The 57,671-nt window shown below is 65.3% G+C and carries 44 protein-coding genes (2 of these 44 only partly in view); 25 read left to right on the plus strand and 19 right to left on the minus strand.

All coding sequences use genetic code 11. The features are described 5' to 3' along the window. Positions 1-138 carry the beginning of a sprT domain-containing protein gene (locus QY325_16090; GenBank protein WKZ66270.1) on the minus strand. Its footprint begins 516 nt before the window's first position, so 138 of the gene's 654 nt are visible here — the first part of the coding sequence; its start codon is at positions 136-138; its stop codon lies off the left edge, out of view. 7 nt (positions 139-145) lie between these two features. Further along, complete coding sequence (locus tag QY325_16095; protein ID WKZ66271.1) at positions 146-340, minus strand: hypothetical protein; 195 nt, start codon at positions 338-340, stop codon at positions 146-148. A gap of 67 nt (positions 341-407) precedes the next feature. Here QY325_16095 and QY325_16100 point away from each other — a divergent pair, with 67 nt between their 5' ends. After that, positions 408-1,148, plus strand: a complete 741-nt coding sequence (locus tag QY325_16100) for an ABC transporter permease (GenBank protein WKZ66272.1) — start codon at positions 408-410, stop codon at positions 1,146-1,148. After that, complete coding sequence (locus tag QY325_16105; GenBank protein ID WKZ66273.1) at positions 1,145-1,909, plus strand: ATP-binding cassette domain-containing protein; 765 nt, start codon at positions 1,145-1,147, stop codon at positions 1,907-1,909. Before QY325_16100 ends, QY325_16105 begins: the two co-directional genes overlap by 4 nt. 73 nt (positions 1,910-1,982) lie before the next feature. Here the strand turns inward: QY325_16105 and QY325_16110 are convergent, their stop codons facing one another. The 4 genes from QY325_16110 to gcvP all read right to left on the minus strand — a co-directional run bounded on the left by QY325_16110 (position 1,983) and on the right by gcvP (position 10,783). Continuing rightward, positions 1,983-3,854, minus strand: a complete 1,872-nt coding sequence (locus QY325_16110) for a T9SS type A sorting domain-containing protein (GenBank protein ID WKZ66274.1) — start codon at positions 3,852-3,854, stop codon at positions 1,983-1,985. A gap of 223 nt (positions 3,855-4,077) precedes the next feature. Next, positions 4,078-5,991 (minus strand): T9SS type A sorting domain-containing protein, encoded by a 1,914-nt coding sequence (locus tag QY325_16115; protein ID WKZ66275.1) that lies wholly within the window; start codon positions 5,989-5,991, stop codon positions 4,078-4,080. Between the two features lie 155 nt (positions 5,992-6,146). Beyond that, positions 6,147-7,925, minus strand: a complete 1,779-nt coding sequence (locus QY325_16120) for a hypothetical protein (protein ID WKZ66276.1) — start codon at positions 7,923-7,925, stop codon at positions 6,147-6,149. Then, the gene (gene gcvP, locus QY325_16125; GenBank protein WKZ66277.1) at positions 7,922-10,783 is read right to left on the minus strand and encodes an aminomethyl-transferring glycine dehydrogenase; all 2,862 of its coding nucleotides are present in this window, start codon (positions 10,781-10,783) and stop codon (positions 7,922-7,924) included. The genes QY325_16120 and gcvP overlap by 4 nt, the downstream gene beginning before the upstream one ends. 76 nt (positions 10,784-10,859) lie before the next feature. Between gcvP and QY325_16130 the strand changes: the two genes are divergently transcribed. The 4 genes from QY325_16130 (at position 10,860) to QY325_16145 (ending at position 15,220) form a co-directional block, all read left to right on the plus strand. After that, entirely contained in the window at positions 10,860-11,504 is a 645-nt protein-coding gene (locus tag QY325_16130; GenBank protein ID WKZ66278.1) for a hypothetical protein, read from the plus strand. Between the two features lie 3 nt (positions 11,505-11,507). After that, positions 11,508-12,389 (plus strand): hypothetical protein, encoded by an 882-nt coding sequence (locus tag QY325_16135; GenBank protein ID WKZ66279.1) that lies wholly within the window; start codon positions 11,508-11,510, stop codon positions 12,387-12,389. Between the two features lie 49 nt (positions 12,390-12,438). Then, entirely contained in the window at positions 12,439-13,713 is a 1,275-nt protein-coding gene (kynU, locus tag QY325_16140) for a kynureninase (protein ID WKZ66280.1), read from the plus strand. 160 nt (positions 13,714-13,873) lie between these two features. Continuing rightward, positions 13,874-15,220, plus strand: coding sequence for an NAD(P)/FAD-dependent oxidoreductase (locus tag QY325_16145; GenBank protein ID WKZ66281.1), 1,347 nt, complete (start codon positions 13,874-13,876; stop codon positions 15,218-15,220). A gap of 8 nt (positions 15,221-15,228) precedes the next feature. Here the strand turns inward: QY325_16145 and QY325_16150 are convergent, their stop codons facing one another. Together QY325_16150 and QY325_16155 are read right to left on the minus strand one after the other, a co-directional pair. Further along, complete coding sequence (locus QY325_16150; protein WKZ66282.1) at positions 15,229-15,762, minus strand: hypothetical protein; 534 nt, start codon at positions 15,760-15,762, stop codon at positions 15,229-15,231. A gap of 72 nt (positions 15,763-15,834) precedes the next feature. Beyond that, complete coding sequence (locus QY325_16155; protein ID WKZ66283.1) at positions 15,835-17,694, minus strand: hypothetical protein; 1,860 nt, start codon at positions 17,692-17,694, stop codon at positions 15,835-15,837. A 209-nt stretch (positions 17,695-17,903) separates the two neighbouring features. On the opposite strand from QY325_16155, the gene QY325_16160 reads away from it, so the two are divergent. Then, the gene (locus QY325_16160; protein WKZ66284.1) at positions 17,904-18,755 is read left to right on the plus strand and encodes a hypothetical protein; all 852 of its coding nucleotides are present in this window, start codon (positions 17,904-17,906) and stop codon (positions 18,753-18,755) included. Positions 18,756-18,771: 16 nt separating this feature from the next. On the opposite strand, the gene QY325_16165 is transcribed toward QY325_16160, so the two are convergent. Then, positions 18,772-19,407, minus strand: a complete 636-nt coding sequence (locus tag QY325_16165; protein WKZ66285.1) for an MBL fold metallo-hydrolase — start codon at positions 19,405-19,407, stop codon at positions 18,772-18,774. A 70-nt stretch (positions 19,408-19,477) separates the two neighbouring features. Between QY325_16165 and QY325_16170 the strand changes: the two genes are divergently transcribed. From QY325_16170 to QY325_16180, 3 genes are read left to right on the plus strand one after another with little or no spacing between them, the layout of a single operon-like run. Continuing rightward, positions 19,478-22,729, plus strand: a complete 3,252-nt coding sequence (locus QY325_16170; protein WKZ66286.1) for a hypothetical protein — start codon at positions 19,478-19,480, stop codon at positions 22,727-22,729. A 3-nt stretch (positions 22,730-22,732) separates the two neighbouring features. Further along, on the plus strand, positions 22,733-23,101 hold the full coding sequence (locus QY325_16175) for a sulfite exporter TauE/SafE family protein (GenBank protein WKZ66287.1): 369 nt from the start codon (positions 22,733-22,735) through the stop codon (positions 23,099-23,101). Continuing rightward, positions 23,101-24,309 carry a M20 family metallopeptidase gene (locus QY325_16180; protein ID WKZ66288.1) on the plus strand — a complete coding sequence of 403 codons (1,209 nt, stop codon included), beginning with the start codon at positions 23,101-23,103 and terminating at the stop codon, positions 24,307-24,309. The genes QY325_16175 and QY325_16180 overlap by 1 nt, the downstream gene beginning before the upstream one ends. 5 nt (positions 24,310-24,314) lie before the next feature. Here the strand turns inward: QY325_16180 and QY325_16185 are convergent, their stop codons facing one another. Both QY325_16185 and recQ read right to left on the minus strand, forming a co-directional pair. Next, positions 24,315-24,650 carry a hypothetical protein gene (locus QY325_16185; GenBank protein ID WKZ66289.1) on the minus strand — a complete coding sequence of 112 codons (336 nt, stop codon included), beginning with the start codon at positions 24,648-24,650 and terminating at the stop codon, positions 24,315-24,317. Between the two features lie 97 nt (positions 24,651-24,747). Next, positions 24,748-26,934, minus strand: coding sequence for a DNA helicase RecQ (recQ, locus tag QY325_16190; protein ID WKZ66290.1), 2,187 nt, complete (start codon positions 26,932-26,934; stop codon positions 24,748-24,750). A gap of 227 nt (positions 26,935-27,161) precedes the next feature. Here recQ and tatC point away from each other — a divergent pair, with 227 nt between their 5' ends. Genes tatC through lptB form a run of 3 tightly spaced genes read left to right on the plus strand, consistent with a single transcriptional unit; the run spans position 27,162 to position 31,200 of the window. Continuing rightward, positions 27,162-27,980: a twin-arginine translocase subunit TatC gene (tatC, locus tag QY325_16195; GenBank protein ID WKZ66291.1), complete on the plus strand. Its 819-nt coding sequence runs from the start codon at positions 27,162-27,164 to the stop codon at positions 27,978-27,980. Beyond that, positions 27,977-30,472, plus strand: coding sequence for a DUF5686 family protein (locus QY325_16200; GenBank protein ID WKZ66292.1), 2,496 nt, complete (start codon positions 27,977-27,979; stop codon positions 30,470-30,472). The genes tatC and QY325_16200 overlap by 4 nt, the downstream gene beginning before the upstream one ends. Beyond that, the gene (gene lptB / locus QY325_16205; GenBank protein ID WKZ68000.1) at positions 30,469-31,200 is read left to right on the plus strand and encodes an LPS export ABC transporter ATP-binding protein; all 732 of its coding nucleotides are present in this window, start codon (positions 30,469-30,471) and stop codon (positions 31,198-31,200) included. Before QY325_16200 ends, lptB begins: the two co-directional genes overlap by 4 nt. 4 nt (positions 31,201-31,204) lie before the next feature. Here the strand turns inward: lptB and QY325_16210 are convergent, their stop codons facing one another. Genes QY325_16210 through QY325_16220 form a run of 3 tightly spaced genes read right to left on the minus strand, consistent with a single transcriptional unit; the run spans position 31,205 to position 33,568 of the window. Further along, complete coding sequence (locus QY325_16210; GenBank protein ID WKZ66293.1) at positions 31,205-32,395, minus strand: hypothetical protein; 1,191 nt, start codon at positions 32,393-32,395, stop codon at positions 31,205-31,207. Positions 32,396-32,431: 36 nt separating this feature from the next. Beyond that, on the minus strand, positions 32,432-32,686 hold the full coding sequence (gene purS, locus QY325_16215) for a phosphoribosylformylglycinamidine synthase subunit PurS (GenBank protein WKZ66294.1): 255 nt from the start codon (positions 32,684-32,686) through the stop codon (positions 32,432-32,434). 54 nt (positions 32,687-32,740) lie between these two features. Continuing rightward, the gene (locus QY325_16220; GenBank protein WKZ66295.1) at positions 32,741-33,568 is read right to left on the minus strand and encodes a CDP-alcohol phosphatidyltransferase family protein; all 828 of its coding nucleotides are present in this window, start codon (positions 33,566-33,568) and stop codon (positions 32,741-32,743) included. 103 nt (positions 33,569-33,671) lie between these two features. On the opposite strand from QY325_16220, the gene QY325_16225 reads away from it, so the two are divergent. From QY325_16225 to QY325_16280, 12 genes are all read left to right on the plus strand, one after another. Further along, positions 33,672-34,751, plus strand: a complete 1,080-nt coding sequence (locus tag QY325_16225; protein ID WKZ66296.1) for a PorV/PorQ family protein — start codon at positions 33,672-33,674, stop codon at positions 34,749-34,751. Further along, positions 34,748-39,925 (plus strand): C25 family cysteine peptidase, encoded by a 5,178-nt coding sequence (locus QY325_16230; protein ID WKZ66297.1) that lies wholly within the window; start codon positions 34,748-34,750, stop codon positions 39,923-39,925. The genes QY325_16225 and QY325_16230 overlap by 4 nt, the downstream gene beginning before the upstream one ends. 36 nt (positions 39,926-39,961) lie before the next feature. Beyond that, complete coding sequence (lnt, locus tag QY325_16235) at positions 39,962-41,647, plus strand: apolipoprotein N-acyltransferase (protein WKZ66298.1); 1,686 nt, start codon at positions 39,962-39,964, stop codon at positions 41,645-41,647. A 35-nt stretch (positions 41,648-41,682) separates the two neighbouring features. Continuing rightward, positions 41,683-42,918, plus strand: coding sequence for an anthranilate synthase component I family protein (locus QY325_16240; GenBank protein WKZ66299.1), 1,236 nt, complete (start codon positions 41,683-41,685; stop codon positions 42,916-42,918). After that, on the plus strand, positions 42,899-44,218 hold the full coding sequence (tilS, locus tag QY325_16245) for a tRNA lysidine(34) synthetase TilS (GenBank protein WKZ66300.1): 1,320 nt from the start codon (positions 42,899-42,901) through the stop codon (positions 44,216-44,218). Before QY325_16240 ends, tilS begins: the two co-directional genes overlap by 20 nt. Positions 44,219-44,296: 78 nt before the next feature. Beyond that, entirely contained in the window at positions 44,297-44,584 is a 288-nt protein-coding gene (locus tag QY325_16250) for a hypothetical protein (GenBank protein WKZ66301.1), read from the plus strand. Between the two features lie 90 nt (positions 44,585-44,674). Further along, positions 44,675-45,118 (plus strand): protein-disulfide reductase DsbD family protein, encoded by a 444-nt coding sequence (locus QY325_16255; protein ID WKZ66302.1) that lies wholly within the window; start codon positions 44,675-44,677, stop codon positions 45,116-45,118. 2 nt (positions 45,119-45,120) lie between these two features. Beyond that, positions 45,121-47,181 carry a cytochrome c biogenesis protein CcdA gene (locus tag QY325_16260; protein ID WKZ66303.1) on the plus strand — a complete coding sequence of 687 codons (2,061 nt, stop codon included), beginning with the start codon at positions 45,121-45,123 and terminating at the stop codon, positions 47,179-47,181. A gap of 95 nt (positions 47,182-47,276) precedes the next feature. Continuing rightward, positions 47,277-47,807 (plus strand): ORF6N domain-containing protein, encoded by a 531-nt coding sequence (locus QY325_16265; protein ID WKZ66304.1) that lies wholly within the window; start codon positions 47,277-47,279, stop codon positions 47,805-47,807. 15 nt (positions 47,808-47,822) lie between these two features. Continuing rightward, the gene (gene lpcA, locus QY325_16270; protein WKZ66305.1) at positions 47,823-48,425 is read left to right on the plus strand and encodes a D-sedoheptulose 7-phosphate isomerase; all 603 of its coding nucleotides are present in this window, start codon (positions 47,823-47,825) and stop codon (positions 48,423-48,425) included. 1 nt (position 48,426) lies between these two features. Next, on the plus strand, positions 48,427-49,965 hold the full coding sequence (locus QY325_16275; GenBank protein ID WKZ66306.1) for a YifB family Mg chelatase-like AAA ATPase: 1,539 nt from the start codon (positions 48,427-48,429) through the stop codon (positions 49,963-49,965). Between the two features lie 63 nt (positions 49,966-50,028). Next, positions 50,029-50,730, plus strand: a complete 702-nt coding sequence (locus tag QY325_16280; GenBank protein WKZ66307.1) for an energy transducer TonB — start codon at positions 50,029-50,031, stop codon at positions 50,728-50,730. 103 nt (positions 50,731-50,833) lie between these two features. Here the strand turns inward: QY325_16280 and secA are convergent, their stop codons facing one another. The 5 genes from secA to QY325_16305 all read right to left on the minus strand — a co-directional run. Next, complete coding sequence (secA, locus tag QY325_16285; GenBank protein WKZ66308.1) at positions 50,834-54,217, minus strand: preprotein translocase subunit SecA; 3,384 nt, start codon at positions 54,215-54,217, stop codon at positions 50,834-50,836. Between the two features lie 167 nt (positions 54,218-54,384). Then, positions 54,385-54,606 carry a DUF2795 domain-containing protein gene (locus tag QY325_16290; protein WKZ66309.1) on the minus strand — a complete coding sequence of 74 codons (222 nt, stop codon included), beginning with the start codon at positions 54,604-54,606 and terminating at the stop codon, positions 54,385-54,387. Between the two features lie 107 nt (positions 54,607-54,713). Beyond that, positions 54,714-55,265 carry a cob(I)yrinic acid a,c-diamide adenosyltransferase gene (locus QY325_16295; GenBank protein WKZ66310.1) on the minus strand — a complete coding sequence of 184 codons (552 nt, stop codon included), beginning with the start codon at positions 55,263-55,265 and terminating at the stop codon, positions 54,714-54,716. 19 nt (positions 55,266-55,284) lie between these two features. After that, positions 55,285-57,423 (minus strand): PKD domain-containing protein, encoded by a 2,139-nt coding sequence (locus tag QY325_16300; protein WKZ66311.1) that lies wholly within the window; start codon positions 57,421-57,423, stop codon positions 55,285-55,287. Positions 57,424-57,501: 78 nt separating this feature from the next. Beyond that, positions 57,502-57,671, minus strand: the 3' portion of a protein-coding gene (locus QY325_16305) for a class I SAM-dependent methyltransferase (GenBank protein WKZ66312.1). Its footprint extends 619 nt past the window's final position; only the last 170 of its 789 coding nucleotides appear in the window; its start codon lies beyond the right edge, outside the window; the stop codon is at positions 57,502-57,504.

Raw genomic sequence — 57,671 nt, forward strand, 5'->3', positions numbered from 1 at the left:
GCGGTAGTCGCCGAGCTTGGTGCGCCTGGCCCGCACCACCCGTACCTGCACCGGATGGGCCCTGAGCCACTCGGCCACCGGAGGCCATGCGCCTTCGGGCAGGCGGCGGCGCAGCGCATCCAATCCCCCGGGTGCCATGGCGGGCTCAGCCGAGCAGGCCTCCCCCTTCCGGCCAATGCCAGGCATGTTCTCCGGCGGGGCGTGCGGGCGCCTGGTTCCACTTCGGGCAATCGCACCCCCGCTTCTTCCGGTACTTCTTCGGGCCGCTCGCGCATCCTGCGGCCAGCAGCCCGATGGCCAGCACGAGCAGGGTGCGGGAGGCGATGATGCGCGGTTGCACGGGCCCGAAGGTAGGTGCCCGGGGCGCCGCGCGGTGGGGATCAAGGCCTACTTTTGGCCGCATCGCCTTGGGCATCCTCTTCCATATCGGCCGGTACTTCCTCCTGCTGCGCGACACCTTCGGCAAGCCGGAGCGGTTCAGCATCTATGTGAGGCGCACGGTGGAGGAGATGGACCTGCTGGGGGTGAAGAGCGTGGGCATCGTGGCCCTGCTCTCGGCCTTCATGGGGGCGGTGATCACGATCCAGACAAGGACGAACATCGACAGCCCGCTCATTCAGGCCTGGGTGGTGGGATTCGCCACCCGGCAGAGCACCATCCTGGAGTTCAGCCCCACAGTGATCTCCCTGATCCTGGCCGGTAAGGTGGGCAGCAACATCGCCGCCGAGATCGGATCCATGCGGGTGAAGGAGCAGATCGACGCGCTGGACATCATGGGCGTGAACTCGGCGGGCTACCTCATCCTCCCGAAGATCGCAGCCACCATGCTCATCAATCCGTTCCTGGTGATGATCAGCATGTTCCTGGGCATCTTCGGAGGCTGGCTGGCCGGGGTGCAGACCGGCGTGGTGGCCAGCGATGATTTCATCCTGGGCATCCAGCTCGGATTCAAGCCCTACCACGTGGTCTACGCCCTGATCAAGACGGTGGTGTTCGCCTTCATCATCACCACGGTGAGCGCCTACCAGGGATACTACACCAGGGGCGGCACGCGCGAGGTGGGCATCAGCAGCACGCGCGCGGTGGTATACAGCAATGTGGTGATCCTCCTGGCCAACCTCGTGCTCACGCAAGCCCTGCTGCTATGATCGCGGTGGAGGGCCTGGGCAAGCGCTTCGGCGAGGTGCAGGTCCTCCAGGGCATCGATGCGGTGTTCCAGCGCGGCAAGGTGAACCAGATCATCGGCCGCAGCGGATCGGGCAAGAGCGTGCTGGCCAAGTGCATGGTGGGCCTCCACAGGCCAGAGGAGGGGCGCGTGCTCTACGAGGGGCGCTCCTTCCATGACCTGGATGCCGAGGAGAAGCGCGTGATCCGCCAGCGCATCGGCATGCTCTTCCAGGGCTCTGCGCTCTTCGATAGCCTCACGGTCATCGAGAACGTGATGTTCCCGCTGCGCATGTTCGGGCGCATGGCGCGCAGCGAGATGGCCGACCGCGCGCACTCCTGCCTGAGGCGCGTGAACATCGTGGACAAGGACGGTCTCTATCCGGCTGAGCTGAGCGGCGGCATGCAGAAGCGGGTGGGCATCGCGCGCGCGATCGCCATGGAGCCCGAGTACCTCTTCTGCGATGAGCCGAACAGCGGCCTCGACCCGCAGACGAGCATCGTCATCGACGACCTGATCAAGGAGATCACCGAGGAGTTCAACACCACCACCATCGTCATCACGCACGACATGAACAGCGTGATGGAGACCGGCGAGCACATCGTCTTCATCCACAAGGGGCGCAAGTGGTGGGAAGGCGATCGCGAAGCGCTCATGCACAGCGACAACCAGGAGCTGAACGAGTTCGTCTTCGCCGGCAATCTGATGCGACAGGTGAAGCGCTCCCTCTCGGGCGGGCGCTGATCCATTCCGGCGCGCCGTAAAGCAAGAGCCCCCGTGCCATGGCACGGGGGCTCTTGCTTCGGGAAGGCTCCCTTTAGTTCAGCGTGATCCGTTGCACGGTGCTCGCCTGGCCGTCGGTGATGCGCACCAGATACAATCCGGCGGCGTTTCCGCGGAGGTCGAGTGTAGCGCTGCCGTTGCTACGGGTGCTCAGCACCTCGCGGCCCAAGGGGTCGAGCACCTGGATGGCGTAGTTGCCGAAGGCCTCGGTGCGGAAGTTCACGATCCCGTTGGCGGGGTTCGGGTAGAGCGATACGCCAGTGAGCTCCTGCTCGGGCATGCCAACGGCGCTGTTCAGCGCCAAGCGGATGTGGTAGGCGTTGCCGTTGCTGTACACCTGGTCCGCAGGGCCGGGGATGTCGATGCCGCTGGCAAGGCCCGGCTGGGGCACGGTGAGGTCGTCCACCACGCGCAGGTTGTTGGCGCCGCCGTTGCTGTACATCTGGATGCCGAAGAAGTAGCCGCCGGGCTGCATGTTCTGCGCCTCGGGGAAGATCACGGTCACCTTGCCGGCATCGATGTGGGCCTGGGTGATGTCGATCACGTCCGTCGAGTAAAGGGGCACATCGAGGTGGGTGTCGGCAGTGAGGGTGGTGTCATAGATGGAGGCGATGAAGTAGGAGCCCACCTGCGAGGTGCTGGTGATGCCGATCTCCATGCCGTAGACCATCTGCGCGGTGCGGAACTCGTAGTAGTTGAACAGCACCAGGCCGTCGGTGGCATCGGTGAAGCTGTTCGTTCCGGCAGAGGTGAGGGCCTCGTAGCCGGCGGGGTGGTTGCCGATGCCGTCGAGGGTATACCAATCGTTGTTCACCTCGAAGTTCCGGAGGTAGGCGTTGTTCAGAACGTCTTCCTCCTGATCGCTCTCGGCACCGGCCAGCGCGAACACGGCATTATACACGCCAGGCGCCAAGGCACCGCCGTTCGGAAGGGTAACATCCTGATCCATGGCGCTTTCCACGCCGCTGTTCAGGTCCACCGGGGTGCTGCTGGCGTTGAAGGGGGAGGCGCCAGCGACCGTCATGCTCAGTGCCACATTGGTCATCGGGTTCACGCCGAAGTTGAAGAAGTCGCCACCCACGCGCATGGTGGGGTTCAACTGGCCGGACGGAACTCGGCCATACTCCTCGCCATTTCCCGTGTGGGAGAGGAAGCCGTTCTGCAGCACCAGATCGTAGGCTGGCTGCTCGAGCACCTTCACGTCGTCCACATACCAGGTGTAGCCCCAAATGCCCACGAAGAGGAAGCGGATCCACACCTGCGGCTGGTCGCCTGCTGCGGAGGAGATGTTGATCCGCCTGGTCACCGGGTTGCCGGGGGAGACGCCCTGGGTCAGCTCGCCGGGCGCGAACACGTGGAACACATTCGTCAGGCCGCTGATGTCAGTGCCGGGCTCAAGGTTGGTAGGCCAATCGGTGTTGTTGGTGCTCACCACCAGAAAGGTCTGCTCATTGTTGAAGCGGCGGTACTGGGTCTGGAACTCCACGATGACGTTCGGGTAGCCCGCCGTGCTGAATGAGGCAGCGTTGGTGATGTGGGCATACTCGAAGTTGCCAGAGGTGTTCACCCCGGCATCCGAATCATACATCGCGTAGCCGTTGGCGGCCGTTGTGCTCTCAATGGCGGGAGTTGGATAATCCCCGGTGCTGGCCAGACCGGTGCCAATCTGCCAGTCGAGGTTTACCGGGCCGTCATGCGCGATGGCCCAATCGCCAGGAGCGGAGAAATCGCTCTCCCAGAGCACTTCGCTGCGCGCACCGCTCGCGGCGGGACCAACGGTTACGGCAGGGTCAAGTGAGCGCTTCACGGGCACGCGCGGACCCGCATACGGGGTCTTGCTCTGCGCCATCACGTTGCCGGCAAGGGCCACGGACAGCAGCAGCATCGTCGAGTAGATCTTCTTCATCGTTCGTTGGGTTTCTGAGGGATTTACCACGAGGGGTTCGACCTGCAAATGAAACGCTGCATCACGGCTTTTCCAAGGACGAAACGTTACGGATCGGCAGTCATCCTTGGGGGGCCGAGGAAGGCATGGATTCCTTCGGTGAAGGGGGAGGCCAGGCTCCGGAACGAAGCGGGGCGCCCATTGGGCGCCCCGCTCAGGAATCCTGGCTTGAATGGCGAGCGGCCTAGCGCTCTACGGCCATCCGCTTGGTCACGCTGGCATCGCCGGCGCGCAGGGTGTAGAAGTACAGGCCCTCGGTGAGGTCCTGCACGTTCAGCTGCGTGCGGTAGGTGCCGGCCGGGCGGAAGCCCTCAGCGATGCGCTGCACCAGCTTGCCGCTCACGTCGTGGAGCTCGATCACCACGTTCGCGGCGGTCTCCAGCGTGTAGGGGATGGTGGTGTTCAGGCGGCTGGGGTTGGGGATGTTCTGCCCGAGGCCGATGCCGCTGGCGCGGTCGATGGAGGTGATGCTGGCGGTGGGGTCGAAGTTCATGCGCACCATCGGGGTGGCGGTGGTGTAGAACCAGTCCTCGCCTTGGGTCGGGCTGATGTAATAGATGAAGGAGGTCTGCTCCTCGCTCTCGCCGCTCACGCCGATGCGGATGTTGCCGAAGCAGCGGATGGTCACCATGTAGTCCGTGTTGGCGTCCAGCGCCACGGGCAGGTCGAACAGGGCCTTGGTGAAGTTGCTGCTGCCGGTGCCGCCCAGCATGCTTTGCGTCACCACCACCTCTGGCGTCGTAGCAATCACGGGGAAGTCGGCTTCGTTGGGATTGCGCAACTCACCCACGAAGATCGCGCCCACCTCGGAGCCGTTGTTCAGGGCCACGTCGATGGAGTGCAGGTCCACCGCATTGGCGATGTAGAAGGTGTTGCCAAGGATCAGCACGCTGCCGTCACCAGCGCCATCCTCGAAGGTGGCAATGGTGCCATTGTCGCGGGCGTAGATGAACTGGCTCACGCCGAAGCTGCCCGTACCGGTATTGTCGGCGGGGGTGTTGTCCGGGTCAGCGGCCGAGATGGCGAAGGCGACATTGTAGGTGCCAGCCTCAGCGGGAGGGATGAAGGAGGGGTTCACCCACACCTTCTGCTCAGAGGGGCAGAGCGGGAAGTCGCCGAGATCCTGATCCTGGTTCAGCACCTCCGTGCCCTGGCGGGTCACGGTGAAATTCGCCACGGTGCCGGCCTGCGGGATGGTGCTGTTGTTCAGCACCGTCATGTTCAGGGGCACGGGACGAAGCTGGCTGTAGGGGAAGAGGGTGTACTTCAGCGAGTCGTAGCTGATGGCCAGGTCGAGGTCGAAGGCCGAGGTGCTGGTGCTGGTGACGCGCAGGTCGTGATCGTAGAGCTCCACGATCCGCACATCGTCGATCTGCCAGTGGTAGTGCGAGGTGCCGGCATCGCCATCATGGCGGAAACGGAACTTCACGTTGGCCGGGTTGGCCTGGATGGCGCAGCTGAGGTTGATCTTGCGGGTCTGGGTGCTGGGGGTGCCGCCGGAGTTCACGGCGATGCCCGTGGCGGTGTTGAAGCGCTCGGGCCAGGTGAGGCCGCCGTCGGTGCTCACCTCCACGAAGTGGGGCGAGTTATCGCAGCAGTACCGCAGGCGCTGCTGGAACTCGAGCTCCACGTAAGGCGTGGCGCTGAGGTCGAGCACGGGCGACTCCAGGCTGCCTTCCCATGCGGTGAACTGATCCACGGGCAATGCCGTGGGGGTGCCGCCGGACCAGGTGCAGTTGGCGCTGTCGCTATTGAACAGCATGTAGCCATTGGTCACCGTTGTGGACTGGATGCGCTCGGTGGTGCCGGTGTAGGCACCTAGGGGGCCGGTGGTCTTGCGGCGCCAGATGTCGCCGTTGGGGCCCGAGGTCGTCCAGGCACCGATGCCGTTGTTCCCGGCCAAGCCGTTGGCAAAGTCCTCGGAGAAGACCACATCGCCGCCGGCGCGGTCGTTGCCGCTCGCAGGGATATCCTGGGTGGTGGTGGCGTTGGTCATGGCCGGACGGAAGTCCTTCCGCACCGGGCGCTGGGTGGCCAGCTGTGCGAACGACGCACCAGCCACCAGCAGGGCAGGGAGAATCAAGTAACGTTGGTTCATGTTGTGTTGGGTTTCTGTTCCGAAAGGGCTACGAAGCTAACGATTGGGTAGAGTTAAGACATGCCCTTTCTCCGTCGCGTTGTTCGTCCCTAGGGGCCGATGGATGAAAGGTCGCCCAGGTGCAGGGCGCGGCGGTCTTTGGGTAGGCAACGGAATCACCGAGCCACCACCAGAGGCAGGCGCATGGACCGTTCGCCCATGGTGAGGCGCAGCGCATGAGGGCCGGGGGCGACCGACCGCAGGTCGAGCAGCAGCTGCTGGTGCCCGGCTGAGAGCGGGACAGGTGCCCCTTGGAGCACGATGCGGCCGGCAATGTCCAAGAGTGTCCATCCCACCAGGGCTCCTGAGGCAAGCTCGAACTCCACCCGGGCCGATTCGCTCACGGGCATGGGGTGGATGGCCGCCTCTGTGATGACCGGTTGAGGCTCCTGCAGGCCGACCCCGAAGGGAGCCAGGTGCAGCCGCACCATCGGGCAGCCGGTGATCCAGGAAACGTCGAAGGTGAGACCCTCGAGGAGGGCAGCCCCGCCGACGGGTACGTGCCCGCTCAAGGCCACGCCAACGGGGCCTTGGCCCGTTAGTCGCTGGAGGCCAACGAAATAATCGCCAGGAGGGAGCTCGGGCGCGGAGGCGAGGGGCAGGTAGAGCGCGCCATTGCCCGAAGCCAAGGACAGGTCCTCGGCCGTGATGGCATGCCGAAGGGAGGTGTCGATGAAGGCGAAACTGGCGTCGAACAGAATGGCTCGAACGAATTCGCCTTCCGTGGAGCTGGCATCCAGCACGGCGCTCACTCCTTCGGCACGGCTACCGGGTTCGGTCAATTCCAAGCGAACGGCCGCAATGAAATTGTCAGAACGGCTGATCACCCCTTGTGGGATGCCGCCATCGCAGCCCATGGCCGAATAGCCTGCGTCCCAACCCGGGCCTGTGATGCGCACTGGGGCATCAAGGGTGTTGTCAGTTGCGTCCTCGTCCGTCTGCTGAGCGCTTGCCACGCAGCGGAGCATCAGTTCGCCCACCCCTGTCGGCGCAGGGATCCCTTGGACCATGAAGGTCATTTGGTCGCCCGGGGCCATGTCCACCGCTGCGCTCGCTTGTGCCACGCCCAAGCTGGTGCCATTCAAGAAGGCCTCACAGCTGACCGAGACGCCGGTAAGCGCTTGCGTACCCCGATTTAGTACCTGCGACGTAACGGATGAAGTGCCCGCCTGTTCCAGCGGCAGGCGGCTGTAGCCCAGGCTTCGCGTGCTGGGGTCGAAGGCCGAGGCCACGGCATCCCCCGGGCTCACCGCCTCCATGGATAGGTCATGGGCCAGCCGCTCGCGCAGGCACAGGTCATCCACGGCGAAGCCGGAGGACCAGCCCCCGCCATCGCTCCACCGGAACCGGAGCCACATGGCGTCCTGGCCATCATAGTCCGAGAGGTCGACAAAGAACCGCTGCCACTGACCGGAAGCCGGCGGCAGTGTGATCAGGGGCCAGAACGTGGTGCCATCGGTGCTCGCCTCGATCCGCGCCTCTCCGGCACCGAGCGTCATCTCATGGAATGCGCGTCCTTCCAAGGCTACTCCAGCGCGTCCGGTAAGGTCGATGGGCGCCGTGGTAAGGGTGGCGTCGTTCATGGCGCAGTTGCAGGGCGCGGCATCGTCGTTGGCCATGACGAAGCGGTTGCCGATCGGCAGGTCGGTCACAGGGAAGAAGCCGTTGGCATTGGCATCCATGGCTGTTCCGATCGCGAATGCGGGAACGGTCTCCCCCAAACCGGTGCCCTCGGGCGTCTGTCGCTCCACGGGGTTGGTCACCCAGCCCGCTGGCCATGCACCATCCTCGAAATCAGCGCTCCAGAAGCAGGCCGCCGCCTTGGAACCGCCCTGACCCATGCCAAGCGTCGGCAGCGTAATCGCTGTGAAGGCCAGGAGAAGCGCCTTGTTCATGCTTCGGCCGAGGCGTACTCCTCGATGGGTGGGCAGGTGCACACCAGGTTGCGGTCGCCATAGGCGTTGTCCACGCGGCTCACGGTGGGCCAGTACTTCCAGTCGCGGTTCACGCTCACCGGGAAGGCGGCCTTCTCGCGGCCGTAAACATGGCTCCACGTGTCGGCGCAGACCTCGTCGCTGGTGTGGGGTGCCATCTTCAGCACGTTGTCCGCCTTGTCGGCCTTGCCGCTCTCTATCTCGGCGATCTCGTGGCGGATGCCGATCATGGCCTCGACGAAGCGGTCCAGTTCGGGCTTGGCTTCGCTCTCGGTGGGCTCCACCATCAGCGTGCCCGCCACCGGGAAGCTCACGGTCGGTGCGTGGAAGCCGTAGTCCATCAGGCGCTTGGCGATGTCCTCCACTTCCACACCAGCGGTGCGCTTGAACTCGCGGCAGTCCAGGATCATCTCGTGCGCCACCATGCCCTGGTCGCCCAGGTAGAGGATCGGATAGTGCTTCTCCAGCTTCGCCTTGATGTAATTGGCGTTGAGGATGGCGTAGCGCGTGGCGTCGGTGAGGCCGTTGCCGCCGAGCATCCTGCTGTAGCCGTAGCTGATCAGCAGGATCAGCGCGCTGCCCCAGGGCGCCGCGCTCACGGCGGGGATCGCCTTCTCACCACCGGTCTTCACCAACGGATGGCCGGGCAGGAAGGGCTTCAGCTTGTCGTTCACGCAGATGGGGCCCATGCCGGGCCCGCCGCCGCCGTGCGGGATGGCGAAAGTCTTGTGCAGGTTGAGGTGGCACACGTCGGCGCCGATCTCGCCCGGGCTGGTGAGGCCCACCTGCGCGTTCATGTTGGCGCCGTCCATGTACACCAGGCCGCCGTTCGCGTGGATGGTGCCGGTCACCTCCTTGATCGCGGCCTCGTACACGCCGTGCGTGCTGGGGTAGGTCACCATCAGGCAGCTCAGGGTGTCCTTGTACTGCCCGGCCTTGGCCTTCAGGTCGGCCACGTCGATCTGGCCGTCCTCGGTGGCCCTCACCACCACCACCTGCATGCCGGCCATCACCGCGCTGGCGGGATTGGTGCCGTGCGCGCTGCTGGGGATCAGGGCGATGTTGCGGTGCTTGTCGCCGCGCGCCTCATGGTAGGCGCGGATCACCATCAGGCCGGCGTACTCACCCTGGGCACCGCTGTTGGGTTGCAGGCTCACGGCGCTGAAGCCGGTGGCCTTGGCCAGGATGTCGCTCAGCTCGCGGAACAGCTCCTGGTAGCCCTCGGTCTGGTCCACCGGTGCGAAGGGATGGAGCGCGTTCCACTCAGGCCAGCTCAGCGGCATCAGCGTGCTGGCGGCGTTCAGCTTCATGGTGCACGAGCCCAGCGGGATCATGCCGTGCATCAGGCTGAAGTCCTTGTTCTCAAGCTTCTTGATGTACCGCTGCAGCTCCAGCTCGGTGTGGTGCGTGTTGAACACCGGGTGGGTGAGTATCCCGCTCTTGCGCTGGAGGTCGGCGGGCACCGCCATGCTGGCACCGTTGCCGCTGAGCGCCGGAGCGGGTTTGCCCAGGGCCTCGGCCAGGGCCGCCACCACGTCGTTCGCATCGCTCATGCGCACCGTCTCGTCGAGCGAGATGCTCACATGGCCGCCATCATAGCGGAAGTTGATCCCGCGCTTCTCGGCCGCGGCGCGCACCTTGTTCACATCGCCACCGCTGAGGGTGATGGTGTCGAAGAAGCTGCCGTTGGCCACGGTGTAGCCCAGCGCCTTCGCGGCCTCGGCCACATTGCGGGTGTGGGCATGCACGTTGCGGGCGATGCGCTTCAGGCCATCGGGACCGTGGTACACGCCGTACATGCCGGCCATCACGGCGAGCAGGGCCTGTGCGGTGCAGATGTTGCTCGTGGCCTTGTCGCGGCGGATGTGCTGTTCCCGTGTCTGCAACGCCATGCGCAGGCCACGACGGCCGCGTCGGTCCTGGCTCACACCGATGATGCGGCCGGGGATGAGTCGCTTGAAGTCCTCGGTGGTGCAGAAGAACGCAGCGTGCGGGCCACCGTAGCCCATGGGCACCCCGAAGCGCTGGCTGTTGCCCACGCACACGTCGGCGCCCCACTCGCCCGGAGGCGCCAGCAGCACCAGCGAGAGCAGGTCGGCGCACACGGCGGTCTTCACGCCGGCCGCCTTGGCCTTGGCCACGATGGCGCGGTGGTCGTTCACGCTGCCGTCGATGGCGGGGTACTGCAGCGCGATGCCGAAGTAGCCGTCGGCGGGATCGAGCGTGTTCACATCGCCCACCACCAGTTCCACGCCGATGGGCGCGCAACGGGTGCGCAGCACGTCGATGTTCTGTGGGTAGAGGCCCTTGTCGGCGAAGAACTTGTGTGCGTTGGCCAGTTCCTTCGGACGCGCCGCGTACAGCATGTGCATGGCCTCGGCGATGGCGGTGGCCTCATCGAGCAGGCTGGCGTTGGCGATGGGCAGGCCGGTGAGGTCGCTGCACATCGTCTGGAAGTTGAGCAGCGCCTCCAGGCGGCCCTGCGCGATCTCGGCCTGGTAGGGCGTATAGGCCGTGTACCATCCGGGGTTCTCGAAGATGTTGCGCAGGATGGGCGGCGGGGTCACCGTGCCGCTGAAGCCGAGCCCGATGTAGCTGCGGAACACCTTGTTCTTTGCGCCCAGCGCCTTCATGTGCTCCAGGTGCTCACGCTCGGTGAGCGCCTCGCCGGTGGCCAGCGGATGCGCGGCGCGGATGCCGGCCGGCACGGTGCGCTGGATCAGTTCATCGAGCGATGTCACGCCGATGGCCTTCAACATGGCCTGGGTGTCCGCTGCGTGGGGTCCGATGTGACGCTCGTGATAGGTGACGGATTCCATGATGGGTGCGCTGTGGAAAGCGCGCAAATATACCCTTGGGGTACCTGCGGCACCCTCCTACCTTTGGCCGCACTGCATGCGTTCGCTGGCTTTCCTTCTCTCCGTTGCCTTCGGGTGGGCGGCTTGCGCGCAATCGCCCTTTCGTCCGGACCGCATCCTGCTGATGAACGGGGAGATCATCGAGACGAAAGTACTCGGGCAGAGCACCTTGGAGATCCGCTACCTGGAGTTCCCTCGCAAAGGAGTGGCGAAGGAACGGTCCGAGCCCACCGAGAATGTGTTCAGTGTCACCGACAGCCTGGGTCGCGAGCGCATCTGGTACTTCCACGACACGGTGTTCGGCAATGAGCTGACGGTGCAGGAGATGCGATGGTTCATCAAAGGCGAGCAGGATGCCCGAGCAGCCTACCGCCCGCGCATCGCCACGTGGGGCGGCTTTGTTTTCGGTGCCGGAGCGAGCATTGCGGCCAATCTCGAGGTGAACGCCCTGTTCCTTCCCCCTGTGTACGCCGCAGCCATGATCCTGCCTCGGGTGCATGTCACCAGGGGCTCCCTCAGCGATCCCTACCTGGAGGGCGAGCCCAACTATGCGTACGGGTATGCCAAGGTGGGCCGCACCAAGCGTGTGGTCAGGTCGCTGCTAAGCACGGCAGCCGGCATCGCCGTAGGCGTAGGGGTGCGCCAGTTCCTCATCAATCCGAACCTGGAGGGCTACGATTAGTCCATGAACGGGCTCGGGAACCCGGTACTGGGGTCCATGGTGCGCGGCCACCTGCTTCTGGCGCTCGGCGCCGCGGCGCAGGTGCGCTGGCTCGGAGAGCATTGGTTCTTCGCCCCGTCGTGGTCGCGCCCGGTGGCTGCCTTCCTCGCCGTGCTTGCTTGCTACGGGTGGATGCGGCGGCTGCGCTCACGTGATGAAGGCGGATACAACGCGCCCTTCCTCGCTTGGTACAGGGTGCACCCGCGTGCCGCGGCATGGCTCGCCGCCGGTGCTGCGGCCGGTTCATGCCTGGCGCTCGGGGATGCGTGGCTGGATGTGATCGTTCGGCTCCTGCCTGTGGTGCTGCCCGCGGCCTTGTATATCACCCCTTGGCGCTCTAGGAGCGGCGCCCGGATCGGCCTTCGTGGAATCCCATTCCTCAAATCACTGTTGGTCGCCTGGGTGTGGGCGGCGGGCACCGTGCTGCTCGCCCACCCGGGTACCGACCGGGCTGATGGCTTGGGCCCGTTGCTGATCGCAGTGTTCTTCGGTTTCTACCTGGCGATCGCCATCGCGTTCGATCTCCGCGACCTGCCATTCGATCCGCCCGCTCTGCGCACGCTGCCGCAGGTGCTTGGGCCCATGGGCGCCAGGGCGTTGGCGTTGCTGGCGCTGGCTCCGCTTGCGGTGATGCTGCTGGTGGCGCTGACGGTTTCGAGCCTGCCGTCTGAACCAGGCGGACCCGCCGCTGTTGATTGGTCCTTTGCCTTGCCATGGCTGGTGCTGCCCGGATTGGCAGTCCTTATCGCACGGTCGTCCCCGGGCCGGGCCGTGTGGCATTGGTTGATGCTCGACGCCTCCATAGTACTCCTCCCGTTGCTGGCCTGGGCTGGAAGCCTGTTGTGACGCCGCTCAAGAGCCGCCTGCAGCAGGCCGCTACTTTTGGCCGAGTCACATGAGCACCTTCGAGAACAGCCTTGCCTTCGCCCAAGCCCGTGATGCTGCCGATCCACTGCGCACCTTCCGCACCGAGTTCCGCTTCCCCCAGCACGAAGGCCGGGATGTGCTGTACTTCACCGGCAATTCCCTCGGACTGCAGCCGAAGGCAGCTGCCGATGCATTGAAGCAGGAGCTGGACGATTGGGCCCGCTTCGGGGTGGAGGGGCATTTCCACGCGAAGCACCCGTGGTACAGCTACCATGAGGAGCTCACCCCTTCGCTCGCGCGGCTGGCGGGTGCCCTGCCGGAAGAGGTGGTGGCGATGAACCAGCTCACCAGCAACCTGCACTTCCTGATGGTGAGCTTCTATCGGCCTAGTGGAAAGAGGAAGAAGATCCTCACCGAAACGCGGCCCTTCCCCAGCGACACCTATGCCTTCGCCTCGCAGATCGCCTTCCACGGCGGTGATCCGGAGGCCGATCTGGTCGAAGTGCAACCCCGCGCCGGTGAGCACACCCTGCGCACGGAGGACATCATCGCGAAGATCAACGACCTCGGCGAGGAGCTGGCCCTGGTCTGTTTCGGTGGTGTGAACTTCTACACCGGCCAGGCCTTCGACATGGCTGCGATCACCAAGGCTGCGCATGCGGTGGGCGCCATTGCCGGCTTCGACCTGGCACATGCCGCTGGCAACCTGCACCTGCAGCTGCACGACTGGAACGTGGATTTCGCCTGCTGGTGCAGCTACAAATACCTGAACAGCGGACCGGGCAGTGTGGCGGGCGCCTTCGTGCACGAACGTCACCTGGGGAAGGACCTGCCGCTGTTCGCAGGCTGGTGGGGCCACGACAAGAGCGAGCGCTTCAAGATGGAGCGCACCTTCAAGCCCATGCCCACGGCCGAGGCCTGGCAGGTGAGCAACGCACCGGTGTTCAGCATGGCCTTGCACCGCGCGGCGCTCGAGCAGTTCGATCGCGCGGGGATCGCCAACCTGCGTGCGAAGAGCGAACAATTGACGGCCTACCTCGCTTTCATCATCGCCGAGGTCGCACAGCGAACCGGCACGCACCTCGAAGTGATCACCCCGAGCGACCCGATGCAACGTGGCTGCCAGCTGAGCATCCTGGCCCACGGCCACGGCAAGGCCCTGTTCAACCGCATCACCGAGCGCGGTGTGGTGGCCGACTGGCGCGAGCCGAACGTGATCCGCGTGGCGCCGGTGCCCTTGTACAACAGCTTCGAGGATGTGTGGCGCTTCGGGGAGATCCTAACGGAATGTTTGAACGGGTGATGAAATGCAGGCGAATGGTCAATGGTGAATAGCGAATAGGAAATGCCGTAGGCGCATTCGATGTCCGGTTCTGCTACCCATTCACCAATGACCATTCGCCATTCACCTCTTGAGCTCCACCGATGAATTACCGTTACCTCCCGCAACGCATCTGAACACCATGAAGCACATCACCATCGTCGGCGGAGGCCTTGTCGGAAGCCTGCTGGCCGTGTTCCTGGCTAAGCGCGGGCACAAGGTCAATGTGTTCGAGCGCAGGGCGGATCCCCGGAAGACCAACGTGTATGCGGGGCGCAGCATCAACCTGGTGGTGAGCCATCGCGGATGGACCGCCTTGAAGGCGGCCGGGGTGCATGAGGCCGTGGAGCGCATCGTGGTGCCCGTGCATGCGCGCATGACGCACGACCGCGATGGCAAGCTGACGCGCCTGCCCTACAGCATCGATGAGCGTGCCATCCACAGCGTGAGCCGCGGCGAGCTGAACAAGGTGATGCTGAACGAGGCGGAGGGGTTTCCCAACGTCAAGCTGCACTTCGAGCACCGCTGCACCGGCGTGCACCTCGATACCGGTACCTGCACCTTCCTCAACGAGGCCACCGGCGAGGCCAGCGCCGTGCCGGCCGATGTGGTCTTCGGCAGCGACGGCGCCCCGAGCGCGGTGCGGCAGGAGTTCATGAAGCACCGCTTCACCTTCAGCCAGACCTACATCGAGCACGACTACAAGGAGATCGCCTTCGCGCCCAGCGCCGATGGCACGCCGCAGATGGACCCGCATTGCCTGCACATCTGGCCGCGCCGCTATTTCATGATGATGGGCCTCGCCAACACCGATGGCGGCTTCACCGGCACGCTCTTCATGCCGCATGAGGGCGAGTTCTCCTTCGATGACATCAAGGATGAGCAGGACCTCATGCGCTTCTTCGAGGCGCACTTCAAGGATGCCATCCCCATGCTGCCCGACCTGGCCGAGCAGTACTTCCGCAACCCGCAGAGCAACCTCGCCATCATCCGCTGCTCGCCGTGGACCTACAAGGACAAGGTGGCGCTGATCGGCGATGCGGCGCATGCCATCGTGCCCTTCTATGGGGAAGGCATGAACGCCGGCTACGAGGACTGCAAGGTGCTCAACGACCTGCTCGACAAGCACGGCGACGACAACTGGGCCACCGTGCTCGACGCCTACCATAAGGCGCGCAAGCCCAATGGGGACGCCATCGCCGACCTCTCGCTCCGCAACTTCGTGGAAATGCGCGACCTGGTGGCCGACCCGAAGTTCATCCTGCGCAAGAAGATCGAAGGCCGCCTGCAGGCCCGTCACCCGGACAAGTGGATCCCGCTGTACAGCCAGGTGAAGTTCAGCGACATCGGCTACAAGGCCGCGTGGGATGAGGGCCTACGCCACGACCGCATCATGGAGCAGGTGCTGGCCATGCCGGGTATTGAAGAGCGGTGGGAGAGCGAGGAGGTGGAGAAGTTGGCGCTGGAGCTGCTGGAGGCGACCGCCTGAAATGATCCTCAGTGGTCGAGGAAGCGGTATTCGGTGAACACCGGCCTGCCTTCGCGCAGCAGCTGATCAGGCGATACGAATTGAACGGTGATGTTCCTGGTCGTTGTGCGCGATGAGCGTTCATGCTCATCATGAAGCAGGACCTCGAGCTCGCGACGGTGAAGACCATGGCCCAGATCGCCCAATCGTGCGGTCACGCGTTGCTTGAACGATGCACGGTCCTCGGCATCGCCGACATGGAACTTGGCGTTGAACAGCAGGTCGCAGCGCTTGTGGTAGCGGATGAACTCGGCCATCACCTCGGGATGGTCTGCCATGAAGCGTTCCAGCTCAAAACGGTCCCTCTTACTGATGGGGCTGATCAATGAGATGTGGAAGCTCGACCGATCGAAGGCCCGCTTGTAGCGGTCATTCACCAGCCGTTTGCAGAAGGCGATGCGGCCGTCGCTTTCGGTCCCTTGGTCCAGCTGATGGTCGATGCGTTCGATCTGCCAGATGCCGGGATCCATGGTCCTTACCCAATGCCCAGGTTCAGGTTCCATGCAGGGTCATGTTTGCGCTACGCTCCCAAAATAGGCTCCCGAGGGCATCGGTGGTCGCGTGGCTATTCATCATCAATACCCCACCACCGCCGGCTGCGTGAATGCGAAATCCGCCAAGCGAGGGGTGAAGTCGGTGTACCGTCCCGCATCCAGCACCCAGCCATCCTCCTCGGGCACGTACGGGTAGAAGCTCAGCGATACCTCGAAGGTCTTCACCAGCAGGTTCTCGTTGCGTACCAGGATGCCCAAACCGAGCGCGTTGTGGATGCGGCCGCTGAAGAGCGGGTCGTAAGACTCGCCGATGGTGCCGAAGCCCGCCAGCAGCACAGGGGCGAAGCGGAAGCCCAGCACGTGCCACGGGGCGTAGGCCACGGTTTCGAGCCGGAGCAGTTCGCGGTGCGTGCCGCTCACCAGCGCGCTGCGGAAGCCATAGAGCTGGTCCCCGTTCAGGTTCAGGCGTTCGGTGGGCAGCTTGCGGGTGATGGACGTGGCGGAAAGCGCCGCGAACTGGCGCAGGTACCAGCGTCCCACCCGCAGGAGACCGGTGAAATAGCGCAGGTCGGCCCGGTAGGTATCGTCGGTGGCCACGCCCCGGTCCCAGTAGGCGCCTAAACCCAGGGAGACGGCGGCATAGCCGAAGCGCCTGTAGTGTCGGCCGCGCGAGAGCTCGATGCCCGTGTAAGCGAGCCGTCGCTCATTCTCGCGCTGCCGGAAGCCGCCCGTGAGCTTCACCAACAGGCCTTCCGGCACATCCTCGACCGCCCCGAAGCGGTACAGATAGCGGTCCCGGTAATACTGGCGCACGCTAAGACCGGTGGCTAGCAACAGCGAAGCGCCGTGCGGATGACGCTGGACGCCGGACGTGTCGATGGCCGGCCGTTCCGGGTACCGCGTGCGCTGGTAGCGGATGCCCGAGACGAGGGCGCTGCTGCGTGCGGCCGTGGTCCGTTCGCGGGTGAGCGGGAAGCTGCGGCCCGCCCAAAGGTCGGTCTCGCGCGCTACAACAAGCTCATGGCCATCGGCTTGGCGCGGTCCGTCCGTGACCGGGTCCTCCGTTCGTGCGCGCGCGATGGCCGCAGCGCCTGCCCAGCGCGTGAGCGGCGAGTAGAAGGGGCGGTCGAGCCGCAGGCTCAGCCGCTCGTTCCGCTCATCCCGCGCATAGTCGATGAGCGAGGTGATGTAGGTGCCCCTGATGTTGTACACGGCATGCCGCGCGTCGAGGCGCTCCAGGGCGAGGTCGGTACCGAAGGTCGGCCGCGCCTGAAGCTCCTGGCCCAGCCCGAGGAGGTTACGGTCGAGCACCGTGGCGCGCGCGGCGCCGCCCGTGAAGTCGACCCAGGCCTCCAGGCTCCATTTGTCGAGCACCAGCACCACCACATCAACGGAATCGCCGTGCTCCGCCGCTGGCTGCACGAAGAGGCGCGCATCGTTCACCATGGGCGACGCGCGCAGCAGACGCTCCGATTCGGCTGCCGCCAGGGCATCGAACGGCCGTCCGTGCTTCACCAGGACGAATTCCCGAACGAGGTACTCCCGCGTGGTGCGGTGGATGGCGTTGGCCGTGCGCTGCGCCCAGGCCATCTGCAGGGATGCGCTGTTAGCAAGGTCGAATCCGAAGGGGTCGAGCACCTTCACCGTGACCGTGCGCACGGGGCGGCCGGTGAATGGAAGCAGCGGATTCGACCGCCGCTGCGGAGTGCCCGGCGCGGGGGATTCCTCGTTGCGTTGCGGCGCTACGAACAGGGAGCCATGCACCCAGCGGGTGAAGCGGTGCTTCTCCGCGGCGCGCGCCAGCCTCTGATAGACCGTTGCGGTATCCTGCGACCGCCCTGCCATGGGCCCTGCAACGAGCAGCAGGAGCAGCAGTGGCCGCACCAGGTTGGCGGTCCGGCCAAGCCGATGCGTGCCAGAGGGGCACTCCGCCGGTTGCATTCCGGAAAGGTCGCCAAAGTCCTGCTGACCTTGGCTGACGATCGCCTCCCCGCCAAGTGGAGGGCGCCTGCCGGCCTGGCCCGCTGTTGCGCGCGCACGGCGTTGCTGTCCACGGTCGAACGCGGGAGGCGGGGTTTGCACGATCACGGGTTGACACTATCGGCGGCCGGGTGGCGTTTGCTTCATGGCTGCTGCCCCACCTTTCGTCCATGCGTCACCTCCTGTTCCTGCTGGGCCTGCTGGGCGTCCTGTCGGAGCTCAGCGCGCAGCGCATCTATCAGCGCAAGCGCCCGGATATCATCCCGCTCGAGGGCCAGGCCAAGCGCATCGGCTGGTTCATCGCGCCGGGCATCACCTACACACTGCCGCGTTTCAAGGACAGCGAGGAGGAGGTATGGCGCACCGATACGCTGCGCTACCGGGCTACCTACGACCCCAAAGGCAAGGTGGGGCTCTACCTGGAAGCCGGCGCCACCTGGTTCACCCGCGACCCGGTGGTGGTGGACTACTTCGATCTCGGCTTGGCCTACAAGAACCTCCGCGGTGCCGAGGCGCTCGCGGGGGTATGGATGCGGGGCGATACGGCCGCGCCAATTGCCGCTGAAGGCGATTTCGCGGAGCGCTTCCTCACCCTGGCGGTCAATGCCAACAAGTTCTTCCAGACCGGTAACTACCAGTTCATCCAGCTGAGCCTGGGCGCCAACGCAGATTGGCGGTTGGGGAGCTCCTACAGCCATACCGGAGGCGCTCTGTTCAACCGGCACGCCTTCCCGCCCGACCTGGTGACGCAGCTGCACATGAAGCTAGGCTACGGCTTCAAGGTCACGGGGCGCATGCTGGTAATACCCGCTGTGGAGTCCCCGGTCTTCAGCTTCACGCCGGCCGATGAGGGGTTCGGGAGGTTGCAGTGGTTCAGCAGCCGGTATCGGCCCTTGATCCTCAGTGTACGCTTCCTCTTCCTGCGAGCCCGCAGCGGCTTTGATTGCCCGCCGCCCATCAAGCACAACGAATTCGAGCGCGGTCGGCAGAAGACCTACAAGCCCGATTCCTACCACCCGTAGGGAAGGTGAGCGCCGCTCAGCGGAGGAAGGGATTCGAGCGCCGCTCGCGCCCGATGGTGGTGTCCGGACCATGACCGCAATACACGCGCACATCGTCGCCCAAGGGCAGCAGCCGATCCCGGATGCTGCGCAAGAGCGTATCGGTGTCACCGCCCGGCAGGTCGGTGCGGCCCACGCTGTCCTTGAACAGCACATCACCGGCGATCACGAAGCGGCCCGCCTCACTGTACAGGGCGATGTGCCCGGGCGAATGACCCGGGACGAAGAGCACCTTCAGTTCATCGTCGCCCAGCCGGATGGCGTCGCCCTCCCCGATGAAGCGCTGCGGCTCCGGTGATGGTTCGCAGGGCACCCCGTACAGCTGGCCCTGCCGCGGTGCCATCTGGAGCAGCGCAAGGTCATTGCGGTGCAGCTCGGGCAGCAGGCCATAGCGCCGATGCGCCCATGCGCAGCCAAGCACATGGTCGATGTGGGCGTGGGTGAGCACCAGGCGGGCGGGCAGCAGCCCCTGTTCCGCCAGCCAGCCCTCCAGATCGCGCTCCTCGGCGGTGTTCCAGCACCCAGGGTCGATGAGCAGGGCCTGCGAACCATCGTGAACCACGAAGGTGTTTTCCTGGAAGGGGTTGAACGTGAAGGAAGCGATGCGGAGCATGTCTCGAATTGCCGGAACTTCGCACCACGGACGGCCCCGACCCGGGTCGCAAAGTAGCTACCTTCCCCTCGTGCCGGCACGTCTCCTGCCCCGTTCCATTGTCCTCCTCCTGGCCCTCCTGGCGGGTGGGGCGATCGTGCGGGCCCAGTTCTATTCCGGTTCGCAACAGGAATACGGGAAGAACCGCGTGCAGTACCAGGACTTCCTCTGGCAGCAGTACCGGTTCCAGGACATGGAGGTCTTCTTCTATAAGGAGGGCCGCGACCTCGCGCGCTATACGGCCCAGGCGGCGCAGCGGCACCTGAAGGAGCTGGAGGCCTCATTCGACTTCGCCATCGATGAACGGCTGCAGTTCGTGGTGTACAACTCGCTCACCGACTTCCGCCAGAGCAACATCGGGCTGGAGGGCATGACGGGCCAGAACAACATCGGCGGACTCACCCGCATCGTGGGCACCAAGATCTTCGTCTATTACGAGGGCGACCACGCGCTGCTCGACCAGCAGATCCGCTCGGGCATCGCCCACGTGATCATCGACCAGATGATGTTCGGCGGCAACTGGCGCGAGATCCTCCGCAGCTCCACCTTCCTCAGCCTGCCGCCCTGGTTCACCGAGGGCATCATCAGCTACCACTCCCGGCCATGGGATGCGCCCATGTCCAACCGTGTGCGGGATGCGGTGCTCAGCGGCCGCTTCGACAAGTTCAACCGTCTCCAAGGCGAGGATGCGAGGCTTGCCGGCCACATGGTGTGGCGCTACGTGGCCGAGGTGTACGGTCCGGGCGTGATTCCCAACATCCTCTACATGACCCGCGTGAGCCGCAATCCGGAGAGCGGCTACCTCTTCGTGCTCGGCGTGTCGCTCAAGACCCTCCTGGCCGAATGCCTTGACCATTACAAGGGGCGCTTCACGGATGAGGACCGCTACCGGCAGGACATCCCCTTGGAGCCGCTGCCCATCCGCACCCGGAAGCAGCGCACCTACGCCCAGTTCCAGCAGAGCCCCGACGGCCGCTGGGTGGCCTGGACGAGCAACGAGCTGGGGCAGTACAAGGTGTGGGTGATGGAGCTGGCCAGCGGCAAGGTGAAGCGCATCGTGAAGGGGGAGAAGAAGATCGACCGCATCATCGACCGCAGCTATCCGGTGCTGGCCTGGCATCCGAGCAGCAAGGCGCTCAGCTATGCCATCGAGCGCAAGGGTGAGCTCTTCCTGCGCACCTGGACCCTGGACGATGGCAAGACCGCGGAGCGGCCGGTGCTGATGCTGGAGAAGGTGCTGAGCATGGATTATTCCGCCGATGGCCGCACGATGGTGATCAGCGGGGTGCGCGAAGGGCGGGCCGACCTCTACCTCTACCATGTGGTGGGGAACCGCAGCGAGCAGCTCACCGACGACCAATGGGACGACCTTGAGCCCCGCTTCGTGGACGGCGACCGGCGCATCATCTTCAGCAGCGACCGTGCGGATGATACGCTGCGGACCTTCAAGGACGTGGCGCTCATCCACGGCACGAAGGACATCTTCCTCCTCGACCTGGCGAACCGTGGCCGCGTGCTCACGCGCCTCAGCAGCACGCCCGGCGTGAATGAGACGCAGCCCTTCCAGCTCGATAGCGCCAGCTACACCTACCTGAGCGATGCCGACGGCGTGGTGAACCGCTACCGGGTCCGCTACGACAGCACCATCAGCCACATCGACACCACCGTTCACTACCGGTACTTCGCAGTGGAGGAGCGTCTCTCAGACCTGCGGCGGGGCGTGCTGGAGCAGCATGTGGAGCCGCAACGCAACCGCTACACGCTGCTGCAGCTGAAGGATGGCCGCTACCGGTTCTTCACCGGTCGCACCGGCGAGCCGCAGGCCACCGGGGCGGAGCGCCCGGGCGAAGCCCCGCAGCCCGGGCGCGCGCCGGCCAATCCTTCCATCACCACCGACGACATGAGCGCGGTGGTGAAGGTGCCGCCGCAACTGCCGCGCAGTTCCGGCGAGGAGGCCTTCGATGTCCGGCGCTACGCGTTCACGGACGAACCGTCGGGGCCCCCTCCGGCCGCACCGCCGGCACGCCCGCAGCAGGCGCGGCCATCGCCGGCCGCTGCTTCCGCCGACAGCGCTGCAAGCAAGCCGTTCGCCTATCCCGAGCAGCGCAACTACAACGTCAACTTCACCGTGGATCAGGTGGTGACGCAGGTGGACAACAGCTACTCCAACCAGTTCTATCAGCCGCTCACCGGGCAGGGCGGACTCAATCCCGGACTCAGCGGCCTCACGCGGATGGGCGCCACCGACCTCTTCGAGGACCATCGCGTGGTGGGCGGCTTCCGCCTGGCGCTCGACCTCAATAACAACGACTACCTGCTGATGTACGAGAACCTCAAGCACCGGCTCGACCGGCGCATCTCGTTCCAGCGGCAGGCCTATCAGGGCATCGCGGGCAATGGCATCGTGAAGGTGCACTCGCACAACGTGCGCTACCAGGTGAGCTGGCCCTTCAGCGAGCTCGCCAGCCTGCGCGCTTCGGTCATGTACCGCAACGACCGGTTCGTGCAGCAGAGCATCGACCCCGTGAGCCTCACCACGCCCAGTGCATTCGACCATATGGCAGGCGCCAAGCTGGAGTGGGTGTACGACAGCTCCCTCCCGCGCGGCCTCAACCTCTGGACGGGCTGGAAGCTGAAGGTCTTCGGCGAGTACTACCAGCATCCCGAGCGCAAGGGCGACATGCAGGTGCTCGGCCTCGACCTGCGCCACTCCCTCAAGGTGCACCGCGACCTCATCTGGGTGACCAGACTGGCTGGATCCACCTCGCTGGGCAGCCGCCGCATCCTCCATTTCCTCGGGGGCGTGGACAACTGGATGTTCGCGCGGTACGACGACAGCGTGCCCATCGACTTCGCGCAGAATTACCAGTACCAGGCCCTGAGCACGCCCATGCGGGGCTTCTTCTATAACGCGCGCAACGGCACCAGCTTCGGCGTGGTGAACACCGAGCTCCGCGTGCCCATCCTGCGCTACCTCATCAACCGGCCCATCAAGTCCGACTTCCTCAATCACTTGCAGGTGGCCGGCTTCGGCGATGTGGGCGCCGCCTGGACCGGCAGCGACCCGTACTCAGCCGACAACACCTTCAATCGCATCGTCGTGAGCCGCAATCCGCTCACCATCACGCTCGACAGCAAGCGCGAACCCATCATCGCGGGCTACGGCTTCGGCCTGCGGTCGCGGCTGCTCGGCTATTTCGTGCGCGCCGATTGGGCCTGGGGGATCGATGACGGCGTGACGCTGCCGCGCGTCTTCCACTTCTCTCTCAGCCTCGACATCTGACCGATGGATACGCAGACCATCGCGCTGCTCGTCGCCGTAGGGCTGCTCGCGGGCATCCTCAGCGGCTTCGTAGGCGTGGGCGGCGGCATCATCATGGTGCCGGCCCTCGTCTGGCTGCTCGGCTACAACCAGCATCAGGCGCAGGGCACCAGCCTGGCCGTGCTCATGCTGCCCGTGGTCTTCCTGGCCGTGCGCAACTATTGGAAAGAGGGCCATATCGACTGGCGGGTGGTGGGTGTTATCGCCGCGGCCTTCGTGGCTGGAGGCTATCTAGGCAGCAAGGGCGCGCTGGCCCTCCCCGCCGACACGGTGAAGCGCGTCTTCGGCGTGGTGCTGCTCTTCGTGGCCATCAAGCTCATCCTCGGCAAGTGATGCCCCGCATCCAGGAAGCCATCGCCGCCCTTCAGCCGCACATGGTGGAATGGCGCCGTCACCTGCACCGGCATCCGGAACTCTCGTTCCAGGAGCATGGCACGGCGGCTTTCGTGGCCGAGGTGCTGAAGCGCGAGGGCATCGAGGTGCGAGCGGGCGTGGCGAAGCTGACTTCGGATGCGAGGGGCACCGGATTGATTGCCGTGGTGCGTGGAACGAAGGGCATCAGCGAGCGATGCATCGCGCTCCGCGCCGACATGGACGCGCTGCCCATCCAGGAGGTGGGCAAGCCGGACTACTGCTCGGCGAATGCGGGCGTGATGCACGCCTGCGGCCATGATGCGCACACCGCCATGTTGCTGGGCGCGGGCATCGCGTTGCACCGCGCGCGAGCCGAGTGGAGCGGGAGCGTGATGCTGGTGTTCCAGCCTGGAGAGGAGAAGGAGCCCGGCGGTGCCTCGCTGCTGGTGAAGGAAGGCGTGCTCACCGATCCGAAGCCGGCCGGCATCATCGGTCAGCACGTGACGCCGGAGCTCTCCGTAGGCACCCTCGGATTCCGCAGCGGGCCCTTCATGGCGGCGGCCGATGAGCTGTACCTCACCGTGAAGGGTAGGGGCGGACATGCCTCGGTGCGCGACCGGCTCGTGGATCCGATCATGATCGCGGCGCGCATGCTGCCACGCCTCTATGACGAAGCCCGGGCTGCCGTTCCAGCCGACGAGCCCATGGTGCTCAGCTTCGGCAAGGTGATTGCGAACGGCGCCACCAACATCGTCCCGGATACGGTGACGATCGACGGCACCCTGCGGACCTTCAACGAGGAGCTCCGTGCGTGCTTGCATGAGCTGCTGCCGCGCATCGCCACCGAGGTGGCGCGGGGCATGAACGGCGAATGCGAGTTCCGGCTGGTGAAGGGCTCACCCGTGGTGAAGAACGATTCCGAGCTGACCGCACGCTTGCGGCGTGTGGCCGTTGACCTGGTGGGTGCGGAGAATGTCGTTGACATGGACATCCGCATGGGCGCGGAGGACTTCGCCTACTACACGCACGTGATGCCGGGTTGCTTCTTCAGGTTGGGCACAGGCAATCCTGCGAAGCCCGGGACCCAGAGCGGACTTCATACGGCGGTCTTCGATGTGGACGAGGATGCACTGCGGATCGGCGCAGCGATGATGGCAGCGGGGGCACTGAGCGAGCTGGTTGCCTGAGCGGCTCAGCTCACGATGATATCCTCCAGCACGACCTCTGGCCTTCCATCGCGCAACCGAACCATCAGCTCCGCTGTGCTGCCGGAGCGTCCGCCTTTGGTCCACAGGTCGAGGCTCAGTTCGTAGGCGTCTGGCACATTTCGCACCGTGCGTGCCTTCAGTTCGCGCCAGGCGTTCTCCGGTGGCATCACCAGGGCCGAGCCGATGTCGTCCACGGCTCCTTCCATATCGTCAGCGCTGAGGCCGCCCCCGCCCGAGGCTTCTTCCAGCTCCTCGAACCGCCGCTCCACGAGCAGCTTCATCACGTGTCTCGCGACGAGGGTGAGGTCGTTGGGGCTCATGGGTGTTGCGGAATGCAGGAGGCAGGGGCAGGAGGCGGGAGCAGTAGGCAAGGGCAGGAGCAACTGATGCACTTGCTACTGCCTACTGCCTACTTCTTCAATTCGCCACCTCGCTCATGAACTTCAGGCGCATCATGCGCAGCTCCTGCTCGCTGAAGTCGCCGTCGAACTCCTGGAATGCCGTCTCGATATCGTCGGTCTCCGCGTTTCGGAAGTAGTCCATGATCTCCTCTTGGGCGTCGGCTTCGAGCACGTCGTTCAAGTGGTAGTTGATGTCCAGCTTGGTGCCGCTCATCACGATGCTCTCCAGCTCCGTGAGGAAGTCGGTGATGCTGAGGTTCTTGCTGCGGGCGATGGCATCGAGCGGCACGCGCTTGTCGATATTCTGGATGATGTGGACCTTGTTGCCGCTCTTGTTCACCACATTGCGTACGGTGACCTCCTCGGCGCGCTCGATCTCGTTCTCCTCCACGTACTTGGCGATGAGGTCGACGAACGGCTTGCCGAATTTCTGTGCCTTGCCGGGGCCCACGCCGGTGATCTGCGTGAGCTCTTCGATGCTCACCGGGTAGCGCATGGTCATCTCCTCCAGCGAGGGGTCCTGGAAGAGCACCCACGGCTGAAGCTTCAGCTTCTGCGCCTGCGTGCGGCGCAGGTCCTTGAGCATGGTCATCAGCTTCTCATCGGCGGCGGCGCCGGGGCGCACGATGGGTTCGTCCTCCGCGCCGCCCTCGTAATCGCTGTAGTCGCGCTCCTTCACGAACCTGATGGAGACAGGCTTGGCCAGGAACTTCTTGCCGGCCTCGGTGAGGCTGAGATTGCCGTAGGTCTCGATGTCCTTGTGCAGATAGCCTCCCACCACGGCCTGCCGCACGATGGCCATCCAGTGGTGGTTGTCCTTTTCGTCCCCTTCGCCGTAGACCTTGAGCTTGTCGCCCTTGTAGTTCTTGATCTCGCTGGTCTCGGTACCGGTGAGCAGGTCGCAGATGAACTTGGCGCGGTGGCGCTCCTTGCTCTCCTTCACGGCACGCAGCACCAAGGCCAGGTCGTCCTTCCCTTCGAACTGCTCGCGCGGGGATAGGCAGTTGTCGCAGCTCTTGCAGTTCTGCTGCGGATAGTGCTCGCCGAAATAGTGGAGCAGGAAGCGGCGCCGGCACATGCTGGTCTCGGCGAAGCTGACGGTATCGGCCAGGAGCTGCCGGCCGATCTCCTGCTCGGCAACGGGCTTCCCCTGGAGGAACTTCTCCAGCTTCTCGATGTCCTTGTAGCTGTAGAAGGCCACGCACTTGCCTTCGCCGCCATCTCGCCCCGCCCGGCCGGTCTCCTGGTAGTAGCTCTCCAGGCTCTTGGGGATGTCGTGGTGGATGACGAAGCGGACATCCGGCTTGTCGATGCCCATGCCGAAGGCGATGGTGGCCACGATCACGTCCACCTTCTCCATCAGGAACTGGTCCTGGTGGCTGGCGCGCTGGCTGGCATCCATGCCGGCGTGATAGGGCAGGGCCTTGATTCCGTTCACGTTGAGCATTTCGGCCATCTCCTCCACCTTCTTGCGGCTGAGGCAGTAGACGATGCCGCTCTTGCCGGCGTGCTGCTTGATGAATCGGATGATCTCGCGCTGTACATCCTTCTTGGGCCGGATCTCGTAGTTGAGGTTGGGCCGGTTGAAGGAGGCCTTGAAGACCCGCGCATCGGGGATGTCGAGGTTCTTGAGGATGTCCTCCTGCACCTTCTCGGTGGCGGTGGCGGTGAGGGCGATGATCGGCACGCCCTTGATGTCGTTGAAGATCGTGCGCAGGCGGCGGTACTCGGGGCGGAAGTCGTGGCCCCACTCGCTGATGCAGTGAGCCTCGTCGATGGCGAAGAAGCTGATCTTGATGTCCCGCAGGAACTCGGTGTTCTCCTTCTTGGTGAGGCTCTCGGGCGCCACGTAGAGGATCTTCGTGCGCCCTTCCGAGATGTCCTTGCGCACACGGAGCGTCTCGTTGCGGGTGAGGGAGCTGTTGAGGAAATGGGCGACGCCCTCCTCCTCGCTGAAGCCGCGCAGCGCGTCCACCTGGTTCTTCATGAGCGCGATGAGCGGGCTCACCACGATGGCGGTGCCATCCATCATGAGCGCGGGCAGCTGGTAGCACAGGCTCTTGCCGCCACCCGTGGGCATGATGACGAAGGTGTTGCGCCCGTCGAGGACGCTCTGGATGATGGCCTCCTGTTCCCCCTTGAACTTCTTGAAGCCGAAGAACTGCTCGAGCGCCTCCTTGGGCGTCAGGTCAACATTGATCATCGATGGAATCGCCGGTGCTACGGTCTGCTGGTTGAATGCTTAAAAGTACGGCGTGCAACGCATTCGTGCCGCCGGATGTTGCCAACGTTCGTTAAGCGCGATTTCCGTCGGTCGGGCGTGGATAAGTGGTCGCGCCCGGGCGCCGGGGCGCCCGATGGGCGGCGGCTATCTTTGGCCGGGGCCCACAGGCGGCCCGTTCCCGACGATTGGCACGGACCGGAAGTGAAATGACATTCCTGGAGCACCTGGAGGAGCTCCGATGGACACTGGTGCGCTCCGCAATCGCGGTGACCGTCGGCTTCGTGCTGGCCTTCGTCTTCAAGTCATTCGTCTTCGAGAATGTGGTGCTCGCCGCCCGGAATCCGCGGTTCGTCACCTACAGGGGCTTCTGCCGCATCGGCGAATGGTTGGGTATGCCGGGCCTTTGCATCCGTGAACTGGGCTTCACCCTGCAGAACCTGCCCGTGAGCGGCCAATTCATGACCCACATGACCGTGGCCTTCGTGGTGGGCATCATCATCGCCTTCCCCTACATCCTTTGGGAGCTCTGGCGCTTCATCGCGCCGGGGCTGCACGAGCGGGAGCGGAGGGCCACGCGCCACTTCGTGCTCGCCGGCTCCTTCCTCTTCGCTTGCGGGGTGCTGTTCGGCTACTTCCTGCTGTCGCCCCTCAGCGTTCAGTTCTTCGGCAACTACCAGGTGAGCCCGAGCGTGGCCAACAACTTCGCGCTCGAGAGCTTCATCGGGATCGTCACCCAGGTTACGCTCTGGACGGGCCTGGTCTTCGAGATGCCGCTGGTGGTGCAGGTGCTCAGCCGCATGGGCCTCATCGGCCCATCCGTGCTGAGGCGGTACAGGCGCCACTCCTACGTGGGCATCCTGGTGCTCGCCGCCATCCTCACGCCGCCGGACATCATCAGCCAGCTCATCGTGGCCGGCCCGCTCATGCTGCTCTATGAGGCGAGCATCCTGATCAGCGCGCGCACCGAGCGCGCCATGCTGCGCGAGGCGCGCGCGGCTGCCCTCCCGAACGCCGCCCGCCCATGATGCGAGCCCTGCTCCGACCGCTGCTCCTGCTGCTGCCGATCGCCATGGCGGCGGTGGCGCCGGCCCAGAGCACCCGCATCTCAGGCACGGTCACCGATGCCGCCACCGGCGAGACGCTGCCGGCCGTGAACATCGTGTTCCGCGACAGCCGGGTGGGCACCACCACCGGCATCGATGGCCGCTATGCCATCGATACCTACTACGCCACCGACAGCCTGGTCTTCTCCTTCATCGGCTACGTGCCGCGCAAGGTGGCGGTGCGCAAGGACCGCACGCAGGTGATCGATGTGAAGCTCGAGCCCAGTGCCACGGCCCTGGCCGAGGTGGAGGTGCGCCCCACGGGCGAGAATCCCGCCCTGGAGATCCTGCGCCGCGTGGTGCGCCACAAGCCCGCCAACAACCGCGAGAAGCTCAGCGCCTACCAGTACGAGGCTTACAACAAGGTGGAGTTCGACCTCAACAACATCACCGAGGAGTTCACCCAGAAGAAGCTCTTCAGGCCCTTCGCCTTCATCTTCGACAACATCGACAGCACCGATGCGAAGCCCTACCTGCCCATCTTCATGACCGAGAGCCTTTCGGAGGTCTACTACCGCCAGAAGCCCAAGGCGCGCAAGGAGTTCATCCGCGGCACCAAGGTGAGCGGTGTGGAGAACGAGAGCATCTCCCAGTTCATGGGCGACATGTACCAGAACGTCAACATCTACGAGAACTTCCTGGTCATCTTCGGTCGCAACTTCATCAGCCCGATCGCCGACGGGGGCAAGGGCTACTACGACTACTACCTCACGGACAGCGCCTATGTGGGCAGGCACTGGTGCTACCGGCTCGATTTCAAGCCCAAGCGGCCGCAGGAGCTCGCCTTCCAGGGCACCATGTGGGTGAACGACACCACCTATGCCGTTCGGCGGATCGAGGCGGGCATCCCTGACAAGGCCAACCTCAACTTCGTGCAGGGCTTCCTGGTGCGCCAGGAGTACGATCAGGTGGCCCGCGAGGTGTGGATGCTCGTGCGCGATGAGCTGGTGGTGGACCTCAACGTCATCAAGGACACCGGCAAGCCGAACAAGAACCATGTGCAGGGCCTGTACGGCCGCCGGACGGCCACCTACCGCGACTTCGCCATCAACCAGGAGCGCGATGAGGCCTTCTATTCCGGCAGCGAAGAGGTGGTGGTGGCCATCGATCCGCTGAGCCTGGGCTCCGACTACTGGGACACCCACCGCCACGTGCCGCTCACGAAGAAGGAGCATGCGATCTACCACATGGTGGACACGATGAAGACGATCCCGCGGTTCCGCACCTACATCGACATCGTGAATACCGTGGTCACGGGCTATTACCCGCTGGGCGATGTGGAACTGGGGCCCTACTTCACCACCTACAGCTTCAACCCGGTGGAGGGCAATCGCTTCCGCGCCGGGCTGCGCACCAGCAGCCAGTGGAGCCGGCGCTTTGAGATGGAGGGCTACCTGGCCTATGGAACGCTCGACCAGGAGTTCAAGTACGGCGTGGGCGGCCGGGGCTTCATCACCAAGGAGCCGCGGCTCATCGCAGGCCTCTACTACAAGCAGGACCTGGAGCAGCTCGGGCAGAGCACCGATGCCTTCCGCCAGGACAATATCCTCTCCAGCGCATTCCGGCGCACGCCGAACAACAAGCTCACCTTGGTGGAGGAGTACAAGGCCTACCTGGACCGCGAGTGGTTCATGGGCTTCAGCAGCATGATGATGCTGCGCCACCGGCGGTTGGCGCCCCGCGGCACCCTGGAGTACATCGTGCCCACCGATGCGGAGGAGAAGACCGCGCGGATCAGCCAGCTCATCACCACCGAGGCCGTGCTCTACACGCGCTTCGCGTACAAGGAGAAGTACGTGGCCGGCGACTTCACGCGGGTGAGCCTGGGCACGCGCTACCCGGCGCTGGAGCTCAGCGTGGCCAAGGGCCTTCAGGGCGTGATCGACGGCCAGTTCGACTACACCAAGGTCACCGCCCGGCTCTACCACCGCCAGCCCCTGGGCACCTTCGGCTTCCTGCGCTACTGGGTCACCGCCGGGCAGCTCTACAGCGAGCCTTTGCCCTACCCGCTGCTCATCCTGCATGCGGGGAACGAGACCTTCTACTTCGACGAGCTCGCGTTCAATACCATGAACTTCTTCGAGTTCGTGAGCGACCGCTATGCCAGCCTCTACCTCGACCATCATTTCGACGGCCTCTTCCTCAACCGCATCCCGCTCTTCCGCCGCCTCAAGTGGCGCGAGGTGGTGGGCGCCAAGGCCGTCGTCGGCGCGCTCGACCGCAAGCACGAGCAGGAGATGGTGCTGCTGCCCTTCACCTACGACCTCAGCGGCGGGCCCTTCGCCGAGGTCAGCCTGGGGGTGGAGAACATCCTGAAGATGCTGCGCGTGGACATGGTGCGCCGCCTGTCCTACCTCGATCACCCCAACACCAAGCCCTGGGCCTTCAGGGTGCGGATGAACGTAACCTTCTGATGCTGCGCACGGAGAACATCGTGAAGCGCTACAAGGGCCGCACCGTGGTGGGCGGCGTGAGCGTGGAGGTCGGCCAGGGCGAGATCGTGGGCCTGCTGGGGCCCAATGGAGCGGGCAAGACCACCACCTTCTACACCATCGTTGGCCTCATCAAGCCCAATGACGGCAGGGTGCTGCTCGACGATACGGACATCACCGCGCTGCCGATGTACAAGCGCGCCAAGCTGGGCATCGGCTATCTGCCCCAGGAGGCCAGCGTATTCCGCAAGCTGAGCGTGGAGGACAACATCCGCGCGATCCTGGAGATGACCGGCCGGAGCAAGGCCGAGCAGGCCGCCAAGCTGGAGACGCTCCTGGATGAATTCAGCCTGCAGCACGTGCGCAGGAACATGGGCGACGTGCTCAGCGGCGGCGAGCGCCGGCGCACCGAGATCGCGCGCGCACTGGCCAACGAGCCACGCTTCATCCTCCTCGATGAGCCCTTCGCGGGCGTGGACCCCATCGCAGTGGAGGACATCCAGAGCATCGTGGCGCAGCTCAAGCAGCGCAACATCGGCGTGCTCATCACCGACCACAACGTGCAGGAGACCCTGAGCATCACGGACCGTGCCTACCTGCTCATCGAGGGCAGCATCTTCAGGCAGGGCACCGCTGAGGAGCTGGCCGGCGATGAGCAGGTGCGCCTGCGCTACCTAGGCAAGAGCTTCGAGCTCAAGCGCAAGCGCTGAGGGGTCATGCCGCCGTGGTGCGCATGCGGCGGCGCGCAAGCACGAGCGCCGCGATCAACCCCAGCTCGGCGATTAGCCATTCGTGGAAGAGGCTGTCCTCTTCGATTCCGGTGGAAGGCTCGAACAGGCTGAACACGGCGAAGGAGACCAGGAGGAGCAGCGCAGCGAGAACGGCGGCGGTGCGGTAGTTCCGCATCAGGGCCGTCAATCCGCGCCAACCGCCCGCCTGGCGGAGCTCCGCCCGCAGCGCACCGCCCAGCAGCGGCCAGCCGAGCAGCAAGGGCAGTGCGAACAGCCGGGCCTCGCGCGCCAGCGCAGCGGAGAGGACCACGGTGGTATTCAACGCCAGTGCGACCAGGAAGCCGGTCACCAGGCGCCTGTGCGGCTCCGGCGCCTGCCCGCGAAGCCGCACGAGCAGGTACGTAGGGAGCGCCAGCACCAGGACCAGATAGGCCACGGTCTCGCCTAGGCGCGCGGGGCCCAGGTTCAGCGCCAGGCAGTCAGCACGGCGCAGCAGGTCGCCAGGCCATGCGTCGAGGCCCGGATCGCCGTGCAGCAGCAGGAAGACCGCGTAAAGCAGCAGAGGCGCCGCCAGCAGGGCCGCTCGCTGCCGCTGCGGCGCCAGCAGGAGCAGCGCAGGGAGCAGGAGCGCGCTGGTTTCGCGGGCGATGAGGGCCGCCGTAAGCGCCAACGCAGCGGCGGCCCACCGCTGGCGGAGCAGCCAAAGGATGCCCAGTGAGAGAGCCAGGTACTGCAGCGGCTCATCGTAGGTGTAGAGCGGATTGAACCATGCGAAGAGCACGGTGGGCGAGGCGTGGAACAGCGCCTGCGACAACAGTGCTTCAGCAGGGGAGGCGCCCAGCCGCAGCGCGATGCGGTGGATGAGCAGCCCCGTGAGCAGGAAGCCCGTGAGACCGACAGCTATGAAAGCCCCGTTCACGGGCACCCCGAGCAGGGCGAGCGCATCAATGCTCCACGTGGTGAGCGGGCGGCGGGCGAAGGCGGGATCGGCGCCCCCGCGGTGCTCGGCCACGCAATGCGCCAGGTAGTCGTGCGGCAGCGGATGGCCCAGCCAGTCCTGCGCCCCGCGGTTGAGCATGGTCACCCACACGGGCGCCAGGTGCAGCGCCAGGGTGAGCGCGCTGAAAGCGAGGCCGAGCAGCAGGGGGGCCTGCCGCCCGTGGGTGCGGACCATGTTGCGAACTTAGGCCCGGTGTGCGAGGGCCGGTGCTCAGGCCTCCTCCACGGAGAAGCTGAATTTCTCCATCACCTGGTTGGCCAAGAGCTTTTTACAGGCCTCCTCCACTTTGGCTTCGGCGGCCTTCTTATCGCCGGCCTCAACCTGCAGGGTGATGTGCTTGCCGATGCGCACGCCGGTGATCTCGGGCAGGCCCAGATTGCCCATGGCACCGGTCACCGCCTTGCCTTGCGGGTCCAGCAGGTTGTCGTGGGGCATCACGTCGATGGAGGCGCGGAAGGTCTTCATGGTCTTTTGGATTCACCACAGAGGCACAGAGGAATGCTGACCGTCCATGTGGTGCTATAGCTTGATTTTCTCCGTGTTCTCGGTGCCTCTGTGGTGAACTGATCTTCCCCAGAGCGGGCTGAGCAGATACACGATCAGGATCAAAGGAACGGCGAGAATGCCGTAGAGCACAACAAGCCCTGCGCCAAGGCCGAGCAGCAGGTAGACCACCTCATTGCCTTTCCATCTCATATGCTTGAACTTCAGGGAGGGGAGCGGGATGGAGGAGAGCATGAGGGCCGCGAGCACGACGCTCAGGATGAGCTTATGGACGGGGTTGGCCATGAAGGCGGCGATATGGTTCTGCATCTCGTTGGCGCCTGGGCCGAATCGGACCCCGATGCCCCAGGAGATGCTGCCGAAGGCCGCCCACAGCAGCGCGTTCGCGGGTGTGGCCAGGCCGAGGAAACCGCTCGTCTGCCGGGTGTCGATGTTGAATCGGGCCAGTCGCCACATGGAGGCGATGGCGATGACCATCGCGCAGGCCGCTGATGCCCAGAGCGGCTCGCCGAACAGGTCGCCGGTGCGCACGGTCGAGGGACCGAAATCTCGATGCGCATCAAGGGTGAGCTGGAGCGCCTTCCACGGGATTACGGCCGAGATGAACCCCGGCGCCACCCCGAAGGTCACCATGTCCGCCAGGCTGTCGAGCTGCCTGCCCAATTCGCTGCCGCCGCCCAAGGCCCGGGCCGCCAGCCCATCGAACACATCGAACAGCGCTCCGGCGAACACCAGCCAACACGCGATCGTTAGCTGCCCTTGGGAGGCCATTAGGATGGATGCGACCCCGCAGCCTAGGTTCGCCGTGGTGAGCAGGTCGGGGAGGCGGGGGAACCGGGCCATTGCCGGGGCCGAAGTTGGGATAATTTCGGGGCAATGATCCAGGCCACCGTCCGTTGATGGCTGCGTCAATACGAAGCAGATGAAGAGCTTGATGACGAAGGGGATGCGCAGCCTTTTGCTGGCCGTTGCGGTGGCGTGCGCCACCGCCGCTCGGGCCCAGACCGATGCGCCCAAGTACAGCAACGAGTTCCTGGCCGTCGGGGTGGGAGCGAGGGCCTTGGGCATGGGCAATGCCTTCACGGCGGTGACCAACGACGTCACCAGCGGCTACTGGAACCCCGCAGGGCTGCTGGGGGTGAAAGGCGACCTTCAGGTGGGCGCCATGCACAGCGAGTACTTCGCCGGCATCGCCAAGTACGATTACATCGGGCTGGCCAAGCCCATCGATTCGGTGAGCACCATCGGCTTCAGCTTCATCCGATTCGGCATCGACAACATCCCCAACACCATCGACCTCATCGATCCCAGTGGCAACATCGACTACGACCGCATCACCACCTTCAGCAGCGCCGATCATGCCTTCATCCTCAGCTACGCGCGCAAGCTCAGCATCCCGGGCCTGCGCGTGGGCGGCAATGCCAAGGTGATCTATCGCCGCGTGGGGGAGTTCGGCAAGGCCTGGGGCTTCGGGCTCGATGCCGGTGCGCACTACCACCGCGACCGCTGGCGCTTCAGCGCCGTGGCGCGCGACATCACCGGCACCTTCAACGCCTGGAGCTACACCCTTGATCAGCGCACCATCGACGTGTTCGAGCAGACCAACAACGAGCTGCCGCAGAACAGCGTGGAGGTGACCCTGCCGCGCCTGATGCTCGGTGCCGCGCGCGAGTTCAAGTTCGGCAAGAAGTTCGACCTCATCGCCGCGGTGGACCTGGAGAACACCTTCGATGGGCGCCGGAACACCCTCATCCAGAGCAGCGCCATCAGCGTGGACCCCCGCTTGGGCCTGGAGCTCGGCTACGCTGGTATCGTGTACGTGCGGGCAGGGATGAGCAACATCCAGTACGTCACCGAGATCACGGATGAGAAGCGCCTCACCGTGCAGCCCAACATCGGCATCGGATTGCGCATCAAGAGCGTCTCGCTGGACTACGCGCTCACCGACATCGGCGACAACAGCGTGGCCCTCTACTCCAACGTCTTCTCCCTGCGGTTCGACCTGTACAAGCGGCCCGGCTCATGAAGAGACTGCTCCTGTCGGTGGTGACCCTTGCGCATGCCGCGGCCTTGCTGGCCCAGCTGCATGGCAATGAATGGATCGACCACGACAGGCGCTATTGGAAGTTCGAGGTGGCCGCCGATGGGGTGTACCGCATCGATTCGGCCACGCTGGCGCAGAGCGGCTTCCCCATCGCCACCGTGGATGCCCGGCACCTGATGCTCTTCGGGAAGGAGCAGCAGGTGCCCATCTATGTCCATGGCGAGTCCGATGGCGTGCTCAACGCGGGCGACTACATCGAGTTCCATGCCACCAAGGCCGACGGCCAGGTGGACAAGCGGATGTATCCCTATCCGGACGCGAACCCCAATCCCTACGTGAGCCTCTACGGCGATTCGGTGCGCTACTACCTCACGTGGGACGAGACGGCTCCTGCGCTGCACATGGGCGCCTATGCCAATGCCGACTACGCCAGCCATGCGCCGCGCCCCTGGGCCTGGTTCGAGGGCATACAGACCTACAACCTCATCTACTGGGCGGGGCTGCTGGAGCCCACGCTGCAGCAGATCGGCATCGGCACCAGCCTCAGCCCCATGCTCGAGAGCGAGGGCTTCGGCGGGCTGCCGCTCTACAACGATGGGAGTACCAATCTGCTCGACATCCAGGATGCCGTGGTGGTCACCCCGGGCGTGTATCCCGGCCCCGATGCACCGGACGCCACGGTGACCGCCACCGTGGCGGCGCAGAACAACCCCGGCAACAGCTCCCTCTTCAACCACCATACGCGGTGGCTCTATGGGCCTGCGCTCAATACCGTGGGCCGCGATACCATCTACAGCGGCGCCCGCACCATCCGTGGCATCTTCGACATACCGGTGTCGGTGATGGGGCCCGCCACCACCATCCGCTACAACGCACCGCACGATCTGGATGGGCCGGGCCAGGTAGGCGCGGGGCTGCCCAATTACCTCGACTGGCAGGTGGTGAGCAACGTGCGCATCCGCTATCCACGGTCGCTGGCCATCGGTGGAGGCGGGCCGCTGCGCATGGAGGTGCCCGGCAGCGCCGACCCCATGGTGCGCCTCGATGTGTCGGCCTTCGTGGGCACGCCGGTCATCTACGCTTACGGCGACAGTGTGCGGCGGGTGGCCGGCACCTTCAACGGCAGCGCGTGGCAGTTCCTCTTCCCGGCGGCCTTGGCCCAGGGCCTCACACCGGTCGTCGTCTTCGGCCAGGAGACGGTGCAGCCGATCACCGGGCTGCGGCCGGTGACCCCCTCCGGCTACTTCACGGACTTCGCCGCCATGGACATCGACTCGGCGATGCTCATCGTCACGCACGCCAGCCTGATGAGCAGCGCAGCCCTCTATGCCAACTACCGCGAGAACCAGAGCCCCAACCGCTACAACACGCTGGTGGCCGATGTGGATGAGCTCTACGACCAGTTCGGCGGCGGCATCCCCAAGCAGGCCTATGCCATCCGTGCCTTCTGCCGGTACCTCATCCAGCAATGGAGCACTCGGCCGCGTGCGCTCTTCCTCATCGGGAAGTCGGTGAACACCTGGTCGGCCTTCTTCTCGGGGCTGCCGAGCATCAACCCCGATGCCGGCGGCGCCCGCGCACGGTGCCTGGTGCCCAGCTACGGGTATCCCAGCAGCGATCAGGCCTTCACCACAGGCCTGGAGCTCGATACCCGGCGCATGGACATCCCCGTGGGCCGGCTCAGCGCCAATACCAACGCCGAAGTGCTCGCCTACCTGGCCAAGGTGCAGGCCACCGAGGCACAGCCGCCGGCCATCTGGCAGAAGAACATCCTGCATTTCGCCGGAGGATTCAGCCCGCAGGAGGTGAACAACATGGCCGGTTGGCTGGGCAGCCTGGCCGCCATCGCCACCGACACAGCCGCCTACCTGGGCGGTAACGTGGTCACCTTCAAGAAGCTCGGCAGCGATGTCATCGTGCAGGCCAGCGCCGATTCCGTGCGCCATTACATCGAGGATCAGGGTGTAACGCTGATGACCTTCCTGGCCCATGCCTATAGCGCCAGCTTCGACATCACCATCGACGAGCCCGAGAACTACGACTGGAACGGCAAGCATCCGGTGATCCTGGGCAACTCCTGCTACATCGGCAACTTCCACGGCAACGGTGCCACCAGCGCCAGCGAGCGATGGGTGCTGATGCCGGATGCGGGCCCCATCGCCTTCATCGCGGCTGCGGAGCAGGGCTTCACCGGCTGGCTGCTCAATTACTCCTCGCCCTTCTACGACAGCTTCGCCCGCGTGAACCATGGAGGCAGCATAGGCGAGCACATGAAGCACGCCGGCCTCACCTGCCAGGTGATCTCGCCCACCAGCTACATGGCGTGGAACGTGCAGAACTTCGCGCTGCAGGGCGACCCCACGATCACGCTCAATTCGCACCGGCAGCCGGATTACACGGTGAGCGCGGACCGCATCCTCATCGAGCCGGCCAATGTGACGGCCGATGTGGACAGCTTCACGGTGAAGGTGGCCGTGGAGAACATCGGGCGCGCGGTGAACGCCACCATCAACGTGGAACTCAAGCGGTCGAATCCCGGGCTCGGCGCCAACCCCGTCAGCTACTTCACCACGCTGAGCGATGTGGACCTGCGAGACACCGCCGTGTTCCGGGTCCCGACGCTCGGATTCAGCGGCGGCCAGGGCACCAACCAGCTGCAGGTCCTCGTGGACCTGGAGCCCGACCAGGTGGATGAGCTGGTGGACGATGCGAACAACACGGCCAGCACCGCGCTCTTCATCGCCAGCGGCGACCTCGTGCCGGCTTGGCCCTACGACTTCGCCATCGTGCCCGAGCCCACGGTGACGCTGAAGGCCAGCACGGGCGATCCGCTCGCTCCGGTGCGGACGTATGTCTTCCAGATCGACACCACGGACCTCTTCAACAGCCCGATCCGGGAGACGCACACCCTGCAGGCCCCCGGCGGCGTGGTGAGCTGGCAGCCCCAATCCATCTTCGCGCTGAATGCGCTGCAGGACAGCACGGTGTTCTACTGGCGCTGCAGCATCGATAGCGCCTCCTCAGGCAACGGCCAGTTCAACTGGTACGAGCGCTCGTTCCAGTACATCCCGCAGCGTTGGGGCTGGGGGCAGGCGCACTACTTCCAGTTCAAGAACGACGTCTATTCCGGCATCCGCTACGACCGGCCGGCACGTGACTTCGACTTCGAGGAGGGGCAGCGCTTGCTGCGCGCCACCGTGCTGGGCAACGTGGGCGGCCCCGCAACGGCCTGGTTCATGGAGCTGAGCCCGCAGGACTATGGCGGCTGCGGACCCGCGGCATGGCATGTGGCGGTGGTCGATCCGGTCTCCTTCGAGCCCTGGGGCACCTACTACGTGAACCCGACAACCGGCCAGGTCTACTATCCGGAGAACCAGTTCGGCAACTACAACAACGCCGGCGGCTGCCGTAATCGGCCTGAGGGCTATTTCGGATTCCACACCAGCTCGGCTGCGCAGCTCACCGGGCTGCAGGGCATGCTCAGCGGCCCCAACGCCATCCCTGCCGGGCATCATGTGCTCATGTACACCTGGCTCTACCTGGACAAGGACGGCATGGCGGCCAGCAATCCGGCCCTGATGCCCTACCTGGAGAGCATCGGATTCCCCAGCTTCGCCGCCCTGCCTGATAGCGTGCCCTACATCGCCTATTTCAGGCAGGGCGATCCCTCCACGTTCCGCGATACCGTGGGCGCCGCCATCACCGACCAGATCAGCCTGAGCGCATGGGTGAGCACCGCCTTCGCCCAGGGCACCATCACCACCATGGACGCCGGCCCCGCATCGAGCTGGCACGGGCTCTACTGGAACGAGCTACCTGCAGTGCCGACGGACAGCACGCGGATCAAGCTTTTCGGCATCGGCCCGGCCGGCGGCGCGCCGGTGCCGCTGGCCGACCTGCACAGCCCGCTCGATTCCCTGCCCGACCTCGGTGACCTGGTGGATGCGCAGCAGTACCCCATCCTGCGCATCCGCGGCGAGTTCAGGGACAACGTGAACGGCGAGGCCGTGCCAGCCCAGCTGGAACGCTGGCAGCTGCTCTTCAGCCCGGTTCCCGAATGCGCCATCCATCCGCCCCTGGGCCTCTATAATGGGCTGGAGGGCCATGCCGAGGGTCAGCAGGCCGCGGTGGCGGTAGCCGTGCAGAACATCAGCCCGTTCGATATGGACAGCCTGCTGCTGACTGCATGGGTGGTGAACCGCGCCAACGTGAGGCACCGCGTCCATTACCGGCTGAACGCGCCCCTGCCAGCGGGCGCATGGCTGGTGGACACGGTGCGGTTCAGCACGGTCGGCTTCGGCGGATGGAACACCCTCATGATCGAGGCCAACCCCGTCGATACCCTCACCGGCCGCTACCACCAGGCAGAGCAGTACCGGTTCAACAACATCGCCCAATGGCGCTTCGAGGTGGATGAGGATCGCGAGAACCCGCTGCTCGATGTGACCTTCGATGGGCGGTTCATCCTCGATGGCGACATCGTTTCGGCGAGGCCCGAGATCGAGATCAGCCTCGATGACGAGAACACGATCCGCCTGCTGGATTCACCTGCCGACACCGCGAGCTTCAAGGTCTTCCTCACGCGCCCCGGCGCCGGGCAGCAGCGCATCCACTTCCGCGATGGCGCAGGGAACGAGGTCATGCGCTTCCAGCCCGCATCGGGAACCGACAACATCGCCCGCATCCGCTACAGCCCGCGTTTCGATTCGGACGGCCGGTATTGCCTGACGGTGCAAGCCTCGGACCTCAGCGGCAACGCGAGCGGCGACAACGATTACAAGGTGTGCTTCGAGGTGGTGAATCGGACCACCATCACCGATGTGCTCAACTACCCGAACCCCTTCACCACGAGCACGCGCTTCGTGTTCACGCTCACCGGCTCCGAGCCGCCCTCGCAGATGCGGATCCAGATCCTCACCGTTACCGGCAAGGTGGTGCGCGAGGTGAGCATGGCCGAGCTGGGCCCGATACATGTCGGGCGCAACATCACCGAGTTCGCCTGGGACGGCACGGACCAGTTCGGCGACCGCCTGGCGCGCGGCGTGTACCTCTATCGCGTGATGGCCCGCCTCAATGGGGAGGACATCGAGGTGCGCGAGACACAGGCCTCCCAGTACTTCACCAAGGGCTTCGGCAAGATGTACCTGCTGCGGTAGGGCCTCTGCTCGCCCGGCCCGGGTACTTTCGCGCCCATGCCGTCGCTGCGCGCCCGGATTCTGCTGTGGTCATCCCTGAGCGGGCTGCTTTGGGCCCTCGCCTGGCCGGCGGTGGGCGGGATCACCTGGCTCGCCTTCATCGCCTGGCTCCCGCTGCTGCATGCGGAGCGCCTCCATGACCAGCGCGCAGGGGGCCGGCGCATCCCGTTCTACCCGTACGCGCTCCCCGGCTTCTTCATCTGGAACGCACTGGCCACATGGTGGTTCTTCGCCGTGAGCGAGCCCATGGTCACCAAGGTGGTGAGCGTGGCTGTACCCGTGCTGGGCAATACCCTGCTCATGGGGATTCCGTGGTGGCTGAGCCGCTGGGTGAAGCGCACCGCAGGAGCGCGCTGGGGCCGGCTCGCCCTGCCGGTGCTCTGGCTCGCGTTCGAGCGCCTCCATCATGACTGGGACCTGCAGTGGCCCTGGCTCAGCCTGGGCAATGCGTTCGCCGCGCAGCCTGCCTGGGTGCAGTGGTACGAGCACACCGGTGCGCTCGGCGGCACGGTGTGGGTGTGGGCCGTGAGCCTGGCCCTCCAGGCCATGCTGCTGGCATGGCCGCACCGGCGCCGGATGGCCCTCGCACTCGGTGCCGCAACGGCCCTCGCCGTTTCATTGCCCATCGGTGGTTCGGTCCACCGCTTCAACCAGTACAGGCACGATCAGGGGCGGCCCATGGAGGTGGTGGTGGTGCAGCCCAACATCGACCCCTACCGGGAGAAGTTCGGGGGAATGGATGCCCTGGAGCAGCTGGAACGCATGCTGGCGCTTGCGGAGCCGCACATCACCGGGAACACGCGGCTGGTGGTGTTCCCGGAGACCGCCCTGCAGGAAACCGGCACCGTGAACATGACGGAGGGCGGACTCCTCTTCAATGGCCTTTGGGAGAACGACCTGCCGTCAGCGCGCTCCGTGCAGCGTCTTCAGGCATTCCAGCAGCAGCACCCGGGTGTGGCCGTGCTCTGCGGCATGAGCAGCGACCGGTGGTTCCGCGGCGAGGGCGATCGACCGCTCACCGCGCGGCGCATCGGCGACAGCCCCTACTGGTACGAAGCCTACAATGCCGCGCTCTGGATGCCGGCGCAGGGGGGCATCGAATCCTACCACAAGAGCAAGCTGGTGGCCGGGGTGGAACTGATGCCATTCGAGGAGGTGCTGGGCCCGCTCGGCACGCTCGCGCTCGATCTGGGGGGCACCACGGGTAGCCTGGGCCAGCAGGAGGAGCGTAGCGTGCTGCGTGATGCCTCATCCGATCTGGCCATCGTGCCGGCCATCTGCTACGAGTCGGTCTTCGGCGAGCACATCGCCGCGCATGTGCGCAACGGCGGCTCCCTCATCGCGGTGATGACCAACGACGGCTGGTGGGGCGATTCGCCTGGCTACCGGCAGCACCTCACGTTCTCCAGCCTGCGCGCCATCGAGACCCGGAGGGATGTGGTGCGGTCGGCGAACACCGGGATATCGTGCGTGGTGGATCAGCGCGGCATCGTGCGCCAGGGCACGGACTGGTGGGTGCCGACCGCCTTCGCGGCCACCGTGCGGCTGAATGAGGAGGTCACCTTCTTCGTCCGCCACGGCGACCTCATCGGGCGCTCGGCCTCGTGGCTGGCCCTCGCCCTTCTCCTGGCCACCGCCATCCGTTCTGCGCAGGCCCGTGTGCGGCCCCGGCCGCGGGCTTGACGCCTGCCAGGCTCAGCCATGGATACCTTGGCTGCGTGCGACAGCGGATTCCCTTGCCGACCGGCATCCCCTTCCGTGCAGAGGCCCTGCGCCAGGAGGAGGCCTTCCTTTTCCGGAGGGTGGCCGATCAGGGGCGCGCCGTGTTGGGGGTGGGTGTGCTACAGGATGGAGAGCGGCCACGATTCGATGCGCAGGGCCGTTCAACGGACTGGTTCATGGGCCATCTCGCCTATGGCTACAAGGACCGCTTGGAGCCCTTGGGCTCGCGCTTGCACGATGCGTTCGGCTGGCCGCTCAGTCACTGGTTCATTCCACGGTGGGTATATGAATGGCAGGGCGATGACTTGACCCTGTACGCCTATCCGGATGATGCGGCAGCCGGAATCGGACTGGCGCACGCCATGGCAGGCCCGCCTGCTGCCGGGGCCGCGCGCGTCCCCATCGACTGGCGCCCGGCCATGAGCCGGGCGGAGTACCTCCATGCGGCGGGTGCGCTCATGGCGGCCATCCAGCGCGGCGATATCTATGAGGTGAATCTCTGCACGGCGCACGAGGCCGTGGTCCCCGGATTCGATCCCTTCGCGGCCTTCGATCGATTGCTGGCCGACACCGATGCGCCTTTCGCAGGTTTCCTGCGGATGGGCACGGGCTTCGCCCTCTGCGCCAGCCCCGAACGCTTCCTGGCCATGAATGATCGGCGCATGGCCGGCGAGCCGATGAAAGGCACGCGTCCCCGTGGCCGGAGCGCGGCAGAGGACCAGCGCCTTGCCCGTGAGCTCGCTCTGGATGCCAAGGAGCGGAGCGAGAACGTCATGGCCGTGGACGTCATGCGCAACGACTTGGCGCGCGTGTCGGTGCCCGGAAGCGTGCGCGTAACGGAGCTTTGCGGCGTGCGGTCCTATCCCCGGGTGCATCAACTGGTGAGCGCGATGGAGGCGGAGCGCCGCACGGATGTGGATCCCTTCACCGCGGTGGAGGCGGCCTTTCCCATGGCCAGTATGACCGGGGCGCCCAAGTTCCGCGCCATGCAGCTCATCGATGCCGCAGAGGCGCGAGCACGCGGATTGTACAGCGGCACCATGGGCTTCTTCGCGCCCGATGGCACCGCCGACCTGAATGTGGTGATCCGCACGGTGCTCTTTGACCAAGTCTCGAGCAGGCTTTCCATCCCCACCGGCAGCGCGCTCACCGCGCAATGCGATCCCTCAGCGGAGTGGGACGAGTGCCTGGTGAAGCTCAACAGCATAGCCCATGCGCTCACAGCTCCTTGATGAGGTGCGCCGCTTCATCCGCCGGGAGCGGATGCTGGAGCCGGGCGAGCCCCTGCACGTGGCGGTGAGCGGGGGCATCGACAGCATGGTGCTGCTGCATGCGCTGAAATGCATGGGCCACCCGTGCTCCGTGCTGCACGTGGACCATGGCCTGCGCGGCGCCGAGAGCGAGGGCGATCGCGCCTTCGTGGAGGAGCATTGCCGTCGCGAGGGCATCCCGTTCCGATGGAAGAGGGTGGATGCGGCCGCGCATGCGAAGGAGAAGGGCCTGTCCATCCAGATGGCGGCGCGCGAGCTTCGCTACGCCTTCTTCGCCGAGGCCTGGAAGGACCAGCCTTGGAGAACCGTGCTGGCCCACCATGCCGATGATGCCGTGGAGACCCTGCTCATGCACCTCATGCGCGGGGTGGGTGTGTTCGGCTGGAGCACCATCCCGCCGGTGAGCGGCGTGTTCGTGCGTCCATTGCTGGCCGTTGATCGCGCCACGATCGAAGCGTACGCAACGGAGCATGCCATCCCTTTCCGTGAGGACAGCAGCAACACCGATGCGAAGTACCTACGCAACCGCGTACGGCACGAGCTGTTGCCCTTGATGGAGGCCATGCGCCCCGGTGCCCGGCGGTCCATGGCCAGGAGCACCGGTCTGCTGCGCGAGCTGGTGCGCGCGGGCGAGCTGGTGCGCAGCGCCGAGCCGCTCAGCCTCACGCCGGAACGGGAGCTCCGCATCCCCTTCACCGCAGTGGAGAACAGCCCGACGCCGACCTTGCTGCTGCATCAGCTGCTGCGGCACCTGGGTTTCCATCCCGACATGCTGGATCGGGTGCGCGATGCCATCCTGGAACGGCGTACCGGGGCGGAGTTCATCGCGGGTGGCTGGCGCGCCATCGTGGACCGCGAAAGCCTGATCGTGGCCAGGATCCCGGCCGATCGGCCTGCGTTCATCATCGACCTTCACCAACCCGTTGGCGCAAGTGCCGGTTTCCGCTGGGTCCTGACGGAGGGCGAGCCATTCAAAATGCCTGCTTCCATGGATGAGGCCGTGCTCGATGCCGACCGGCTGGACTTTCCCGTTGAAGTGCGGCCTTGGCGCCCCGGCGACCGCATGCGGCCCACCGGCCTGGGCGGCCGCAAGCTCATCAGTGACATCCTCATCGATGCCAAGGTTCCAAGGAACCTGAAGGACTTGGCCTACGTGCTGGTGAGCGGTGGCGAGGTGGCCTGGCTAGCGGGGCACCGCATCGGCGAGGGCTTCCAAGCCACAGAGCACAGCCTGCGCGTGTTGCGCATCCAGAGGGGCTGAGCATCCACGTATTTTCAACGAGGTGTTGCACGGCGGCCGGATGCGATTAACTTCCCGCTTCTAAACCCCCGGTGAGCCATGCCGCAGCACACCATGATCCCCAAGGAGCGCATCCCATCGCTCCGCTTCCCGCGCCAGCCTCTGCCCCTGAGCACCGAGCAGCATCAGGACATCCAGCGGAAAATGGAGCAGGCCACGCGGCTGGGCAATGGCGAGCACGGCAAGTGCCGCATCCTGTTCCAGGACGATGAGGGCCTGAAGGCCGTGGAGACCACCATCTGGGCCTTCGATCCGCAGAACATCGTCCTGAAGTACGGCATGACCATCCCCGTCTCCCGCGTGGTCGGCATCGAGTTCCCATCGTGAACGATCGTTAACGGCCCAGCAGGATCCCGAGGATCCGGCCATCATCCCGGCTGATGCAAGGGCGCGGCCCGGTTAGCTTTGCATCCGGTCATGCTGCTCCTGTTCTCCCTCCTCGGCATCCTATGCGCGTCGGACCCAACGGGCCCGGTGAAGTGGAGGTTCGCGGCATCAGCGACGGGTGACGGCTATGTGCGCATCGACCTGCGGACGGAAGTGGAGGGGGGCTGGCACATCTATGCCACGGAGCTCCCCAGTGATGAGGGTCCCATCGCCACCGCCATCCGCTTCAAGGCATCCGAGGCTTTTGTGCTGGAAGGCGGCCTGGTCGAGCCCGAGCCCGTGGAGCAGTACGATCCCAATTTCGCGATGATGGTGCGCTATCATAGCGGATCACCCGCTTTCGTGCAGCGCATCAAGCCGCTCCGCCCTGGCGCCTTCGACGTGGAGGGCGAGGTGGAGTACATGGTGTGCAACGACAGGACCTGCCTGCCGCCTGTCGTGGTGCCCTTCAAACTGCGGGTGGAATCGATGTGACCATGCGAGTACTGCTGAAGCCCTCCCTGCTCCTGCTCCTTTCCATGCCATGGTCCATGGCCCGCGCGCAGTCCGGGGCCGAAGGGAATCCCGACCCTGTGAAGTGGTCCATCGCAGCCAAGGACATGGGCTCCGGGAAGTGGGCGCTGGAGTTCAATGCCGCCATCGCGCATGGATGGTCCATCTACTCCCAGAACAACTACGGCGACATGGGGCCCTGGCCCACCTCCATCGCAGTGGATCCGGCCGGCGGGGTGCAAGCGGAGGGGAAGGCCTCGGAGGATGGCGCCAAGGTGATCGAAGGCATGGATGCCGTCTTCGGCATGGAGGTGAAGAAGTTCAAGGAGTCGGCCACCTTCACGCAGCTCATCACCGCGGCCGATGCGGAGCGGCCCGTGACCGGCTTCTTCGAGTACATGACCTGCAACGATGAGATGTGCCTGCCGCCCACCACGGTGTACTTCATCCTCGGGCTGGCTTCGGGCACCTACCAGCTCGGCGAGGTCTCCTTCGACCCCAATGACCCCAAGTTCGCCGGCATCGCAACGCGGACGGATGCGGCCGAGCTGCGGATGCCGAACGTGGACCTGGACAATCCCGTGGTGCCCGATACCGGCGCGCGCAAGGAGAAGGAGAGCTCGCTGCTGTGGATCTTCATGCTGGGCTTCATCGGCGGGCTCGTAGCCCTGCTCACGCCTTGCGTGTTCCCGATGATCCCGCTCACGGTGAGCTTCTTCACCAAGAGCAGCCAGGACCGCGCCACGGGATTGAAGAACGCCCTCACCTACGGCGGCTTCATCTTCCTCATCTACCTGCTCTTCAGCCTGCCCTTCCATCTGCTGGGCAGCGTGAATCCGGAGATCTTCAACGAGATCAGCACCAACCCGTGGCTGAACATCGGCTTCTTCGTCATCTTCATCGTCTTCGCCATCTCCTTCTTCGGCTACTTCGAGATCACCCTGCCCAGCAGCTGGGTGAACAAGATGGATAGCAACGCCAGCAAGTTCGGCGGGCTCATCGGCACCTTCTTCATGGCGCTCACCCTGGCGCTGGTCTCCTTCAGCTGCACCGGTCCCATCCTGGGCTCGCTGCTGGCCGGTGCGCTCACGGCCGATGGCGGCGCGTGGCAGCTTACCGCGGGCATGGGCGGCTTCGGTTTCGCGCTGGCGCTGCCCTTCGGCCTCTTCGCCCTCTTTCCCGGCTGGCTCAACAGCCTGCCCCGCAGCGGCAGCTGGCTCAACAGCGTGAAGGTGGTGCTCGGCTTCGTGGAGGTGGCGCTCGCCTTCAAGTTCCTCAGCATGGCCGACCTGGTGATGAAGTGGGGCCTCGTGCCCTACGAGCTCTTCCTCGCCATCTGGGTCATCTGCGGCATCGGCATCGTGCTCTACCTCTTCGGCCGGATCCGCTTCCCGCACGACAGCCCGGTGAAGCGCTACACGCCCATGCGCATCTTCTTCATCACCGCCTTCGGCCTCTTCACCGCCTACATGGCCATGGGCTTCCGCTACGACGACAAGGCGCAAACCTGGGCGCCCGTGGGCCTGCTCAGCGGCATCTCGCCATCGCCCGGCTACAGCTGGATCTATCCCACCGAATGCCCGGCGGGTCTCACCTGCTTCCACGACCTGGAGAGCGGCATGGCCGAGGCCAGGCGCAGCGGGAAGCCCCTGCTCATCGACTTCACCGGCTACGGCTGCGCCAACTGCCGCAAGATGGAGGACTATGTGTGGCCGGTGCCCGAGATCAACCGCCTGATCAATGACCAGTATGTGCTGGTATCGCTTTACGTGGATGCGAAGGCCGAGCTGCCCAAGGAGGAGCAGTTCATCTACGAGACCAGCAACGGCACCAAGAAGCCCATCCTCACCGTGGGGAACAAATGGGCCACCCTGCAGACCGAGACCTTCAAGAGCGCCACGCAGCCGCTCTACGCGCTGCTGAGCCCCGACGGCAAGCTGCTCACCGACCCCGTAGGCTACACCCCGGCGGTGGAGGACTACAAGGCCTTCCTGGAGCGCGGTGTGCAGGGCATGCAGGTGCTGGGGCAGCAGGCGGGGAGGTAGGTTCGTCGTTCGTTGAAGGGTGCTTGGTTCTTCGGCTGTCGCTTGCCATATTGAGCGTCCGTGCCTTGACGAAATATCCGTCAAGATGGGAGGCCATGAAGGAAGAACTGGATGTACCGGATGAAGCCATCGCCGCGCAGATCCACTGGATACGCGGACAGAAGGTGATACTGGCGCATGACCTGGCGGCGCTGTATGGTGTGCCTACCTACCGCCTGAACGAAGCCGTGAAACGGAACATGACACGGTTCCCTGAGGACTTCATGTTCGCCCTGACCACCGAAGAGTGGTCCAACTTGACATCGCAATTTGCGATGTCAAGTGAATGGGGAGGCCGGCGCCGACCGCCCTTTGCCTTCAGCGAGCACGGTGTGCTGATGCTCTCCAGCGTGCTCAATAGCGAGCGCGCGATCGCCGTGAACATCCGAATCGTCCGGGTCTTCGTGCGCCTGAGCCGATTGCTGCAGAGCGATCAGGACCTGCAGCGGCGAATGGCGCAGATGGAAGAGCGGCAAACCACCAGCGAGGATGCCTTGGCCGAGCTCTTCGCCGCCGTGAAGCAGCTCATGGCCAAGCCCGCCCACGACCGCAAGCGGCTCGGCTACAAAGGGGGCGACGATGTTTGACGCATCTTCGCGGTAATGAGCACCGACGCCCGCGTCCGATCGCACTTCACCGAGGCCGCTGAAGTCCTTCAGCGCTTCCTGGCCGACCCCGCCAACATCGCCGCGGTGGAGCAAGCCGCTGCCTTCATGAGCTATTGCCTGAAGCAGGGCGCCAAGGTGATCAGCTGCGGCAATGGCGGCAGCATGTGCGATGCCATGCACTTCGCCGAGGAGCTCACCGGCCGCTACCGCGACGATCGTCCGCCCATCGCCGCCATCAGCATCAGCGATCCCAGCCACCTCACCTGCGTGGGCAACGACCACGGCTTCGAGCAGGTGTTCGCGCGCTTCGTGCAAGCGCATGGCAGGGAAGGGGACGTGCTGCTCGCCATCAGCACCAGCGGCAACAGCCCCAACGTGCTCCGCGCCGCCGAGGTGGCCCGGGCGAAGGGCATGCACGTGATCGGCCTCACCGGCAAGGATGGCGGCAAGCTGGCCGACCTCTGCACCGTGGAGGTGCGCGTGCCGCACAACGGATACGCCGACCGCATCCAGGAGGTGCACATCAAGGTCATCCACGCATTCATCGACCACATCGAGCGCGACCTGGCCGAGCCGGCGCGCAAGGACCGGTATTGAGATGCTCGTCAAGGTATACGGAGCCGCCGTCTTCGGCATCAACGCCACCATCGTCACCGCCGAGGTGAATGTGGAGAACGGCGCCTTCTTCCAGCTCGTGGGCCTGCCCGACAGTGCTGTGAAGGAGAGCCAGCAGCGCATGGATGCAGCGCTGCGCAACAACGGGCTCTATGCCCCGCGCGGCAAGGGCGTCACCATCAACCTCGCGCCGGCGGACATCCGCAAGGAGGGCACGGCTTACGACCTGCCCTTGGCCACAGGGCTGCTCTGCGCCACCAACCAAGCACCCGTCGAGTTGCTCGAGACGCATCTCGTCATGGGCGAACTCAGCCTCGATGGCGGTGTGCGTCCGATCAAGGGCGCGTTGCCGATCGCGCTCGAAGCGAAGAAGAACGGTTTCAAGGGAATCATCCTGCCGGCTGCCAATGCAAGGGAAGCGGCGATCGTCACCGGCCTGGATGTGTACGGTGTGGAGCATCTGCGCGAAGTGGTGGATCTGTTGCATGGCCGCAGCGGCTTGCAGCCCATCGTGGTGAACATCGAGGAGGAGTTCGCCAACAGCAGCCGCACCTATCCGGTGGACATCGCCGATGTGAAAGGGCAGGAGAACATCAAGCGCGCCTTCGAGATCGCGGCGGCGGGCGGCCACAACATCATCCTCATCGGTCCGCCGGGCGCGGGCAAGACGATGCTCGCCAAGCGGCTGCCCACCATCCTGCCACCGCTCACCATCGACGAGGCGCTGGAGACCACCAAGATCCACAGCGTGGCCGGCAAGCTGCGCAAGGAGGACAGCCTCCTCAGCGTGCGCCCGTATCGCAGCCCGCACCACACCATCAGCGATGTGGCCCTCGTGGGCGGCGGTTCCTTCCCGCAGCCGGGCGAGATCAGCCTGGCGCACAATGGCGTGCTCTTCCTCGATGAGCTGCCCGAGTTCAAGCGGCAGGTGCTGGAAGTGCTGCGCCAGCCCTTGGAGGACCGCGTGGTCACCATCAGCCGGGCGAAGTTCACGGTGGAGTATCCGGCCAGCTTCATGCTGGTAGCTGCGATGAACCCGTGCCCCTGCGGCTACTACAACCATCCCGAGAAGGAGTGCGTGTGCGCGCCGGGCGTGGTGCAGAAGTACCTGAACAAGGTGAGCGGACCGCTGCTCGACCGCATCGACATCCACATCGAGGTGACGCCCGTACCCTTCAGCGAGCTAAGCGCCGAGCGCCCCAGCGAGAGGAGCGCCGACATGCGCGAGCGCGTGATCACCGCGCGACGCGTGCAGCAGGAACGCTACGCGGGAAAGAAGATCCATTGCAACGCGCAGATGGGCAGCAAGGAGCTCCGCGAGATCTGCCGCATCGATGCCGCCGGCAAGGCTCTGCTTGAGAAGGCCATGGAACGCCTCGGCCTGAGCGCTCGCGCCTATGACCGCATCCTGAAAGTGGCGCGCACCATCGCCGACATGGCGGGCAGTCCGGACATCCGCACCGAGCACCTTGCCGAGGCCATCCAGTACCGGAGTTTGGACCGGGAAGGGTGGGCGGGGTGAGTGCGACTGTAACCCGGGCAGCTGCCATTGCGTTGGAGGGGCCAGACCTCAAGCCAACGCACCGTGAGAACCCCGCACCTCTTCCTGCTCCTGTTCCTGTCGGCGCCGCTCGCATCGCTCAGCGCACAGGGGCCCGGCGGCGATGAGCAGCGCCAGTACCTCAGCGAGGTGCTGGTGCCCACCGCGAAGAAGAAGGCGGCCTATTACCGGGAGGCGGCAGGCAGGGAGGGCGACCTGTTCATCGGCAAGACCTTCACCGTGGATGGCAAGCTGAAGGCGGAGGGCACCTACCGTGATGCGGCGATGAATCAGCCGCACGGGAGCTTCGTGTTCTACCATCCGAACGGCCGTGTGGAGAGCCGGGGCGAATACATCAATGGCAATAAGGCGGGCGTGTGGGAGCGATTCGATGCATGGGGTCAGCCCTTGGCCGAGAAGATCTACAACCCTGAGCCGTTGGCCAACATCGTGTATACCCGCGCGCAGACCATGCCGCAGTTCCGGGACGGCGACCAGCGGGCGCTGGTGCGGTATGTGAGGACCAAGGTGGAGTCACAGGCCAACCGCAAGGTGAAAGGCTCCTACACCACCACCTTCATCGTGGAGAAGGATGGGTCGCTGAGCGATGTGAAGGTGATTGAGGGGCAGGACGACCGCATCGGTGAGCAGGTGGCAGGTGCCATCAAGAGCACCGAGCCGTGGACCCCCGGCGCCGATAAGGGCCAACCCGTGCGCGTGCAGATGCGCGTGCCCGTGCAGTTCTAGAACCAAGTTCCATACACCATAGCTGTGGCGCCGACCCCGTAAGGTCGGCGCTCGGCATTTGCGGGCGCAGGGTCAGCCGCAGGCTGGCCGGCCCTTCAGCGGCTCAGGCCCCCTTGCCGTGGCACTGCTTGTACTTCTTGCCGCTGCCGCAGGGACAGGGGTCATTGCGGCCCGGCTCCTTCTCCACGCGCACGGGTGCGATGGGCTGGCGCGGACCCTGTGGCGGCGGCAGGGGTCCGCGCTGCGGAGCGCCGCCTGCGGGCGCCGGCCGTGGTGGGGCGGTGGATTGCCCGCCGCCGTACTGCGGCACATCGGTGCGGCTGGTCTGCAGGCGCTGCTGGGGCGGCCGGGGAGCCTGCGCCTCCTGCACCTGCGGCTGTGCGCTGGGCAGGCCGGCGCGGGCCAGGAAGCCCACCACCTCGCCGTTCATGCGCTCCATCATGGCCTTGAAGAGGTTGAAGCTCTCCAGCTTGTAGATCAGCAAGGGGTCCTTCTGCTCGATGGCCGCGTTCTGCACGCTGCGGCGCAGCTCGTCCATCTCGCGCAGGTGCTCCTTCCACTCGTTGTCGATGATGGCCAGGGTGATGTACTTCTCGATGCTGTTGCCCAGCTCGCGCCCCTCGCTCTTGTAGCATTTCTGCAGATTGGCCACCACCTGCATGGTCTTCAGGCCATCGGTGATGGGCACCACGATGTTCTCGTACTGCGCGCCCTGGTTCAGGAACACATCGGTGATCACAGGCATGGCCTGTGCCGCGGTGCGCGCCATGTGCCGGTCGTAGGTGGCCATCACGCCGTCGAAGACACGGTCGGTGACCTCATCGGCCTTCATGCGCTTGAACTCGTCCTCGCCGACGGGGCTCTCGGCGCTGAACTTGCGGAAGAGCTCGAACTGGAATCCGTCGAAGTCGCCCGCGGGATGGAACTCGGCCACGGTGGCGCTCACCACATCGTGGAACATGTTGAGGATGTCGAGCTTGAGGCGCTCGCCGAAGAGGGCGTTATGCCGGCGCTTGTAGATCACCGTGCGCTGGCTGTTCATCACGTCATCATACTCCAGCAGCCGCTTGCGGATGCCGAAGTTGTTCTCCTCCACCTTCTTCTGGGCGCGCTCGATGCTGCGCGTGACCATGCTGTGCTGGATCACCTCGCCCTCCTTGAGGCCCATGGTATCCATGATCTTGCTGATGCGCTCGCTGTTGAACAGGCGCATGAGGTCGTCCTCGAGGCTGACGTAGAACTGGGAGCTGCCGGGGTCGCCCTGGCGACCGGCGCGTCCGCGCAGCTGCCGGTCTACGCGGCGGCTCTCGTGCTTCTCGGTGCCGATGATCGCCAGGCCGCCCGCTTCCTTCACGCCGGGCCCCAGCTTGATGTCGGTTCCGCGGCCCGCCATGTTGGTGGCGATGGTGACCGTTCCGGCCAGGCCGGCATTGGCCACGATCTCGGCCTCGCGCTGGTGCTGCTTGGCGTTGAGCACTTGATGCGGGATCTTGCGCATGGTGAGCATCTTGCTCATCAGCTCGCTCACCTCCACGCTGGTGGTGCCCACGAGCACGGGGCGCCCAGCGTTGCGCAGCTGCTCGATCTCGTCGATTACCGCATTGTATTTCTCGCGCTTGGTCTTGAAGACCATGTCCTCATTGTCCTTGCGGATCACCGGCCGGTTGGTGGGGATCACCATCACGTCCAGCTTGTAGATGTCCCACAGCTCCTGCGCCTCGGTCTCGGCGGTGCCGGTCATGCCGGCGAGCTTGTGGTACATGCGGAAATAGTTCTGCAGGGTGATGGTGGCGTAGGTCTGCGTGGCGGCCTCCACCTTCACCTTCTCCTTGCTCTCGATGGCCTGGTGCAGCCCATCGCTGTAGCGGCGGCCTTCCAGGATGCGGCCGGTCTGCTCGTCCACGATCTTCACCTTCCCGTCCATCACCACGTACTCCACGTCCTTCTCATACAGGGCGTAGGCGCGGATCAGCTGGTTCACGGTGTGGATGCGCTCGCTCTTGACGCCGAAGTCGCGCAGCAGCTCATCCTTTCGGCGGGCCTTCTCCTCCACGGGCGACCCGCTCTTCTCGATCTCGGCGATGGTGCTGCCCACATCGGGCATGATGAAGAACGACGCGTCGTTCATGTCGCCGCTGATCAGGTCGACGCCCTTCTCGCAGAGCTCGATGCCATGCTGCTTCTCGTCGATGGTGAAGTAGAGCTCGGCATCCACCTTGGGCATGTCCTTCCCCTGGTCGGCGAGGTAGTGGTTCTCGGTCTTCTGCAGGTGGGCGCGCACGCCGGTCTCGCTCAGGTACTTGATGAGTGCGCCGTTCTTAGGCAGCCCGCGGTAGGCGCGGAGCAGGGCCATGCCGCCTTTCTCCAGCTGGTCCTTGGTGGCCGTGCCGTCGGAGAGGCCCTTCAGGTTCTCCTTGGCCTCGGTGATGAGGCGGGTGACGAGCTGCTTCTGCGCGGCGTAGAGGCGCTCCACGCGCGGCTTGTACTCGTCGAACTGGTGGATGTCGCCCTTGGGCGTGGGGCCGCTGATGATGAGGGGCGTGCGCGCATCGTCCACGAGCACGCTGTCCACCTCATCCACGATGGCGTAGTGGTGCTTGCGCTGCACCAGCGCGCTGGGCGCATGGGCCATGTTGTCCCGCAGGTAGTCGAAGCCGAACTCGTTGTTGGTGCCGTAGGTGATGTCGGCGAGGTAGGCGGCGCGCCGCTCGAGGCTGTTGGGCTGGTGCTTGTCGATGCAGTCCACGCGCAGGCCGTGGAACTCGTGGATGGGTCCCATCCACTCGGCGTCGCGCTTGGCCAGGTAGTCGTTCACCGTCACCACGTGCACGCCGCGGCCGGGCAGGGCATTCAGGAACACGGGCAGGGTGCTCACCAGGGTCTTGCCTTCGCCGGTGCCCATCTCGGCGATCTTCCCCTTGTGCAGGGCCACGCCGCCGATGAGCTGCACATCGTAGTGCACCATCTCCCAGGAGATGCGGTTGCCCGCGGCCATCCAGGAGTTGCTCCAAATGGCATCGTCGCCCTCGATGCGGATGGCGTCGGGGCGCTTGATGGCCAGTGCGCGGTCGAGTTCGGTGGCGCGCACGCGCAGCTCCTTGCTCTCCGAGAAGCGGCGTGCGGTCTCCTTCACGATGGCGAATGCCTCGGGCAGGATCTCCAGCAGCACATCCTCGATCTGCTTCACGCTCTGCTCCTCCAGCTTGTCGATCTCCTCGTAGCGGCGCTCGCGCTCGTGGATGTCCATGCGCGGGTCGGCGTCGATCTCCGCGCGCAGGGCCGCCACGCGTTCGTCATTCGCCTTGGTGCGCTCCGCGATGCGGGCCTTCAGGTCCTGCGTGCGCTGGCGCAGCTCGTTGTTGGAGAGGGGGGCCAGCTTGGCGAATTCGGCCTTGGTGCGCTCCACCAGGGGCATCACCTCTTTCAGGTCGCGCTGGTATTTGTCTCCGAAGACGCTCTTGAGGGCCTTGGTCAGGGATCCGATCATGTGCGGGGTCGATTGGCTGCGCGCTCGTTGGGCGCGCGCGGAAGGGTGGCAAAGGTAGCCGCCTGCGCCGAGCACAGACCCTGCCGGAACGGCGGCGCTGACAGGTCGTCAGGTGAATGACGAACCCCGCCGTGGGGCGGGGTTCGGGAAGCGGTCGTGACGGGGGCTCAGTACTCGTCCTCGTTGAAGAAGAAGTCCTCCTTCGAGGGGTAGTCCGGCCAGATGTCCTCGATGCTCTCGAAGACCTCTTCCTCGTCCTCGATGGCCTGCAGGTTCTCCACCACCTCGAGCGGGGCACCGGTGCGCATGGCGAAATCGATGAGCTCCTCCTTGGTGGCCGGCCAGGGCGCATCCTCCAGGTAGGAGGCGAGTTCGAGGGTCCAGTACATCTGCGGTCCTGTTGAGGTTTTCCGTAAAACGGGCGCAAATATAGACGGATGAGCACGCGGCGCACGGGGACTTTTCAACGGCTGTTCAGGCCCCGGCATGGCCGCGCTCAGCGGTGAGGGTGCCACGGGGTGTCCGGTACGCCGTGGGCCTTGCCGAGCAGCCGGGCCAGCACGAAGAAGTAGTCGGAGAGGCGGTTGAGGTAGCGCACGATGACCGGGTCGACCGCGGCGCCCGCAGCGAGCTGTACCACGCGGCGCTCGGCACGGCGGCACACGGTGCGGCAGATGTGGGCCTGGCTCACCGCCGGGTGGCCCCCTGGCAGGATGAAGCTCCGCATGGGTTCCAGCTCACGGTCCATGGCATCCATGCCCTGCTCGAGCGCGGCGATGTCCGCTTCCGCGATGGCTGGGACCTTGAATCGCTCGCGTTCCTCTGCGCTCCGGCTGGCCAGGTGGCTGCCGATGGTGAAGAGCGTGCGCTGGATGGTGAGGAGCGGTTCGGCATGGGACGGACCGGCCAGGTCGCGCAGCATGCCCGCGTGGCTGTTCAATTCATCCACGGTGCCATAGGCCTCGATGCGCGGGTCGTCCTTGGAGACGCGCACGCCGCCGAGGAGCCCGGTATCGCCCTTGTCGCCGGTTCTGGTGTAGATCTTCATGGGTTCGGGTTCGCAGGGCTCAACGCGCCAGGACGAACCAGCCGTGCTTCAGGTCGGGCAGCGGGCCGCGCAGCACGTAGGCATACACGCCTTCCGGCGCCGGAGCGCCGCCCACCGTTCCATCCCAGCCATCGCCGGCATCGCCTTCCCAGACCTGCTGTCCCCATTTGTTATGGATCGTCATCACGGGCGAGGCGCAAACCTCGGGCCCTCGGATGCGAAGGACGTCGTTGTTGCCATCATTGTTCGGCGTGAACGCATTCGGCACGTACCATTCCACCGGTATGAGCCCGTAGCCGGCGTGGAGCGTCATCGCCGCCGTATCGGCGCACATGGTGCCGGGGTCGGTGGTGAGCTGCACGTTGAACTGGCCCATGGAGCGGTAGATGTGCACCGGCGCATACCAGGAATCGGTGGTGTCGCCGTCGCCGAAATCCCAGTGGAAATGGGCCCCGCCCTGGGTGGTGTTCACGAAGTAGGTGCGCTCATCGCAGGGGTCGCTCTTCGTGTGGAAGGAGGCGAGGGCCGCGGGGAGGATCTTCACGGGCTTGCGTGCCGTGTCGGCGATGCAGCCCTGGAGGGCGACGAGTGTGACCGTGTGGGTGCCTGGCTGCTGGAAGGCGTGCACCGGGTCGTCGTCAGCGGCTTGGCCACCATCGCCGAACCACCAGCGGTGCTCGCTGGAGAGCTGCGAGGCGTTGGAGAAATGGACGTCGTGCCGCTGGCAGGCGCTGTCGGCCACGAGGAAGTCGGCCTGCGGCTGTATGCCCTCCACGGTGATGAGCGCCGGCTTGGTGAGGGTGAGCTGCTCGCCGCAGGCCTCCACGGTGAGGGTGACGTTGAAGGTGCCCACCCCGTAGCGGTGGGTGGGTTCCTCCCGCTGGTCGGTCCAGCCGTCGCCGAACTGCCAGTGGTGGCTGCTGGCTAGGCAGGTGAGCGGGCGGAAGCGATGGCCTTCGCAGCCCGGCAGCTCCTCCACGGTGAAGTCGATGAAATCGGGCGTAACGGCCGTGCCCGGGGCCTCGCCTTCGATGGAGTTGGGGAGGGAGGGGATGAGGCCGAAGCCGGGCGCGATGATGGCGTAGCGTTCGTAGGCGGCTGCGGCCAGCGTGGAGGCATCGGGGTAGCGCACCTCGCCCAGGCTGCGGGGGATGCCCGTGGTGCCCACATAGAGCCGCCCGTTGCGCGCGCATTCGATGGAGAGCACCCAAGGGCCGATGGCGGGGTCGATCACCTCCACGGTGTGGTTGGACAGCCGCAGGCGCCCGAAGTCCATGTCGCTGAAGGGCCCGTTGCCAACGAAGTAGAGGAAATTGCCGCCGGGCGAGAATTCGATGCCGCCGATGGGGTCGTCGCTCACGTTGATCAACGCGGGCGCGCCCACGCTGCCCGTGGCGATATCGAGCGGCCACACCACCACATCGGCTGCACCGGCCGGTGAGGACCAGGGCAGGCTGAGGGCGAGGCGGTCGTTCGCGGCCGAAATCTTGAGCGCGCTCCACCATGCGGCGATGCCCGGTGCGCCGATGGTGGCGATGGTGGTGATGTCGCTGATGCCCGCGCGCGAGATGCGGGCGCGCTTGAGCACGTAGGCGTTGCCGTCGAGGCCGAAGGTGAAAAGCCAGCGGCAGCCGTTGGGGAGCACCTTGCTCACCGCGATGCCCTCGCCCATGCCCCCGCCCAGCAGGATGTTCTTGGCGGCCACGTCGCCCTGTGCGCCGAGGTCCATGTCGATGATCGTGTAGTAGTGCTTGTGCTCCTCGGCGTCGTGGTGGATGAGGTAGTACTGCCGGCCATGGCAGGGGCGGGGCACGATGGCGGAGGCCTGGCTGCTGTGGTTGCCGAGGAGCCCGCTGCCGTTGGGCATGGGCTGGAAGGAGCCGTTGCGCACCTGGATGCGGTCGTTGGCCCCCACGGCGCTGGAGAAGAGGATGTTGCCGCCCGCGTCGGTCATCAGGTTCACGTCCTCGGTGCCACCGGTGCCGAAGCCCTGCACCATGGCGCTGATGCTGGGTGCCTGGCCGGTGAGGTCGAGCACGCAGGCATCGCCGCAGTTGCCGCGCAACAGCCACTTGCCCAACTGTGCGCAGGCAGGAAGAGGCACCAGGCAGAAGCTGCCGATGAGGACGAAGAGGGAAGGGATCCCGAGCCTTCGCATCGTCGGAAAATTAGGCCGGTCTGCGCTGGTTGACAAGGACTTCGGTCAGTTGCTGTGCACCGGAGCCTGTTGGCCGGATCAGTACCTGAGGCGGAAATGCTCCTTGGCCTGCCCGGTGCGCAGGAAGACGAGCCCCAGGTCGTAAAGGTCGATGGTCACCGTAACGCGCGGGTGCCGCTGGATGGCGGCCCAGGCTGCCTCCATCCCACGGCTCCAGTGGATGTCGTCGAATACGAGCACGGTGCCTT

This window comes from Flavobacteriales bacterium, from assembly GCA_030584065.1.
GTDB lineage: Bacteria > Bacteroidota > Bacteroidia > Flavobacteriales_F > PHOS-HE28 > PHOS-HE28.

What these genes read in the sequence shown, in the direction of transcription:
- QY325_16105 (WKZ66273.1), top strand. Translation starts at nt 1,145, where the DNA reads ATGATCGCGGTGGAGGGCCTGGGCAAGCGCTTCGGCGAGGTGCAGGTC.
- QY325_16110 (WKZ66274.1), bottom strand. Translation starts at nt 3,854, where the DNA reads ATGAAGAAGATCTACTCGACGATGCTGCTGCTGTCCGTGGCCCTTGCC.
- QY325_16115 (WKZ66275.1), bottom strand. Translation starts at nt 5,991, where the DNA reads ATGAACCAACGTTACTTGATTCTCCCTGCCCTGCTGGTGGCTGGTGCG.
- QY325_16120 (WKZ66276.1), bottom strand. Translation starts at nt 7,925, where the DNA reads ATGAACAAGGCGCTTCTCCTGGCCTTCACAGCGATTACGCTGCCGACG.
- gcvP (WKZ66277.1), bottom strand. Translation starts at nt 10,783, where the DNA reads ATGGAATCCGTCACCTATCACGAGCGTCACATCGGACCCCACGCAGCG.
- QY325_16130 (WKZ66278.1), top strand. Translation starts at nt 10,860, where the DNA reads ATGCGTTCGCTGGCTTTCCTTCTCTCCGTTGCCTTCGGGTGGGCGGCT.
- QY325_16135 (WKZ66279.1), top strand. Translation starts at nt 11,508, where the DNA reads ATGAACGGGCTCGGGAACCCGGTACTGGGGTCCATGGTGCGCGGCCAC.
- kynU (WKZ66280.1), top strand. Translation starts at nt 12,439, where the DNA reads ATGAGCACCTTCGAGAACAGCCTTGCCTTCGCCCAAGCCCGTGATGCT.
- QY325_16145 (WKZ66281.1), top strand. Translation starts at nt 13,874, where the DNA reads ATGAAGCACATCACCATCGTCGGCGGAGGCCTTGTCGGAAGCCTGCTG.
- QY325_16150 (WKZ66282.1), bottom strand. Translation starts at nt 15,762, where the DNA reads ATGGAACCTGAACCTGGGCATTGGGTAAGGACCATGGATCCCGGCATC.
- QY325_16155 (WKZ66283.1), bottom strand. Translation starts at nt 17,694, where the DNA reads ATGCAACCGGCGGAGTGCCCCTCTGGCACGCATCGGCTTGGCCGGACC.
- QY325_16160 (WKZ66284.1), top strand. Translation starts at nt 17,904, where the DNA reads ATGCGTCACCTCCTGTTCCTGCTGGGCCTGCTGGGCGTCCTGTCGGAG.
- QY325_16165 (WKZ66285.1), bottom strand. Translation starts at nt 19,407, where the DNA reads ATGCTCCGCATCGCTTCCTTCACGTTCAACCCCTTCCAGGAAAACACC.
- QY325_16175 (WKZ66287.1), top strand. Translation starts at nt 22,733, where the DNA reads ATGGATACGCAGACCATCGCGCTGCTCGTCGCCGTAGGGCTGCTCGCG.
- QY325_16180 (WKZ66288.1), top strand. Translation starts at nt 23,101, where the DNA reads ATGCCCCGCATCCAGGAAGCCATCGCCGCCCTTCAGCCGCACATGGTG.
- QY325_16185 (WKZ66289.1), bottom strand. Translation starts at nt 24,650, where the DNA reads ATGAGCCCCAACGACCTCACCCTCGTCGCGAGACACGTGATGAAGCTG.
- recQ (WKZ66290.1), bottom strand. Translation starts at nt 26,934, where the DNA reads ATGATCAATGTTGACCTGACGCCCAAGGAGGCGCTCGAGCAGTTCTTC.
- tatC (WKZ66291.1), top strand. Translation starts at nt 27,162, where the DNA reads ATGACATTCCTGGAGCACCTGGAGGAGCTCCGATGGACACTGGTGCGC.
- QY325_16200 (WKZ66292.1), top strand. Translation starts at nt 27,977, where the DNA reads ATGATGCGAGCCCTGCTCCGACCGCTGCTCCTGCTGCTGCCGATCGCC.
- QY325_16210 (WKZ66293.1), bottom strand. Translation starts at nt 32,395, where the DNA reads ATGGTCCGCACCCACGGGCGGCAGGCCCCCCTGCTGCTCGGCCTCGCT.
- purS (WKZ66294.1), bottom strand. Translation starts at nt 32,686, where the DNA reads ATGAAGACCTTCCGCGCCTCCATCGACGTGATGCCCCACGACAACCTG.
- QY325_16220 (WKZ66295.1), bottom strand. Translation starts at nt 33,568, where the DNA reads ATGGCCCGGTTCCCCCGCCTCCCCGACCTGCTCACCACGGCGAACCTA.
- QY325_16225 (WKZ66296.1), top strand. Translation starts at nt 33,672, where the DNA reads ATGCGCAGCCTTTTGCTGGCCGTTGCGGTGGCGTGCGCCACCGCCGCT.
- QY325_16230 (WKZ66297.1), top strand. Translation starts at nt 34,748, where the DNA reads ATGAAGAGACTGCTCCTGTCGGTGGTGACCCTTGCGCATGCCGCGGCC.
- lnt (WKZ66298.1), top strand. Translation starts at nt 39,962, where the DNA reads ATGCCGTCGCTGCGCGCCCGGATTCTGCTGTGGTCATCCCTGAGCGGG.
- tilS (WKZ66300.1), top strand. Translation starts at nt 42,899, where the DNA reads ATGCGCTCACAGCTCCTTGATGAGGTGCGCCGCTTCATCCGCCGGGAG.
- QY325_16250 (WKZ66301.1), top strand. Translation starts at nt 44,297, where the DNA reads ATGCCGCAGCACACCATGATCCCCAAGGAGCGCATCCCATCGCTCCGC.
- QY325_16255 (WKZ66302.1), top strand. Translation starts at nt 44,675, where the DNA reads ATGCTGCTCCTGTTCTCCCTCCTCGGCATCCTATGCGCGTCGGACCCA.
- QY325_16260 (WKZ66303.1), top strand. Translation starts at nt 45,121, where the DNA reads ATGCGAGTACTGCTGAAGCCCTCCCTGCTCCTGCTCCTTTCCATGCCA.
- QY325_16265 (WKZ66304.1), top strand. Translation starts at nt 47,277, where the DNA reads ATGAAGGAAGAACTGGATGTACCGGATGAAGCCATCGCCGCGCAGATC.
- lpcA (WKZ66305.1), top strand. Translation starts at nt 47,823, where the DNA reads ATGAGCACCGACGCCCGCGTCCGATCGCACTTCACCGAGGCCGCTGAA.
- QY325_16275 (WKZ66306.1), top strand. Translation starts at nt 48,427, where the DNA reads ATGCTCGTCAAGGTATACGGAGCCGCCGTCTTCGGCATCAACGCCACC.
- secA (WKZ66308.1), bottom strand. Translation starts at nt 54,217, where the DNA reads ATGATCGGATCCCTGACCAAGGCCCTCAAGAGCGTCTTCGGAGACAAA.
- QY325_16290 (WKZ66309.1), bottom strand. Translation starts at nt 54,606, where the DNA reads ATGTACTGGACCCTCGAACTCGCCTCCTACCTGGAGGATGCGCCCTGG.
- QY325_16295 (WKZ66310.1), bottom strand. Translation starts at nt 55,265, where the DNA reads ATGAAGATCTACACCAGAACCGGCGACAAGGGCGATACCGGGCTCCTC.
- QY325_16300 (WKZ66311.1), bottom strand. Translation starts at nt 57,423, where the DNA reads ATGCGAAGGCTCGGGATCCCTTCCCTCTTCGTCCTCATCGGCAGCTTC.